The 56,479-nt window shown below is 57.2% G+C and carries 57 protein-coding genes and 1 pseudogene (2 of these 58 only partly in view); 39 read left to right on the top strand and 19 right to left on the bottom strand.

The genetic code is table 11. The features are described from left to right. The 9 genes from EQV90_RS13745 to EQV90_RS13705 all read left to right on the top strand — a co-directional run. On the top strand, positions 1-1,062 hold the 3' portion of the coding sequence (locus tag EQV90_RS13745) for a branched-chain amino acid ABC transporter substrate-binding protein (protein ID WP_269465423.1). Its footprint begins 78 nt before the window's first position; only the last 1,062 of its 1,140 coding nucleotides appear in the window; its start codon lies off the left edge, out of view; the stop codon is at positions 1,060-1,062. A gap of 249 nt (positions 1,063-1,311) precedes the next feature. After that, positions 1,312-2,235 (top strand): high-affinity branched-chain amino acid ABC transporter permease LivH, encoded by a 924-nt coding sequence (gene livH, locus EQV90_RS13740; RefSeq protein ID WP_003443109.1) that lies wholly within the window; start codon positions 1,312-1,314, stop codon positions 2,233-2,235. Then, a complete protein-coding gene (locus EQV90_RS13735; RefSeq protein ID WP_240878232.1) occupies positions 2,232-3,488 on the top strand; it encodes a high-affinity branched-chain amino acid ABC transporter permease LivM in 1,257 nt (418 codons plus the stop codon). The genes livH and EQV90_RS13735 overlap by 4 nt, the downstream gene beginning before the upstream one ends. After that, complete coding sequence (livG, locus tag EQV90_RS13730) at positions 3,485-4,252, top strand: high-affinity branched-chain amino acid ABC transporter ATP-binding protein LivG (RefSeq protein ID WP_003443113.1); 768 nt, start codon at positions 3,485-3,487, stop codon at positions 4,250-4,252. Before EQV90_RS13735 ends, livG begins: the two co-directional genes overlap by 4 nt. Continuing rightward, a complete protein-coding gene (locus tag EQV90_RS13725; protein ID WP_003443115.1) occupies positions 4,253-4,954 on the top strand; it encodes an ABC transporter ATP-binding protein in 702 nt (233 codons plus the stop codon). It abuts the gene before it with no gap. 184 nt (positions 4,955-5,138) lie between these two features. Next, the gene (locus tag EQV90_RS13720; RefSeq protein ID WP_003443123.1) at positions 5,139-5,441 is read left to right on the top strand and encodes a DUF2282 domain-containing protein; all 303 of its coding nucleotides are present in this window, start codon (positions 5,139-5,141) and stop codon (positions 5,439-5,441) included. A 22-nt stretch (positions 5,442-5,463) separates the two neighbouring features. Beyond that, positions 5,464-6,342: a DUF692 domain-containing protein gene (locus EQV90_RS13715; RefSeq protein ID WP_003443134.1), complete on the top strand. Its 879-nt coding sequence runs from the start codon at positions 5,464-5,466 to the stop codon at positions 6,340-6,342. Next, the gene (locus tag EQV90_RS13710) at positions 6,339-7,112 is read left to right on the top strand and encodes a DNA-binding domain-containing protein (protein ID WP_240878231.1); all 774 of its coding nucleotides are present in this window, start codon (positions 6,339-6,341) and stop codon (positions 7,110-7,112) included. The genes EQV90_RS13715 and EQV90_RS13710 overlap by 4 nt, the downstream gene beginning before the upstream one ends. After that, positions 7,109-7,612: a DoxX family protein gene (locus EQV90_RS13705; protein ID WP_240878229.1), complete on the top strand. Its 504-nt coding sequence runs from the start codon at positions 7,109-7,111 to the stop codon at positions 7,610-7,612. The genes EQV90_RS13710 and EQV90_RS13705 overlap by 4 nt, the downstream gene beginning before the upstream one ends. On the opposite strand, the gene EQV90_RS13700 is transcribed toward EQV90_RS13705, so the two are convergent. Further along, positions 7,609-8,517 (bottom strand): LysR family transcriptional regulator, encoded by a 909-nt coding sequence (locus EQV90_RS13700; RefSeq protein WP_240878228.1) that lies wholly within the window; start codon positions 8,515-8,517, stop codon positions 7,609-7,611. The genes EQV90_RS13705 and EQV90_RS13700 overlap by 4 nt on opposite strands. 105 nt (positions 8,518-8,622) lie before the next feature. Here EQV90_RS13700 and EQV90_RS13695 point away from each other — a divergent pair, with 105 nt between their 5' ends. From EQV90_RS13695 to nhaA, 4 genes are all read left to right on the top strand, one after another. Further along, the gene (locus EQV90_RS13695; protein ID WP_010655674.1) at positions 8,623-9,222 is read left to right on the top strand and encodes a short chain dehydrogenase; all 600 of its coding nucleotides are present in this window, start codon (positions 8,623-8,625) and stop codon (positions 9,220-9,222) included. A gap of 152 nt (positions 9,223-9,374) precedes the next feature. Continuing rightward, entirely contained in the window at positions 9,375-10,046 is a 672-nt protein-coding gene (locus tag EQV90_RS13690; RefSeq protein ID WP_003443139.1) for a hypothetical protein, read from the top strand. A 100-nt stretch (positions 10,047-10,146) separates the two neighbouring features. Next, positions 10,147-11,757 (top strand): NAD(P)/FAD-dependent oxidoreductase, encoded by a 1,611-nt coding sequence (locus tag EQV90_RS13685; protein WP_240878227.1) that lies wholly within the window; start codon positions 10,147-10,149, stop codon positions 11,755-11,757. Positions 11,758-12,020: 263 nt separating this feature from the next. Further along, positions 12,021-13,202, top strand: a complete 1,182-nt coding sequence (gene nhaA / locus EQV90_RS13680) for a Na+/H+ antiporter NhaA (RefSeq protein ID WP_010655673.1) — start codon at positions 12,021-12,023, stop codon at positions 13,200-13,202. 100 nt (positions 13,203-13,302) lie between these two features. On the opposite strand, the gene EQV90_RS13675 is transcribed toward nhaA, so the two are convergent. From EQV90_RS13675 to dinG, 6 genes are all read right to left on the bottom strand, one after another. Beyond that, positions 13,303-13,767 (bottom strand): glycine zipper 2TM domain-containing protein, encoded by a 465-nt coding sequence (locus EQV90_RS13675; protein WP_003443142.1) that lies wholly within the window; start codon positions 13,765-13,767, stop codon positions 13,303-13,305. A gap of 187 nt (positions 13,768-13,954) precedes the next feature. Further along, positions 13,955-14,602 (bottom strand): pyridoxamine 5'-phosphate oxidase, encoded by a 648-nt coding sequence (gene pdxH, locus EQV90_RS13670; RefSeq protein ID WP_003443143.1) that lies wholly within the window; start codon positions 14,600-14,602, stop codon positions 13,955-13,957. Between the two features lie 23 nt (positions 14,603-14,625). Next, on the bottom strand, positions 14,626-15,744 hold the full coding sequence (locus EQV90_RS13665; RefSeq protein ID WP_240878226.1) for an OmpA family protein: 1,119 nt from the start codon (positions 15,742-15,744) through the stop codon (positions 14,626-14,628). A 109-nt stretch (positions 15,745-15,853) separates the two neighbouring features. Beyond that, the gene (locus EQV90_RS13660; RefSeq protein ID WP_240878238.1) at positions 15,854-16,999 is read right to left on the bottom strand and encodes a beta-lactamase family protein; all 1,146 of its coding nucleotides are present in this window, start codon (positions 16,997-16,999) and stop codon (positions 15,854-15,856) included. A gap of 352 nt (positions 17,000-17,351) precedes the next feature. After that, the gene (locus EQV90_RS13655; RefSeq protein ID WP_160626859.1) at positions 17,352-19,703 is read right to left on the bottom strand and encodes a beta-galactosidase; all 2,352 of its coding nucleotides are present in this window, start codon (positions 19,701-19,703) and stop codon (positions 17,352-17,354) included. A gap of 93 nt (positions 19,704-19,796) precedes the next feature. Further along, positions 19,797-21,941, bottom strand: coding sequence for an ATP-dependent DNA helicase DinG (gene dinG / locus EQV90_RS13650; protein ID WP_003443147.1), 2,145 nt, complete (start codon positions 21,939-21,941; stop codon positions 19,797-19,799). Between the two features lie 98 nt (positions 21,942-22,039). Here dinG and EQV90_RS13645 point away from each other — a divergent pair, with 98 nt between their 5' ends. Then, positions 22,040-22,504, top strand: a complete 465-nt coding sequence (locus EQV90_RS13645; protein ID WP_003443148.1) for a CopD family protein — start codon at positions 22,040-22,042, stop codon at positions 22,502-22,504. A 69-nt stretch (positions 22,505-22,573) separates the two neighbouring features. Here EQV90_RS13645 and EQV90_RS13640 read toward each other — a convergent pair whose 3' ends face one another. From EQV90_RS13640 to EQV90_RS13630, 3 genes are all read right to left on the bottom strand, one after another. Continuing rightward, entirely contained in the window at positions 22,574-23,332 is a 759-nt protein-coding gene (locus EQV90_RS13640) for a hypothetical protein (RefSeq protein ID WP_003443149.1), read from the bottom strand. Continuing rightward, positions 23,325-23,603, bottom strand: a complete 279-nt coding sequence (locus EQV90_RS13635) for a DUF1145 domain-containing protein (RefSeq protein ID WP_029612262.1) — start codon at positions 23,601-23,603, stop codon at positions 23,325-23,327. The genes EQV90_RS13640 and EQV90_RS13635 overlap by 8 nt, the downstream gene beginning before the upstream one ends. Before the next feature lie 177 nt (positions 23,604-23,780). Beyond that, the gene (locus EQV90_RS13630; RefSeq protein ID WP_003443151.1) at positions 23,781-24,473 is read right to left on the bottom strand and encodes an OmpA family protein; all 693 of its coding nucleotides are present in this window, start codon (positions 24,471-24,473) and stop codon (positions 23,781-23,783) included. A 154-nt stretch (positions 24,474-24,627) separates the two neighbouring features. Here EQV90_RS13630 and EQV90_RS13625 point away from each other — a divergent pair, with 154 nt between their 5' ends. The 10 genes from EQV90_RS13625 to EQV90_RS13580 all read left to right on the top strand — a co-directional run bounded on the left by EQV90_RS13625 (position 24,628) and on the right by EQV90_RS13580 (position 33,506). Further along, positions 24,628-25,125, top strand: coding sequence for a DUF6231 family protein (locus tag EQV90_RS13625; protein ID WP_003443152.1), 498 nt, complete (start codon positions 24,628-24,630; stop codon positions 25,123-25,125). A 4-nt stretch (positions 25,126-25,129) separates the two neighbouring features. Beyond that, entirely contained in the window at positions 25,130-25,606 is a 477-nt protein-coding gene (locus EQV90_RS13620) for a YchJ family protein (RefSeq protein ID WP_003443153.1), read from the top strand. 20 nt (positions 25,607-25,626) lie between these two features. Beyond that, complete coding sequence (locus EQV90_RS13615) at positions 25,627-26,112, top strand: LEA type 2 family protein (RefSeq protein WP_240878225.1); 486 nt, start codon at positions 25,627-25,629, stop codon at positions 26,110-26,112. Positions 26,113-26,119: 7 nt separating this feature from the next. Then, a complete protein-coding gene (locus tag EQV90_RS13610; RefSeq protein WP_003443155.1) occupies positions 26,120-26,335 on the top strand; it encodes an SEC-C metal-binding domain-containing protein in 216 nt (71 codons plus the stop codon). A 230-nt stretch (positions 26,336-26,565) separates the two neighbouring features. Further along, positions 26,566-29,028 (top strand): penicillin acylase family protein, encoded by a 2,463-nt coding sequence (locus EQV90_RS13605; protein WP_240878224.1) that lies wholly within the window; start codon positions 26,566-26,568, stop codon positions 29,026-29,028. A gap of 299 nt (positions 29,029-29,327) precedes the next feature. Continuing rightward, the gene (locus tag EQV90_RS13600; RefSeq protein WP_240878223.1) at positions 29,328-30,110 is read left to right on the top strand and encodes a transporter substrate-binding domain-containing protein; all 783 of its coding nucleotides are present in this window, start codon (positions 29,328-29,330) and stop codon (positions 30,108-30,110) included. A gap of 57 nt (positions 30,111-30,167) precedes the next feature. Beyond that, a complete protein-coding gene (locus EQV90_RS13595; RefSeq protein ID WP_003443159.1) occupies positions 30,168-30,896 on the top strand; it encodes an ABC transporter permease in 729 nt (242 codons plus the stop codon). Beyond that, the gene (locus EQV90_RS13590; protein WP_240878222.1) at positions 30,893-31,603 is read left to right on the top strand and encodes an ABC transporter permease; all 711 of its coding nucleotides are present in this window, start codon (positions 30,893-30,895) and stop codon (positions 31,601-31,603) included. Before EQV90_RS13595 ends, EQV90_RS13590 begins: the two co-directional genes overlap by 4 nt. Before the next feature lie 9 nt (positions 31,604-31,612). Next, positions 31,613-32,734 carry a succinylglutamate desuccinylase/aspartoacylase family protein gene (locus tag EQV90_RS13585; RefSeq protein WP_240878221.1) on the top strand — a complete coding sequence of 374 codons (1,122 nt, stop codon included), beginning with the start codon at positions 31,613-31,615 and terminating at the stop codon, positions 32,732-32,734. Positions 32,735-32,741: 7 nt separating this feature from the next. Next, entirely contained in the window at positions 32,742-33,506 is a 765-nt protein-coding gene (locus EQV90_RS13580) for an ATP-binding cassette domain-containing protein (protein WP_240878220.1), read from the top strand. A gap of 99 nt (positions 33,507-33,605) precedes the next feature. Here the strand turns inward: EQV90_RS13580 and EQV90_RS13575 are convergent, their stop codons facing one another. Next, a complete protein-coding gene (locus tag EQV90_RS13575) occupies positions 33,606-33,806 on the bottom strand; it encodes a hypothetical protein (protein ID WP_003443163.1) in 201 nt (66 codons plus the stop codon). A 94-nt stretch (positions 33,807-33,900) separates the two neighbouring features. Continuing rightward, the gene (gene dcd, locus EQV90_RS13570) at positions 33,901-34,467 is read right to left on the bottom strand and encodes a dCTP deaminase (protein ID WP_003443164.1); all 567 of its coding nucleotides are present in this window, start codon (positions 34,465-34,467) and stop codon (positions 33,901-33,903) included. 353 nt (positions 34,468-34,820) lie between these two features. On the opposite strand from dcd, the gene EQV90_RS13565 reads away from it, so the two are divergent. After that, complete coding sequence (locus EQV90_RS13565) at positions 34,821-35,030, top strand: cold-shock protein (protein ID WP_002554837.1); 210 nt, start codon at positions 34,821-34,823, stop codon at positions 35,028-35,030. Between the two features lie 211 nt (positions 35,031-35,241). Here the strand turns inward: EQV90_RS13565 and apbC are convergent, their stop codons facing one another. Continuing rightward, a complete protein-coding gene (gene apbC, locus EQV90_RS13560) occupies positions 35,242-36,336 on the bottom strand; it encodes an iron-sulfur cluster carrier protein ApbC (RefSeq protein WP_010655665.1) in 1,095 nt (364 codons plus the stop codon). Positions 36,337-36,484: 148 nt separating this feature from the next. On the opposite strand from apbC, the gene metG reads away from it, so the two are divergent. The 4 genes and pseudogenes from metG (at position 36,485) to EQV90_RS13540 (ending at position 40,682) form a co-directional block, all read left to right on the top strand. Beyond that, positions 36,485-38,536: a methionine--tRNA ligase gene (gene metG, locus EQV90_RS13555; protein WP_003443166.1), complete on the top strand. Its 2,052-nt coding sequence runs from the start codon at positions 36,485-36,487 to the stop codon at positions 38,534-38,536. Positions 38,537-38,692: 156 nt separating this feature from the next. After that, positions 38,693-39,703: pseudogene (rsxB, locus tag EQV90_RS13550) on the top strand (electron transport complex subunit RsxB); the annotation flags it as partial. Positions 39,704-39,754: 51 nt separating this feature from the next. Next, a complete protein-coding gene (gene nth / locus EQV90_RS13545) occupies positions 39,755-40,393 on the top strand; it encodes an endonuclease III (RefSeq protein WP_003443169.1) in 639 nt (212 codons plus the stop codon). Positions 40,394-40,499: 106 nt separating this feature from the next. Then, a complete protein-coding gene (locus EQV90_RS13540; protein ID WP_003443171.1) occupies positions 40,500-40,682 on the top strand; it encodes a hypothetical protein in 183 nt (60 codons plus the stop codon). Between the two features lie 85 nt (positions 40,683-40,767). On the opposite strand, the gene EQV90_RS13535 is transcribed toward EQV90_RS13540, so the two are convergent. From EQV90_RS13535 to EQV90_RS13525, 3 genes are all read right to left on the bottom strand, one after another. Further along, positions 40,768-41,394, bottom strand: coding sequence for a response regulator transcription factor (locus EQV90_RS13535; protein ID WP_003443174.1), 627 nt, complete (start codon positions 41,392-41,394; stop codon positions 40,768-40,770). Positions 41,395-41,941: 547 nt separating this feature from the next. Continuing rightward, positions 41,942-43,159: an argininosuccinate synthase gene (locus EQV90_RS13530; protein WP_003443176.1), complete on the bottom strand. Its 1,218-nt coding sequence runs from the start codon at positions 43,157-43,159 to the stop codon at positions 41,942-41,944. 128 nt (positions 43,160-43,287) lie between these two features. Further along, a complete protein-coding gene (locus EQV90_RS13525; RefSeq protein WP_346769539.1) occupies positions 43,288-44,193 on the bottom strand; it encodes an OmpA family protein in 906 nt (301 codons plus the stop codon). A gap of 155 nt (positions 44,194-44,348) precedes the next feature. Here EQV90_RS13525 and pyrC point away from each other — a divergent pair, with 155 nt between their 5' ends. Both pyrC and rnt read left to right on the top strand, forming a co-directional pair. Continuing rightward, positions 44,349-45,395 carry a dihydroorotase gene (pyrC, locus tag EQV90_RS13520; protein ID WP_127196123.1) on the top strand — a complete coding sequence of 349 codons (1,047 nt, stop codon included), beginning with the start codon at positions 44,349-44,351 and terminating at the stop codon, positions 45,393-45,395. Next, positions 45,392-46,066 carry a ribonuclease T gene (gene rnt, locus EQV90_RS13515; protein ID WP_003443180.1) on the top strand — a complete coding sequence of 225 codons (675 nt, stop codon included), beginning with the start codon at positions 45,392-45,394 and terminating at the stop codon, positions 46,064-46,066. Before pyrC ends, rnt begins: the two co-directional genes overlap by 4 nt. Before the next feature lie 77 nt (positions 46,067-46,143). Here rnt and EQV90_RS13510 read toward each other — a convergent pair whose 3' ends face one another. Next, positions 46,144-46,746: a peroxiredoxin gene (locus EQV90_RS13510; protein ID WP_003443181.1), complete on the bottom strand. Its 603-nt coding sequence runs from the start codon at positions 46,744-46,746 to the stop codon at positions 46,144-46,146. A gap of 283 nt (positions 46,747-47,029) precedes the next feature. Between EQV90_RS13510 and EQV90_RS13505 the strand changes: the two genes are divergently transcribed. Together EQV90_RS13505 and bfr are read left to right on the top strand one after the other, a co-directional pair. After that, positions 47,030-47,248, top strand: a complete 219-nt coding sequence (locus tag EQV90_RS13505) for a bacterioferritin-associated ferredoxin (protein WP_003443182.1) — start codon at positions 47,030-47,032, stop codon at positions 47,246-47,248. 198 nt (positions 47,249-47,446) lie between these two features. After that, positions 47,447-47,917 (top strand): bacterioferritin, encoded by a 471-nt coding sequence (gene bfr, locus EQV90_RS13500; protein WP_003443183.1) that lies wholly within the window; start codon positions 47,447-47,449, stop codon positions 47,915-47,917. Between the two features lie 101 nt (positions 47,918-48,018). Here the strand turns inward: bfr and grxD are convergent, their stop codons facing one another. Next, positions 48,019-48,360 (bottom strand): Grx4 family monothiol glutaredoxin, encoded by a 342-nt coding sequence (gene grxD / locus EQV90_RS13495; protein WP_003443184.1) that lies wholly within the window; start codon positions 48,358-48,360, stop codon positions 48,019-48,021. A gap of 409 nt (positions 48,361-48,769) precedes the next feature. Between grxD and argF the strand changes: the two genes are divergently transcribed. Beyond that, the gene (argF, locus tag EQV90_RS13490) at positions 48,770-49,690 is read left to right on the top strand and encodes an ornithine carbamoyltransferase (RefSeq protein ID WP_003443185.1); all 921 of its coding nucleotides are present in this window, start codon (positions 48,770-48,772) and stop codon (positions 49,688-49,690) included. After that, entirely contained in the window at positions 49,687-50,796 is a 1,110-nt protein-coding gene (locus tag EQV90_RS13485; protein WP_003443186.1) for an ABC transporter ATP-binding protein, read from the top strand. The genes argF and EQV90_RS13485 overlap by 4 nt, the downstream gene beginning before the upstream one ends. A gap of 112 nt (positions 50,797-50,908) precedes the next feature. On the opposite strand, the gene ybaK is transcribed toward EQV90_RS13485, so the two are convergent. Then, complete coding sequence (gene ybaK / locus EQV90_RS13480) at positions 50,909-51,379, bottom strand: Cys-tRNA(Pro) deacylase (protein WP_010655659.1); 471 nt, start codon at positions 51,377-51,379, stop codon at positions 50,909-50,911. Positions 51,380-51,760: 381 nt separating this feature from the next. On the opposite strand from ybaK, the gene EQV90_RS13475 reads away from it, so the two are divergent. The 4 genes from EQV90_RS13475 to glpD form a co-directional block, all read left to right on the top strand. After that, positions 51,761-52,612, top strand: coding sequence for an MIP/aquaporin family protein (locus tag EQV90_RS13475; protein ID WP_003443188.1), 852 nt, complete (start codon positions 51,761-51,763; stop codon positions 52,610-52,612). Positions 52,613-52,700: 88 nt separating this feature from the next. Next, complete coding sequence (gene glpK / locus EQV90_RS13470; protein ID WP_240878217.1) at positions 52,701-54,206, top strand: glycerol kinase GlpK; 1,506 nt, start codon at positions 52,701-52,703, stop codon at positions 54,204-54,206. A gap of 136 nt (positions 54,207-54,342) precedes the next feature. Then, positions 54,343-55,098 carry a DeoR family transcriptional regulator gene (locus EQV90_RS13465; protein WP_003443202.1) on the top strand — a complete coding sequence of 252 codons (756 nt, stop codon included), beginning with the start codon at positions 54,343-54,345 and terminating at the stop codon, positions 55,096-55,098. A 255-nt stretch (positions 55,099-55,353) separates the two neighbouring features. Continuing rightward, on the top strand, positions 55,354-56,479 hold the 5' portion of the coding sequence (glpD, locus tag EQV90_RS13460) for a glycerol-3-phosphate dehydrogenase (protein WP_240878216.1). 413 nt of this gene lie beyond the right edge of the window; only the first 1,126 of its 1,539 coding nucleotides appear in the window; it begins with the start codon at positions 55,354-55,356; the stop codon falls past the right edge of the window.

The following is a 56,479-nucleotide window of genomic DNA, read 5'->3' as shown; positions in this document are numbered from 1 at the left end:
GCAGACACCATCAAGATCGGTATTGCGGGTCCTAAAACAGGCCCTGTTACTCAGTATGGCGACATGCAGTTCACTGGCGCCAAACAGGCTATTGCAGACATCAACGCCAAAGGCGGAGTTGACGTCGACGGCAAAAAGCTCCTGCTTGAAGCCAAGGAATACGACGACGCCTGCGATCCAAAACAAGCCGTTGCAGTAGCCAACAAAATCGTCAACGACGGCGTCAAGTTTGTAGTCGGTCACCTGTGCTCCAGCTCTACCCAGCCTCCTTCGGACATCTACGAAGACGAAGGCATCATCATGATTACCCCCGCCGCCACCGCGCCGGAAATCACCGCCCGTGGTTACAAGAACATCTTCCGCACCATCGGTCTGGACAGCGCTCAAGGCCCTGCGGCCGGTAACTACATCGCCGATCACGTCAAACCGAAAGTCGTCGCAGTGCTGCACGACAAGCAGCAGTACGGTGAAGGTATCGCCACCGCGGTCAAACAGACTCTGGAAAACAAAGGCGTCAAAGTCGCAGTCTTTGAAGGCGTCAACGCTGGCGATAAAGACTTCGCGGCGGTCATTGCCAAGCTCAAGCAAGCCAATGTCGACTTCGTTTACTACGGCGGTTACCACCCTGAGCTGGGCCTGATCCTGCGCCAGGCCAAGGAAAAAGGCCTGAACGCCAAGTTCATGGGCCCGGAAGGCGTGGGTAACGACTCCATCTCGCAAATCGCCCAGGGCGCCTCCGAAGGTTTGCTGGTGACCCTGCCACAAGCATTCGACCAACAGCCTGAAAACAAGGCACTGGTAGCGAAGTTCGTCGCAGACAAAAAAGACCCGACCGGTCCGTTTGTATTCCCTGCCTACACCGCAGTTGAAGTCATTGCCCAGGGTATTGAACAAGCCAAAAGCGAAGACACTGCAAAAGTGGCCAAAGCCATCCATGACGGGACATTCAAGACCCCGATGGGCGACCTGAGCTTTGATGACAAAGGCGACCTGAAGAACTTCAAGTTCGTGGTCTACGAATGGCACTTCGGCAAACCTAAAACAGAGGTTAGCCCTCAGTAAGTCCCGGTTCCTGATCTGACAACGAAGCCCACTGCGCGAGCAGTGGGTTTTGTTTTACGAACCCTGGATTCACAGAAAAGGGGCCGCGCTTTCGTGATCCGGAAGTCTGCCCACCTGAAAATCTTTAAAACCGTCACCAGCGGTTCGCTGGCAGAAGACCTGCGCTCAAAGTGGGTGAAAACCCCCATGACCCAGGCCGGAAAATGACTCCACCAGTGAAATGCGTCTCAGGTTTTTAGGAGCTTTGTAATGCCTGACATCTATCACTTCTTCCAAATGCTGGTTAACGGCCTCAACGTTGGCAGCACCTATGCCCTGATCGCCATCGGCTATACGATGGTTTACGGCATTATTGGAATGATCAACTTCGCCCACGGCGAGGTGTACATGATTGGTTCCTACATTGCGTTTATCGCCATCGCCGGCCTGACCATGATGGGTCTGGACAGCGTGCCATTACTGCTGACCGGGGCGTTTATCGCCAGCATCGTGGTCACCAGTGCTTATGGCTACAGCATTGAACGGGTGGCTTACCGTCCTCTGCGTGGCAGTAACCGCCTGATCCCCTTGATTTCTGCCATCGGCATGTCGATTTTCCTGCAAAACATGGTGCTGTTGTCCCAGGACTCGAAAGACAAATCGATCCCTAACCTGATCCCCGGCGGCTTCACCTTCGGTCCGGGCGGGGCTAGCGAAGTCGTTGTCTCCTACATGCAAATCGTAGTCTTCGTGGTCACCCTCCTGGCCATGCTCGGCCTGACCCTGTTCATCTCCCGTTCACGCCTTGGCCGCGCCTGCCGCGCCTGCGCCGAAGACATGAAGATGGCCAACCTGCTGGGCATCAACACCAACAACGTGATTGCCCTGACGTTTGTGATCGGCGCCGCTCTGGCAGCCGTTGCCGCCGTTCTGATCAGCGTGCAATACGGCGTGATCAACCCCGGCTCCGGTTTCCTCGTGGGGCTTAAAGCCTTCACTGCTGCAGTATTGGGCGGGATCGGCAGTATCCCCGGCGCAATGCTTGGTGGTCTGGTGCTTGGTGTGGCTGAAGCCTTTGGTGCCGATATCTTTGGCGACCAGTACAAAGACGTAGTGGCTTTCGGCCTGCTCGTATTGGTACTGCTGTTCCGTCCGACCGGCATTCTGGGACGTCCGGAGATTGAAAAAGTATGACTAGGAATCTTAAATCGGCGTTCTTCAGCGCCCTGCTGGTATGGGCCGTCGCCTACCCGGTACTCGGTCTGAAACTGACTATCGTCGGAATCAACATCGAAGTTCACAACACCAGCACCTTTACCCTGAGCGTGATTGCGATCTGCTCGCTGCTGATGTTTGTGCGCGTGTTGTTCAACCAGCAACTGAGCGCGGCCTGGAAGGCTTCGCCCAACATGCCAAAAGTGCCGTCCAAAGCCACTGACTTCCTGACCCTGCCCAGCACCCAGCGCTGGATCATTCTGGGTCTGGTGATCGTGGCCCTGATCTGGCCGTTCTATGGTTCCCGCGGTGCCGTGGACATCGCCACCCTGATCCTGATCTACGTGATGCTGGGCCTTGGCCTGAACATCGTGGTCGGCCTGGCCGGACTGCTCGACCTGGGTTACGTGGGCTTCTATGCAGTGGGCGCCTACACCTATGCATTGCTGGCGCACTACTTCGGCCTGAGCTTCTGGATCTGCTTGCCGCTGGCCGGTTTGATGGCAGCCACCTTTGGTTTCCTGCTGGGTTTCCCGGTCTTGCGTTTACGCGGTGACTATCTGGCCATCGTGACCCTGGGCTTTGGTGAAATCATCCGCCTGTTCCTGCGTAACCTGACGGACATCACCGGCGGGCCGAACGGCATCAGCAACATCCCGAAACCGACCCTCTTCGGTCTGAGCTTCGACAGAACCGCAGCCGAGGGCATGCAGACGTTCCACGAATACTTTGGCATCGCGTACAACTCGATCAACAAGGTGATTTTCCTGTACCTGATCGCGCTGGTGCTGGTGCTTATCGTACTGTTCGTGATCAACCGCCTGCTGCGCATGCCGATCGGTCGCGCGTGGGAAGCCCTGCGTGAAGACGAAATTGCCTGCCGTGCACTGGGCTTGAATCCGACCATCATCAAGCTGTCGGCCTTCACCCTGGGTGCCACCTTTGCAGGCTTTTCAGGCAGCTTCTTTGCCGCCCGCCAGGGCCTGGTGACCCCGGAGTCGTTCACCTTCCTCGAGTCGGCGATCATTCTGGCCATCGTGGTACTGGGTGGCATGGGCTCGCAACTGGGCGTGATTCTGGCAGCCGTGGTGATGATCCTGCTGCCGGAAATGATGCGTGATTTCAGTGAGTACCGGATGCTGCTGTTCGGCGCCCTGATGGTGCTGATGATGATCTGGCGTCCGCAAGGTCTGCTGCCAATGCAACGTCCTCATCTGGAGCTGCGAAAATGAGCCGCGAGATACTGAAAGTCAGTGGCCTGTGCATGCGCTTTGGCGGCTTGCTGGCGGTGAATGGCGTCGCGCTGACCGTCAAGGAAAAACAGGTAGTGTCAATGATCGGCCCTAACGGCGCCGGCAAAACCACGGTGTTCAACTGCCTGACCGGCTTCTACAAGCCATCGTCGGGCAGCATCCTGCTGGATGGCGAACCCATTGAAGGCCTGGCAGGCCATGAAATTGCCCGCAAGGGCGTGGTGCGTACCTTCCAGAACGTGCGCCTGTTCAAGGACATGACAGCCGTTGAGAACCTGTTGATTGCTCAACATCGCCATCTCAACACCAACTTCCTCGCGGGGCTGTTCAAAACCCCGGCGTTCCGTAAAAGCGAGCGCGATGCCATGGACTACGCCGCGTACTGGCTGGACAAGGTCAACCTGACCGAGTTCGCCAACCGCCCGGCGGGCACCCTGGCCTACGGCCAGCAACGGCGCCTGGAAATCGCTCGCTGCATGATGACGCGCCCGCGCATCCTCATGCTCGACGAACCGGCAGCCGGTCTCAACCCCAAGGAAACCGAAGACCTCAAGGCGCTGATCAGCGTTTTACGCAACGAGCACAACGCTACGGTGCTGTTGATTGAACATGACATGAAACTGGTCATGAGCATTTCCGACCATATCGTAGTGATCAATCAGGGCACACCTTTGGCCGACGGGACTCCGGAGCAGATCCGCGATAACCCTGAAGTGATCAAAGCCTATCTGGGGGAAGCGTAAATGCTGCAATTTGAAAACGTCTCTACCTTTTACGGCAAGATCCAGGCACTGCACGGGGTGAATGTCGAGGTACGTCAGGGCGAGATCGTGACCCTGATCGGCGCTAACGGCGCTGGCAAGTCGACCTTGATGATGACCCTGTGCGGCTCGCCCCAGGCCCAAAGCGGCAGCATTCGTTATCTGGGCGAAGAGCTGGTGGGGCTGACTTCGGCGCAGATCATGCGCAAGAGCATTGCCGTGGTACCGGAAGGCCGGCGGGTATTTGCCCGCCTGACCGTGGAAGAGAACCTTGCCATGGGCGGGTTCTTTACTGAGAAGCACGAATACCAGGAGCAAATGGACAAGGTTCTGCACCTGTTCCCGCGCCTGAAAGAGCGTTTCAATCAACGGGGCGGCACCATGTCCGGTGGCGAGCAGCAAATGCTTGCGATCGGCCGGGCGCTGATGAGTAAACCCAAGTTGCTGTTGCTCGACGAACCATCACTTGGGCTGGCTCCGATCATCATTCAGCAGATTTTCGACATTATTGAACAACTGCGGGATGAGGGCGTGACGGTGTTTCTGGTGGAGCAGAACGCCAACCAGGCGCTAAAAATTGCTGACCGCGCCTACGTGCTGGAAAACGGCCGGGTGGTGATGCAAGGCACCGGAGAGCAATTGCTCAACGATCCAAAAGTGCGTGATGCCTATCTGGGCGGCTGACGCTGCCTGCGACACAAAACGGCCCTTCGGGGCCGTTTTTCATGGGCGCCGGAAAAGGCTGCGCCGACCGGAACCCTAACTTCTTTTCAGTCGCCTGTAACAAATCCCGGGCTGCTCTCTCTAGAGGGGTAAGCCGGCAGCATTCAGTGGCCGGCGTAGTAAATATCACCCCTGGAGACTCACCATGAACAACAAAACCACCCGCACTTTTTCCGCTGCAGCCCTGGCTCTTGCCCTGGGCTCTGCTTTGACCGTTGCCGCTTTGCCCGCCCAGGCGGCCGGCGATATGGAGAAGTGCTTCGGGGTTGCCTTGAAAGGCCAAAACGATTGCGCCGCAGGCGCGGGCACCACCTGCGCAGGCACCTCCAAAACCGACTACCAGGGCGATGCCTGGAAACTCGTGCCTAAAGGTACCTGCGATAAAACGGCCAGCCACACCTCATCCACCGGCTTTGGCCAACTTGCCGCTTTCACTGCCAAATCCTGATATCCAGCCATGGGTCCTGATGATGCACAGTTCAACTGCTTCGCTCATCGCGCCTCGTATCTCCCAGCTCCCGCCGCGTGCGGGCCTGGGGCTCAAGGCCGAACACTTCAAGGATGTACTGGAATCCCTGCCTGATGTCGGGTTCTTTGAAGTACATGCAGAAAACTACATGGTGGCAGGCGGCCCCTTCCATCATTACCTGGGTCTGATCAGAGAACGCTACCCGTTGTCGATTCATGGGGTCGGCCTGTCGATTGGCAGCGACACCCCACTCAATATCGAGCATCTGCAACGTTTACAAACTTTGCTTGCCCGCTACCGGCCCCGGGTGTTTTCAGAACATCTGGCCTGGTCCAGCCACGGGCCGCATTTTCTCAACGACTTGCTGCCTTTGCGCTATGACCTGAGCACCCTGCAGCGGGTCTGCGCACATATAGATCAGGTTCAAAACACCTTGCAACGCCAGATACTGCTGGAAAATCCCGCGACCTATGTGGAGTTCGACCAGACACATTTCGACGAAGCGAGCTTCATTCATGAAGTCATCACCCGTAGCGGCTGCGGCCTGTTACTGGACGTGAACAATGTGTACGTGTCCTGCGTCAACCATGACCGCGATCCCCTGGCCTATATCAACGCACTGCCCTTGCACGCGGTGGGCGAACTTCATCTGGCAGGCTTTGCAGAAGATATCGACCAGTCAGGGCAGCGCTTGCTGATCGATAGCCATGGCGCCCCCGTCGACCAGGCTGTCTGGGCGTTGTACCAGCAGGTACTGGAATGCGTTGGCCCGGTGGCCACGCTGATCGAGCGCGACAACCAATTGCCTGTTTTCAGCGAACTGCTCGCCCAGGCCGAGCTCGCTGACTGTTACCTGCTAACGACCCGGGAGCGAACATGAGACTACAAGAAGCGTTCAGCGCAGCCGTGCTTGACTCCCAACAGCCATGCCCGCGAGGTTTGGTATCGCGCAACGGGCACGTCGAGAGCCGTTTCGCGGTGTATCGCAACAATGTCCAGAAAGGGTTGATCAATGCGCTGGCATTCAGTTATCCCGTAGTGGCCAGGTTGGTGGGCGAGTATTTTTTTCAGGAAATGGCACGGCTATTCATTAAAAAAAGCCCGCCTGACAGCCCGATAATGAGCACCTATGGCGTCCGTTTTGCTGACTTCATTGGCGATTTCGAGCCCGCCAGGAGCCTGCCCTACCTGGCCGACACCGCACGTCTTGAGCGCTTGTGTGTAGCGGCCTATCACGCAGCAGACGCCTGCGCGGTGGATCCGCAGGTACTGGCCCGGATGCTCAAGGTGCCAGAAAGTCTCGGTCAGTTGCACCTGCAGCTGCACCCCGGCGTTGCAACCCTGGACTCGCCTTACGCCGTAGCCGATTTATGGGCCGCACATCAAAACGAGGAGCTAAGCCAGGGACTTGACCTGAGCCTGCCACAAAGCACCGTGGTGCTGCGTTATGGGTTATCTGTCGAGGTATTCGCCGTCAGACCCGGTTACACGGCCTTTATCAGGCATCTGCAGAGCGGCCATGCCTTGGGGCCCGCCGCGGAACATGCCCTGCAGGTTGATCCTTACTTTGACTTGAGCCAGGCCCTGGCGCTGCTGATTACCCATGACGCCATCACTGATTTGTCCCCTGCTCCCGAGATTTCGCCATGAACACGCCTGTCGCAACCTCCTGCCTGTTACGCCGTTGGATCGAGTACGCAATTGCACTCATGCAGCGCATCCCCCACAGTTTGATCGCTTTGATCGCACGCTTTTCCATTGCCGCCGTGTTCTGGAAGTCAGGCCAGACCAAAGTCGAAGGTTTTGCCATCGACCTGGTTAACGGTACGTTCCAGCTCGGCGTACCGCACCTGGCCGCGTCCACCACCTACCTGTTCAGCACCGATTACCAGGTGCCACTGCTGCCCCCTGATGTAGCTGCATACGCGGCGACCCTCAGTGAGCACCTGTTCCCGGTGTTGATCCTGCTGGGTTTCGCTACCCGCTTTTCGGCGCTGGCCCTGCTGGGCATGACCCTGACCATTCAGTTGTTCGTCTACCCCGATGCTTACCCGACCCACGGCACCTGGATCGCAATTCTGTTGTACCTGATGGCAAGAGGTCCGGGCGCCTATTCAATTGACCGGCTGATTGCGCGCCACTATGGCTAAAGCCGGTCTATTGCCTCACCGCTACGCTTAAACCAGCCCGTCAGGTAGTCCGCCAGCACCTGGGTGCGCCTGGGCAAGCCCCCCTGATAGGGATGCACCAGATACATGGGATTGCTGCGGGTCTGATAATCACGCAACAAGCCGCGCAAACGCCCGTCCGCCAGCTCAGCCTGGAGCATGTAAGACGGCAAACGGGCGATTCCCGAACCGATCAGGGCGGCTTTTTTCAGCAAACTGTAGTGATTACTGGCGAACACCCCCGATACCCGAACCCGATGCAAATCATGCTGCTGGTGGTACTGCCACTCCTCACGTCCACTGTAGTGACTGTTCAGCAAGCACTGATGCTCCACCAGTTGTTGCGGAGTATCCGGCTCGCCGTGTTGCTCAAGATAGGCCGGGCTGGCGCAAGTGACTTCATGCCAGGTCAGCACGGGCCTGGCCACTAACCGCTCGTGACTGCTCACTTGCGAGCGGATCGCCAGATCAAAACCGTCCCGAGCCAAATCGCGATAACTGTTGTTGAGCTCCAGCTCAATCTGCACCTGCGGATAATCCCGGGAGAACTCCAGCAGCAGTGCATCAAAGAAGGTTTCACCCAGTGACACGGGCACAGTCATACGCACCGGACCTGCCATGTCGTCCTTTAGCCGTGCCAATGCCTGACGCGCACGCTCCACTTGTACTACCAGCGCCTGAGCCTGAGGCAGCAATGCAGCGCCGGCTGCAGTCAGACTCAGGCGTCTGGTAGTGCGGTGCAGCAACACCACCGAGAACTGCGCTTCAAGGTGGCTGATGCGCTTGGACAACTGCCCTTTGCTGCACCCCAGCTGCTGGGACGCCAGGGTAAAACTGCCGGCATCGATCAACACCGCGAACGCCGCCAGGTCATCCACTTCGCTCATTGATTGTTTCCATATGAAAACCAAAGGTTGCCCATTAGTGCGCTTATCACCTTAAAACACCAGCATTAGACTCAACCCACACCCCATCACTGAAGGAACATGGCAATGAAGATTCTGTTGATCGGCGCTACGGGCACCATAGGTTCAGCCATTGACCGCGAGTTGTCGCCCCGCCATGAAATCGTGCGCATTGGTCGCAGCAGTGGCGATTTCCAGGTTGATATCAGCAACAGCGCTTCGATTCGGCAACTGTTTGAAAAAACCGGTCGCTTCGACGCCCTGGTGTGCGCTGCAGGCAACGTCAATTTCGTGCCATTGGCCGAGATGAGCGAAAAAGACTTCACCCTGGGCTTGCAGGACAAACTGATGGGGCAGGTCAATCTGCTGCTGATCGGTCGTGAATTTGCTAACGACGGCGCCTCGTTTACGTTCACCAGCGGTGTAATCAACCGTGAGCCGATTCGTACCGGCAGCAGCGCAGCCCTGGTAAACGCCGCACTGGATGGCTTCGTAAAAGCCGCGGCGATCGAACTGCCCCGCGGCCTGCGGGTGAACTCGGTGAGCCCTACCGTGCTGACCGAAGCCATGGGCAAATATGCCGCATACTTCCGCGGATTCAAGTCGGTCGCAGCAGCTGACGTGGCGTTGGCCTACGCCAAAAGCGTAGAAGGCCTGCACACCGGGCAAACCTATCAGGTCGGCTAATCGACCAGTCTCTTTGCAGGGGCGGGCTTTGCGGATCAAAAAATCCCGAACGGGCATGCTCGCGCAGGGCCTGCCCGGCGGAAAAAAAGATCGCCCCTTGTGCAGCACTTCGCGCCTAAGTAACGTGGCAGCACTAGTCAGGAGTCTCAATGATGCGTGCTGCTCGTTCCTTGGTTTTGTTCGCCCTGTTGCCCCTTTTTGCGGGCTGCCAAATGTTCAACAGTAAACCCGCTGACAGCAATGCCGGCATGACCCGTCTGCAAGGTGAGCTGGTTTCGGCCAATGGCCAGTTAATTTTTCAGCCATGCGTCGGGCAACAGCGCTATGTGGTGCGTGACAGTGCCAGTACCACCCTGGTGCAAGACGCCACGGACATGCCTGACAAGCCCGGCAAGTTGTTCGCCGACATTCGCGGCAGCTTTGTAACCGGTAAAGTCCCCGGCACTGACGGCGAAGTTCAGCTGCAACAACTGTATCGCCTGGAGCGCAACAGTTCCGCCTGCAAAGACCCCAACTTCAAACAAATCACCGTGCATGCCAACGGCAATGGCCCGGCGTGGGAAGTCCAGGCAGGCGCCAAGGGCATGGTTCTAAAACGCGAAGGCCAGCCACAACTGGCACTACCTTTTGTTGAGGAACAGGTCGGCGACGGTCGCTTCTCCCTGTCCACAGAAGCCAACAACCAGCACATCGAACTCTGGGTCGCCCCGCAACGCTGCACGGACAGTGTCAACGGCAGCATTCAGCATCTGGGCGCTGAACTGCGGGTCAACGGTCAGGTACAGCGTGGTTGTGGCTACTTCGGTGGCGCACGTAACGACTAAACGACAAATGTTGCTGACGGTCTGACCTCCAGGCAGCTTATAATCGCCGGTTCGCGTTAAGGCTGCCGGGGTTTGCCTGGCCCCTCTATTGGACACTGTCATGTTACGAATTACCGAACTCAAGTTGCCGATCGACCATCCCGAAGAAGACCTGCGCGCTGCCATCGTGCAGCGCCTGGGCATCGCCAGCGATGACCTGCTCGATTTCACCTTGTTCAAGCGCAGCTACGATGCGCGCAAAAAAACCTCCGAATTGTGCTTCATCTACACCATCGACCTGAGCGTGCGCGATGAAGCCCCGCTGTTGCTGCGGTTCGCGGATGACCGCAACGTCAATCCTGCTCCGGACGTCAGCTACAAAGTTGTCGGCCACGCGCCCCATGATTTACGCGAACGCCCGATTGTGGTGGGTTTTGGCCCATGCGGTATTTTCGCTGGCTTGCTGCTGGCACAAATGGGCTTCAAGCCGATCATTCTTGAGCGCGGCACTGAAGTGCGCCAGCGCACCAAAGACACTTGGGGCCTGTGGCGCAAAAACGTCCTGAACCCCGAATCGAACGTGCAGTTTGGCGAAGGCGGCGCCGGGACCTTCTCGGACGGCAAGCTCTACAGCCAGATCAAAGACCCGAAACACCACGGTCGCAAAGTGCTGCACGAGTTTGTCAAAGCCGGTGCGCCGGACGAAATCCTCTATGTCAGCAAACCGCACATCGGTACGTTCCGTCTGACCGGCGTAGTCGAAAACATGCGCCAGCAAATCGAGGCGCTGGGCGGCGAGGTACGCTTCCAGCAACGCGTTACCGACGTATTGATCGATGACGGACACTTGACCGGTGTGGTCCTGGCCGATGGCGAGCAACTGAACTCGCGGCACGTGATCATGGCCCTGGGCCACAGCGCCCGAGACACCTTCCGCATGCTCCATGAGCGCGGTGTGTATATGGAGGCCAAGCCGTTCTCGGTGGGTTTCCGTATCGAGCACCCGCAGTCGTTGATCGACAGCGCGCGCCTTGGCAAGTACGCCGGTCACCCGAAGCTGGGCGCCGCTGATTACAAGCTGGTTCACCACGCCAAAAACGGCCGCTCGGTCTACAGCTTCTGCATGTGCCCCGGCGGTACAGTGGTTGCAGCCACCAGCGAACCCGGCCGCGTCGTGACCAACGGCATGAGCCAATACTCGCGTAATGAACGCAATGCCAACTCAGGCATCGTGGTCGGCATTACCCCCGAAGACTACCCGGGTGGACCTCTGGCCGGTATCGAGTTGCAAGAGCGTCTGGAGGCCCACGCCTATGTGTTGGGCGGCAGCAACTACGAAGCGCCGGCGCAATTGGTTGGCGACTTTATTACGGGCAAGCCGTCCACCGCACTGGGCAGTGTTGAACCGTCCTACAAGCCGGGCGTATCCCTGGGTGATTTGGCACTGGCTTTGCCGGCCTACGCCATTGAAGCCATCCGCGAAGCCTTGCCGGCATTCGAGAAGCAGATCAAAGGTTTCTCGATGCATGACGCGATCCTGACCGGGATCGAAACTCGCACCTCATCGCCATTGCGCATGACCCGCGACGGGTCGATGCAGAGTCTCAATGTCAAAGGCCTGTTCCCGGCTGGCGAAGGCGCAGGATACGCCGGCGGAATTCTGTCGGCGGGCGTGGATGGCATCCGGATTGCCGAAGCCGTTGCCCGGGATATTCTCGGTATCGAAGCCTGACCCTGTACCGCTGCCGCCAAGCTTCGACAAGGGCTGTTACGCAGCCCTTTTCAGCTCCAGGCAGCGGTACAGTTTGATCCACAGGACAGTTCCTGCAGTCTGCTCAAACTCAACGCGGCTCCATTGGGCACTCAACTGCTAGGCTCTTTGTCGAAGTGAGATCAACGCGTTGTTTAAAACAAAAGCCAACCCGGTTTTTGTTTTAACCAGCGGGTTCACAAGTCCGGGTATCGCACCCCATAACTATCCGATGGAGAGCCACCTTGCCTCTGCGTAGCACTTTCACTCGTTTCTTTCAGTTGGAAGCTGCCAGCGGTCTGTTGTTGATTGCAGCTGCGGCTCTGGCTTTGATCATCAACAATTCGCCGCTTTCCCACTACTACACAGCCTTTCTTGACGTACCGGTGGCCGTGCAGATCGGTGCCTTGCAAATCGCCAAGCCCTCGCTGCTGTGGATCAACGATGGCCTGATGGCTTTGTTCTTTCTGCTGATTGGCCTGGAGGTCAAACGCGAACTGCTCGACGGACAGCTGTCCAGACCATCCCAGGTAGTACTGCCCGGTGCAGCCGCAGTTGGCGGCATGGTAGTGCCGGCACTGATTTACTGGTACATCAACAAAGATTTCCCGGACGCCCATGGCGGCTGGGCAATCCCGATGGCCACTGATATTGCCTTCGCCCTTGGGGTGCTGGCCCTGCTCGGCAAACGTGTCCCGGCGTCACTCAAACTGTTCTTGATGACCCTGGCGATCATTGATGATCTGGGCGCAATCATTGTGATTGCGGTGTTCTACACCACCGAGCTGTCAGGGGTATCCCTGATGCTGGCTGCGGCGTGCCTGGTGATTTTGATCGCGATGAACCGCATGGGCGTGGTCAAGATCGCCCCTTACATGATCATCGGACTGATCCTCTGGGTATGCGTGCTTAAAAGCGGCGTGCATGCCACGCTGGCGGGTGTGACCCTGGCATTCTGCATCCCGCTGCGGACCAGGAACTCCGAACCGTCACCACTGATGGGCATCGAACATGCGCTGCACCCCTGGGTGGCTTACGGGATTTTGCCATTGTTTGCTTTCGCCAATGCCGGCGTCTCGCTGACAGGCGTCAACCTGCACAGCTTTACCCACCACGTGCCGATGGGGATCGCCACAGGCTTGCTGCTCGGTAAAACCCTGGGCGTGTTTGGCTTGACCTGGATCGTGATTAAAACCGGCTGTGCAGCGCTGCCGGCCGGTGCTAACTGGGGTCAGGTGTTTGGCGTAGCGATTCTGTGCGGTATCGGATTCACCATGAGCCTGTTTGTAGGCTCCCTGGCGTTTGTGGCGGGAAGCAGTGATTACGTGGGAATGGACCGCATGGGCATCCTGACCGGCTCAATTCTGGCGGCGCTGATTGGCTACGGGGTTACGGCGTTCTTTAGCCGTAAACAACAGGTCGCCTGACCTTGCGCGAGCCCGCTCCCGGATAAGGGTCATAGACAAACAAAAACCCCGGCCAGTTCGCACTGGCCGGGGTTTTGTTTTTAGCGGTGTCGCCTGGGCGTTACTGGGTAACGCGGCTGGTACCGTCAACAGTCATGATGCGTACACGCTCACCGGTACGGAACACCTGGTTCGGCTCAACCTGCTGCACGTAGGCACGGGTGCTGCCGTCGTCTTCACGTACGGTGATTTCTACACCCTGGGTCTTGGTCAGGCCCGACTCGGCTGCCGAGCCCAGCAGGCCACCAGCTACTGCACCGATAACGGCGGTCACGATGCTGCCACGGCCACCACCGATAGCACTGCCACCAACGCCGCCGATAACAGCACCTGTTGCAGCGCCGATCGGGGTTTTGGTGCCTTCAATCTGTACCGGACGCAGGGCAACGATGGTGCCCATGCGAACAGTTTGCACGCGGCGCGCTTCATCGCGCGAGTAGGTGTCGCCGGTCAAGCTCGAGGTGCAGCCGCCCAACAAAACTGTCATGGTCGAAAAAGCAGCAACTAACAGTACGGACTTACGCATAGGATCAACTCCAAAAGATCAGGGATACATTAAACTCTGCAGCCGGGTACATGTCACCGCGCGGCGCAGATAAACAGCCTTTATTCAGCGCCTGTACAGTCTCGTCAGGCCTGACAACTCTCTAAAAACTCGTGTAAGGGTAGCGCGTAATTACCGTTTTGCATTACGCAGCCTCCCGGTAGCGACTTCAGGGCGCCAGCCGCTCAAGGGTCCAGCGAGCTCCGTCAAAACGATAGTTCAGCCGGTCATGCAGACGGCTTGGACGCCCCTGCCAGAACTCGATGCGTTCAGGCAATAACCGATAACCGCCCCAGTGTTCAGGACAGTGCGGCTGGGTCTCGCTGAAACGCGCCTCTGTGGCTTCAAGCAGCCCGATCAACTCTTCGCGACCCGCAATCACCTGGCTTTGTGGCGAAGCCCAGGCCCCGATCCGGCTACCCAACGGGCGAACCTGATAGTAGGCATCGGACTCTTTCGCCGACACCTTGATCACCTGACCTTCGATACGCACCTGGCGCTCCAGGGTAGGCCAGAAAAAGGTCATCGCCGCAAAGGGACATGCGGCCAATTGCTGGCCCTTGGCGCTGGTGTAGTTGGTGAAAAAGGTAAAACCCTGATCATCCAGACCTTTAAGCAGGAGCACCCGACAATGCGGGCGACCCTGTGCATCGACCGTGGCCAGGGTCATGGCGTTGGCTTCGACCGGTGGCTGCTCGGTTTTGACCGCGTCACTGAACCACTGATGAAACAGCGCGAAAGGCTCATCCGGAGCCTGAGCCTCGGTCAGCCCGTCACGGGTGTAATCACGGCGCATATCTGCCAGCGATTGAGTCATGAGCCAATCCTTTCCTGAATCAATCAGTTCTTGGCCTGATCGTTAGCAGCAACCTTTTTGCTGGTGTCGGCTTTAGCCACTACTGGCTTTTTGGCTGGAGCAGCTTTCACTGCCTTTTTAGCCGGGGCGCCTTTTTTGGCAACCACTGCTTTCTTGGCAGGAGCAGCCGCTTTTTTCGCAATCGACGGCGCAACAGCCGGCTGCACTGCAACCAGATCAGATGGCGACAAGGCAGGCTGGCTGTATTTGCTGACCAGCGCGACCATGGTCGCTTGCGGAGTCATGAGGATTTCAACCCGGCGGTTCAGTGCACGACCTTCATTACTGTCGTTGGCTGCACGAGGCATTACCGAGCCCATGCCACGCAGGGTCAGACGATTGCTCTGCAGACCGCTCATGCGGAAGATAGCCGCCACTGATTTGGCACGATCCAGGCTCAGTCGGGTGTTGGCTGCCATGGCGCCTGTGGCGTCCGCATGGCCAAGCACCAGTACTGCAGTTTTGGGATCGCCTTCAACCACTTTGGCCACACGTGTGAACGGGCCAAGCATGGACGGCATCAACAAATCCGGGCGTGTAGCCTTGAACGAGCTATCAGCCGAGGCCACGATCACCAGCAAGCTTTCGCGACGCTCCAGTTGCAGGTTGGTGTCTTTGATTGCTGCACGCAGGCGAGGCTCGTACTCGTCCAGCCAGGCCTGAGTGATTTTCGGATCTGGCATTGGAATCACGCCAACCGTTGCGGGCTTGCTGTCTTTGGCAGCGCTATCAAACGGCCACCACCAATTCTTGGTCGATGTTGTTGCAGGAGCTGCGGCGCCAGCCACTACCTTTTCTTTCTCCGCCGGGGCATCTTTTTTGGCCGAGTCGGAACCAAATGGCCACCAGCTGAAAGCGCTTTCTTTGGCTTCGGCTACAGCAGGAGTCGCAGGCGCTGCGGCAGTTTTGGCGACCGGCGCAGTTACTTTAGTGTCTGCAGGCTTGGAAGGTGCGCTGGCGCTTTTATCGGAAGGCGTCGACGCTTGGTCGGAAGAGCCCAGCTGCCACCATTTGTGGCCACCTGCGGCGTCATTCTGTGGAGTTTGTGCACAACCGGTAATTGCCAGGCAAAGAGCCAGAGCGAGGGTCTTATTAGATGACATTGAATATCCACACAATGAATTAAGAATAAAAGGCGCTATGCCTACATAAAAAAACGTATTAAACGCATAAAAGCTACAGGGTTCCGACCTACGGCCTACAAATACCCGGTTATAGACACCTCGCCAAGACTTTAACCAGCTTTTGCGCCCGTGGGTCCATCAATACATAAGGCCCAAGTGTATTAGTAACGAAGCCAAAAGCCACATCCCGCTCCGGATCGGCAAAGCCTATCGACCCTCCTGCCCCGGGATGACCAAACGCCTTGGGGCCCAGGCCGAAGGTAGCGTTGGCTACATCCGGTTGATCCAGCATGCAGCCCAGCCCGAAGCGAGTCTGCGTCAGCAAGGTTTTATCCGGACCGATGCTGTGCTCACGGGTCAATTGCCCGAGCATTTCGGCTTCAAGCAAACTGCCATCCAGCAAACCGCTGTAGAAACCGGCCAGGCTTCGGGCATTGCCGTGGCCGTTGGCCGCCGGCTGCTCCATCCGCCGCCATTCCGGCTTATTGGTGCTGGTCATGATAGACGGCGGGTTGGTGAATGCCCGAGTGCTGATCGAAGCCGGCTCATTCATCATCGCTTTCAACAGGCGTTGCGCTGCCGCATCGCCCATCGTGCCTTTGCTGCGAGCAATATGGGCCACCCGGTAAAACTCTTCATCCGCCAGCCCGATATGGAAATCCAGCCCCAAAGGCCTGGCGGTACGCGCCATTATCGATTGGCCCGCACTGCGCCCGTCGGCCCGACGAATCAACTCGCCTACCAACCAGCCATAAGTGATTGCGGCGTAACCATGCCCTTCACCGGGGCTCCACCAGGGCGCTTGCGCGGCCAGCGCATCCACCATGGTCTGCCATTCATACAAGGCAGCCGCCGGCATTGATTCACGTATTGCCGGCAAGCCGGCGCGATGGCTGAGCAACTGGCGCAACGTGATCGACTCTTTGCCCGCAGCAGCGAACTCAGGCCAATACCGGGCAACAGGCACATCGAGCTCCAGCTTGCCCTCTTCTACCAACTGCAACGCAGTGACTGCGGTAAAGGTCTTGGTACAGGAAAACAGATTGGCAATGGTGTCGGTGTGCCAAGGTTGCTCTGCGTCCTTGTCAGAGGTGCCGGCCCACAAATCGAGCACCGTTTCGCCGCCGATCCGGATGCACAGTGCCGCGCCGCGTTCTTGCGGATCATTGAACAGATCGGCAAACGCCTCACGTACTGCTTCGAACTTAAGGTCGTGAAAACCCTGAATCTGCACCCGCACCTCCTGAATCAAGCATGGCTCTACAAGGCATGCATTGTTCCAGTCCCTGTGAGATTTTGAAACAGAGCAAACCGCTACCAACGCACAATTTTTGTGCATTACGCAGTCGGCGCAGAAGGTATCAGCGCGAGAGTGGATTTTTTGTGAAATCCCCGCCGAACAGTCGTAGCGGGCCCGAATCGCATGCGTGCACGCTGAACGGCTTCGACCCCACTTGCGCACCTCCCTTTCGCATCCATTTCGAAGCCTCCATTCAGTTGAATGGAAGCGCCAGGTTTTCAAATGCTATCTAGAAGGGCGCAGGTCCCCTGGAGCGACGCAGTGACTCGCCGCCCGGTTTCGCAGATCAGTGACCTTTACCTGAATGACCGCCGGCATGGCCCGGGCCAGAGCTTCCAGCGCTGCCATCCTGAGGTGTATGCACCGGGGCTTTGGCGGCCTGGTCTGCAGCGACCTGGGCCTTGGCGGCCTCTTGGCCGAGTTGATCGAGGACCAGCAGGTTGGTTTTACGCACGCTGTCGACAAAGCCGGTAAACGGCAGGTCGGTGATACCGATCATGCCGAAGTGACCATTCTCGCCATCGAGTAAACGGCCGGTAACCGGCTGATCCAGGTACTGGAACCAGTGCACGCCGACAATCGACGGCTCAGCCACTGCCTGCTTGAGAAACCTGGCATAGGCCGGACCGCGGGCTTCTTCGCTGGCCACTTCGGTCATGCCGCCCCAGAACGGGCCGCGGTCGCGGGAGCCAAAGTTGAATTCAGTGATCATCACCGGCTTGTCCAGTTCGCGCAGTTTGGCGAAGTCATAACCGTCCTGCGGCTGCAGGGTATAGAAGTTGAAACTCAGTACGTCGCAATACTTGGCGCACGAGGCCACGGCTTCTGGTGTGCTCACGGCAAAGCGGCCGCCCAGCAGCAAGTGATTCGGGGCATGCCACTTCAGCGAGTCGGAAATGGTCTTGAAATAGGTATCGGCGAAGACCTTTTGGAAATACTGATAATCCGCTTCAATTTCCGGGTGCTCGGCGTTGGGCAGCGGCGCCTCGAAACCCGGGTCTTCCATTAGCTCCCACGCCGGGATATCGACACCCCAGGCTTTGGACAGGCCTTGCTGGTTACGGTACTTGTCGCGCAACTGCTTCAGAAATGCACGTTTGGCCGGTACGTCCGTGGTCAGCCGCAAGGTGCCCAGGGCCAGTGCATAGCGTGATGCCGGATCATTACCGGGGCCGGCCCAGGCCAGTTCGTTGTCCGCGAAATAACCGATCAGCCATGGGTCATCCCGATGGTCGCGGGCAGCAATCGCCACTGCGCGCTCGGTGGCCATGGCAAAGCGCGGGTCAAACGGATCGGGCATGCCGCCCCACCAGTCGGCACCCGTGCTGATGCTGGCGTAGTCACCGACTATCGACAGCGGCAAGGTGTAAGGCACCCGATCATTGAGCCCCAGTTCCGGATCGCTCCAGTTGCCGATGGTGTTAAAGCCCCAGGCTTGCAGGCGATCCAGGGCGTGTTCCTGCCAGCGCTTGGCATCAATAACTTGTGGCGCACATGGAATAACAGGCTCAGCCCCGGGGACTGTTTTGCCGGCGTCGCAAGGCTGCGCGTAAATCCGTTGCAGGTTGGCGCCATAGAAGTTGTACCAGCGGCCAACGTTGTAACCTCGCCCCTGCGCGGAACCGTTACCGTTGTTGCTGTTCGATGAACCGTAATAACCGGCCAGAGGCGCACCCTGCTCGGGCAGATCGGTGAACATCCACTCACGCCCGGCAACGTAGGTCTGGCTATCGTTGGCCGTCACGGCATTCAGGCCCAAGGAATAAAACGGATGGCCTTGCGGGGTCACCAGATTCCAGCGTCCATTGCGTTTTTCGGTGTAAAAAAAGCCGGTAGCCTTGAACCCCGGACCTTTGAGCGAACCGCCAAACTTGTCCTGATCCCCCCGTTTGGCCAGCCAGCCCTTGAGCAACTGCTGTTCTTTGGCAGCGGCGGCTTTGAGCTGTTCATCATTGGCCACTCGCTCCGGCCACTTGGCCCGGGTCGACTGGCCGTAGCCATCCACGATCGAGCCGTATACGGCCTTGATCACACCGGCATCATCCTGCACGCCAAAGCGTTCGAGCAAAATGCTTTGCGCGGCATTGGGTTGCGGGATGGACAAGGTGACCGATACCACCTGGCTGAGATCAATCGCACCTTGGGTGCTGGCCAGCAAGATACGTTGCCCGTCGACAGTCATCGGCATCGGCGGTCCCGCGCGCATACCCTGGCTGTACGGCGAATTCGCCTGCAACGGCAGTAACAGGGTTTGCGCCGGTCCCGCAGGTAAGTCGACCCGGCTGGTGAGGGTCTTGCCGTTATTGCTTTGCACGGTCACATCGAGGGTGAGCGCCCAGTTCATCGCATTCTGGATACGCAGGGTCATCATCCCCGACTGCGACCAGTCCCATGCGCCGGTTTGCGGCGTGAGACGCAGGCTTGGCGCAGCAGCCGGGTTAAAGGTCACGCGACGCAGCACTTCACCTTCCGCCGTTTGCTCCGCGTTGTATTGCGGCAAGCTCGCATCCACGGTCGCCACTTGCACCACATCGGCAGGGCGAACGAAGTTGAACAAGGTTTGTTGACCGGCAGGTGCCGCCAATAGCGGGGTCGTGACCAGCAACGCAAAAACAGCAGACAGCGAACGGCGAATCATATGGATCAGGTTCTCCCAAACGGCCGAAAACAGCCTGTGAGGTGTTGAAGAAACAGCATAGACAGCAAAGCCGGCAAAGACGCCGGCCCGGGCTTAAGAAATTTCGCGACGGAAAGGCGGCAAGGCGTTGAGGATGGCCTTGCCATAGCGCTGGGTGACCAGCCGCCGGTCGAGCAATGTAATGGTGCCGCGGTCCTGTTCGGTACGCAGCAGACGACCGCAGGCCTGAACCAGTTTGAGCGAAGCATCCGGCACCGAAATCTCCATGAACGGATTACCGCCCCGCGCTTCGATCCACTCGGCCAGCGCCGCTTCCACAGGATCATCAGGCACCGAAAACGGAATTTTGGCGATTACCACGTGCTCGCAATAGGCGCCGGGCAAATCGACCCCTTCGGCAAAACTGGCCAGGCCGAACAGCACGCTCGAGTCCCCGCCATCCACCCGTGCCTTGTGCTTGTTGAGGGTTTCCTGTTTCGACAGGTTGCCCTGGATAAACACCTGCTTGCGCCAGTCGCGCTCCAGACCGTCAAACACGTCCTGCATTTGCTTGCGCGAGGAAAACAGCACCAGCGTACCCCGCGAGCCTTCTACCAGAGCGGGCAAGTCGCGAATGATCGCCGCGGTATGGGCCACGGCATCCCGCGGGTCAGCCTTGAGGTCCGGCACCCGCAGGACACCGGCGTCGGCATGATGAAACGGACTCGGCACCACTGCCGTGACGGCGGCTTTGGGCAGCCCGGCACGCATGCGGAAACGGTCAAAGGTGCCCAGCGCGGTCAGGGTGGCCGATGTGACCAGGGCTCCGTAGGCCACGTTCCACAAGTTGCGACGGAGCATTTCCGCGGCAAGGATGGGGCTGGCATTGACCTCGATATCAAACAGCGAACCACTTTCAGCCAGGGTCATCCAGCGCGCCATGGGCGGGTTGTCCTCGGGATCTTCGGTGGTAAAAGCGGTCCATAACTCCCAGTTGCCCTGGGCGCGGGACAGCAGGCTGCCAAACAGCGGATACCATTCTTCGGCCTGGTTGCTGGTGATGCCAATATTGACCTCGCCGTCCATGCCGTCCTTGAGAATTTCTGTCAGACGGGTGAACAGGTCGGTCAGACGCGAAAAGCCTTTCTTCAGCTCGATCCCCATTTCACGCATGTGATCGGGGATCACGCCGCCGATAAAGCGATGACGCGGGCGCTCACGACCTTCAGGCTCTTCGCCCACTTTGAAGTCGGCCACCTGCTCACAGGCAGTGAACATGAACTGCTGCTGGGCCTTGATCTCTTTCGCCAGCTCCGGCACCTGCTCCAGCAAACGCCCCAGGTCACCCGGCAGCGGATGCTGGGCAAGCAGTTTGGTGAGATTTTTGGCCGTTTGCTCAAGCCAGTCGGCCGTTGAGCGCAAACGGGTGTAGTGGGCGAAATGGCCGATGGCCTTGTCCGGTAAATGGTGACCTTCGTCGAACACGTACAGCGTGTCGCGGGGGTCAGGCAGCACTGCACCGCCGCCCAGCGCCAGGTCCGCCAGAACCATGTCGTGGTTGGTGACAATCACGTCCACCTTGCTCATGCCTTCGCGAGCCTTGTAAAAGGCGCACTGGCCGAAGTTGGGGCAATGCCGGTTGGTGCACTGGCTGTGGTCGGTGGTCAGGCGCGCCCAGTCCTGGTCTTCCAGGGCTTGGGGCCAGCTGTCGCGGTCACCGTCCCATTTATTGCCGGCAAGCTTCTCGATCATGCTGGTGAACAGCTTCTGACTGGCCTCATCCACTTCGATCTTGAAGCCTTCTTCCTCGAACAGCTGCGCCGTCGCGGTTTGCGCGTGGCCTTCTTGCAGCAGCATGTCGAGTTTGGACAGACACATATAACGCCCGCGGCCTTTGGCCAGCGCAAAGCTGAAATTCAGCCCGCTGTTACGCATAAGGTCGGGGAGGTCTTTATAGACGATCTGCTCTTGCAGGGCCACGGTCGCCGTGGCGATAACCAGACGCTTGCCGGCGGCCTTGGCCGTAGGGATGGCGGCCAGGCTATAGGCGACAGTCTTGCCGGTACCGGTGCCGGCCTCGACGGCGACCACAGCCGGTTCGCCACTGCGGTGGCCTTCTTCATCGGTATCGATATCGCCCAGCACTTTGGCCACTTCGGCGATCATCAAACGCTGGCCGTAGCGTGGTTTGAGGCTCTTGGCTTCGAGAAAACGCGAGTAAGCGCCCTGGATCTGGGATTTTAGTTCGTTACTAATCATGGTTCTTCGGGCGCGAGAAACGCTGGATAAATTTTCAGTGGTTCGAATGGCCGCTATCATACCCCGCTAATTCATCCTGCGCCGCACGGAGTACCCCAATGACCGCCTTTAGCCTCGCCTACAGCCTGCATTTACTGGCCGCCCTGATCTGGGTGGGAGGGATGTTTTTTGCCTGGATGATCCTGCGCCCGGCAGCTGTGACGGCCCTTGAAGGCCCTGTGCGGTTAAAACTGTGGGTAGAAGTGTTTCAACGGTTTTTTGTCTGGGTATGGCTGGCGGTGGTGATTTTGCCGATAAGCGGTGTAGGGCTGCTGCAGATGCGCTTCAGCGGTTTCGAAACCGCCCCGCGTTATGTCCAGATAATGATGGGCTTGTACATTGTGATGGTGGCGCTGTTTATCCGGATTCAGTCTCTGCAACTGCCGGAGTTGCGCAAAGCCGTGCAGGACCAGCAGTGGGCCGCAGGTGCGGCGGTCATGGGCCGGATCAGACGCCTGGTGGGATGTAACTTGATCGTAGGGCTGGTGCTGGTAGCCATTGCGGCGGCCCGCCCCATGTTTTAAGGGCTGCCCCGCCCTGCCGGGAGGCCGGGCTTCCCGGCAGGGCTCTAGATCAAAGGTGGCGCATTACCGTTACAAGCGCTCAATGGTCACCATGCCGGCGGCTCCGGCATCGCCCGGTTGTCCGGCCAGCCCCGGGCGACCGGATTTTCCGCCGTCGGTACGGTACACAATGCAACCCTTGGATTTGCCACCAGCGCCCGCACGCCCGGCTTCGCCCGGCTTGCCCCCTGCCCCGCCATCCACCCGCACGCTGATCAGCTCCGCCGGGTAGTCGCGCGGCAGTTCAACCCGTACCCGTGCACCCGCAGCACCCGCCTGACCATTACCTCCGTCGTCGCCATTGGCCCCGGCACCCGCCGCACCCCAGGTACAACCCGGCGCCTGGCCATTACCACCATCAAGCCCGGAAAAACCCGGCGCACCCGTGCCGCCACGGGCATCAATGAGCAATTGCGGTGCTTGCAGCGATTCAATCCGTACACTCAGATCCCGTGCCGCTCGGGCAGGCTTTTCAAAGGTGCCCGGAGCCCCTCGGGCATTGATTTGACTGCCTTCGTCAAATTCGGCCCGGCCAACGCGCAGCTCGATGCCAGGCTCGGCAGGCACCAGGGTGATGCGCGCCTCGCGCCCTAGGTGCAACTGGTCGATGTCGACCCGGGTGACGCCAGCGGGAATCAGCAGCGTGCCGTAGTCCGCCACTTCGAGTTTTTCCAGCTGCAACACACTGGCGTTACCCGGCAGGCGCATCAGAGAGTTGGCTTGCACCATGACCACGTCGGCATGGGCAAAAGGGCTGCACAAGGCGGCCAACAGACAAAGTTTACGCATGGCTGTCGTCTCGCTTTGAAGAAGTACCAAGGGTTTGCACGTGAAGGATTCCAACCAGAAGGATGTAAAGGCGATCACGCCAAGGGTGCGGACGGTCCCGCAGACTGCTGTTGAACAACAGCAATTCAAGTACATGGGTCAGCAGTAACAGACTGCCAGCCAGATTAATCAGTAAATCGAGCGGGTTGATCAGCGGCTTGTAAATGTTGCTCAGCGCAATCCCCCAGAACAACAGCATCAACACTTTCCCCAGCCCCCTAAGTACCTGCATACCCCTGCCCTTTTATGTTTTTCTTTGAGCGCACATTAACGGCTTGCAGGAGGCCGGCGCCAGTGAACCTTGCAAAAAAACAGACCGGGGTTGATTGGTCTGATCAAACCCGGGCGCCCTGCAGACCTTGAAGATATCGTTCTGGCTTGAGGCTTTCGCCAGAGCGCCGAGGCCGGTTTAACGAATGATTTTTATCTCGGTACGACGGTTCAGGGCACGGCCCTCCGGGGTTTGATTACTGGCCACCGGATTCGACTCACCGGCGCCGGCCACGGATACGAACTGGCTGCGTGGTATACCGCTGCTGATCAGGTACTCGACCACAGAGTGCGCGCGCTCTTTGGACAGTTTGAGGTTGTAAGCTTCCTTGCCCACGCTGTCGGTATAGCCTGTGACTTTAAGCTGAGCATTGGCCGCGTCTTTTTTCAGCCGCGTCGCAATCACATTGAGTTTTTCCTTGTCGGCGGCCGTCAGCCTGGCCGAATTGAACTCGAAGTGAACATCACGTACCACGATGGTTTCTTCTTTAACTATCACCACCTCTTCAACCACCACAACCGCCACTATCGGGCAGCCTGCGGCATCGACCTTCACCCCTTTCGGAGTGTTCGGACATTGGTCACGGCTGTCCGGAACTCCGTCGCCATCCGCGTCGCCATCGCCGTGCACCCAGCAGTAAGCCGCGGCCATGCCGGCACCGAATACCGCACCGCCGCCCGCCCAGGCGGTACTGTTTATCGCCCCTAGCGCCGCTCCGCCAACGCCACCTACAGCAGCACAGGTAGGCCAGTCGGTTTTTTGCAAACCGGCGCAACCCGTTAATACACTGGTGAGAACAATCAAAGGTACGGCTGTCCTGATGATGCTCATATGGGGTCTCTCCTGGGGGTCGGCATTGGGCCGATGCCCCGAAAGTAAAGACCGCGCCGGGGTTATGCGCCAGCAAAGGCAATGCACGGACAAGTGCCCACTAGGCCCCGGGGCTTCAGCACGCTAGTCTTGGGGCTCTGATTGAGGACTTTCGATGACGTCTGGTATTTCTACCCGTACACCCCAGCAAGCACTGGCGGCGCTGCTTGAGCGTTCTGCGCCACAACGCCTGCTCGTGGTCGGCGCCAGCCAGTTTCCGGCGCTGGCAGCTTTTGCACAGACTCACCCCGAAGTTGTTGTCGCCCACGCGGCCCCCGGGGCTTTACCGGCAGAACTGGCCGCACAGCGCTTTGACCTGGCCCTGGTGATCGACTGTCTGGAACATCTGCCCAAGCGCGAAGGGCTGGAACTACTGGGCGGAATTCGCAACCTGAACGCCAGCCGCATTGCAGTGCTGGCGGATCTGAGTGCCTGTAACTGGAAGGACACCGATTTCTTTTCGCTTGCCCTGCAAAGCAGTGAGCGTTTTCAGCGCGATGAACAGGTACTGACCCTGTTCACTTACGATTTGCGCGAGTACAAACAAGTACCCGACTGGCTGAATGCCAGATTCTGGGCCAATCCGGAAAATTTTGGCAAATATTGGTGGTAAGCCGATGAGTACATCCATTTGCCCTTGTGGCAGCGGCAACTTGCTCGACGCCTGCTGCGGGCACTATCACGCCGGACACCCGGCCCCAAGCGCAGAAACGCTGATGCGTTCGCGTTACAGCGCCTATGTCCTGGGCTTGATTGATTATCTGGTCAGTACCACGCTGCCAATACAGCAGGCCGGCCTCGATTGTCAGTCCATTGGCGACTGGAGCGCGCAAAGCACCTGGCTGGGACTGGAAGTTGAAAGCAGCGAAGTTTTCGGCGGTCAACCCGAACATGCCTTTGTGACCTTTACTGCACGCTGGCACGATGCCAACGGCGAACATAGTCATCGCGAGCAGTCATCATTTGTACAAAGTGCTGGACGCTGGTACTTCATTGATCCCACAGTGCCACTTAAGGTCGGGCGAAATGATGCCTGCCCTTGCGCCAGCGGATTCAAGTTCAAAAAGTGCTGCGCCAGCTATCTGGGCAACTGAGACAAAAGAGGAATTAAGGAATGGATTCTCGGGCTCGAATAACAAGAACAATTGCCCTGATGATGATTCTGGCGCTGTCGGGTTGCGCCTCCTGGTTTGACTCGGGTGAAAAAGACCCGGACGTACATCTGGTGCGCGTAGAGCTGGTCAAGGCCAAAATGCTGGAGCAGCGCTTCAAACTGTACTTTCGGATCGACAACCCCAACGACTCGACGCTGACCGTACGCGGCCTGACCTACAGGATTCAGCTGGACGCCATAAAACTGGCCGAGGGGGAGTACAGCCAGTGGTTCAGCGTCGAGGCAAAAAGCCACGCCGTGCTCGTGGTGCCGGTGCGCACCAACCTGTGGCCGCAGGTGCGCCCGCTGATCAAATTGCTTGAATCTCCTGAGCAACCCATCCCCTATCGGCTGGATGGCACATTGGAGACCGGCCTTTTCTACGGTAACGAAGTGCACCTGACCCGCAAAGGCGAGATAATCCCTGCCGATTTTATTCCAGAGTGATTGAGTAATGACCCAACAACCCCACGTTCATGGCCCGGACTGCAACCACGATCATGAGCAGCATGATCACGCCCATGACCACCACGACCACGGTCACGTACATGGCCCTCATTGCGGCCACGCGCCCCAAGAGCCCGTGCGCAACGAACTGAAAGACGTTGGCCGCAACGATCCGTGCCCATGCGGCAGCAGCAAAAAATTCAAGAAGTGCCACGGCGCCTGATAGTTTCCAGGCTGCTTGTACACGCCGCACCTGCCTTGGGCACGTGCGGCGTGTTTGTTTGTGGCCCTGCAAAGTTGCCCTGTCCCGGCAAAACTTTCATCCGCAGGTAAAACTGGCCGGGCGCACTGAACACAGCCCCTCTGGAACCCTTTGAGATAGCGCTTGCGCGGCGTCATCGGCCTCACTAACGTAGCGCCTTTCGATGACATTCCCCCCGCAGGAGCTTTGCCATGGCCTCGCCAGCCCTTACACATTTCTTACCCCGGTTCGGCGTTGCCGCGGCAGTGGTCGGCCTGCTGGGCCTGACTGGTTGCCAGATAAACAACCACTCCTCAGAAAGCCTGGTCCCGACCTCCGGTGTACAGCCGCTTAAAGGCCTGGCGCAGAATGTGTCTGTACGCCGTAACAGTCAGGGCATGCCGCTGATCGAAAGCAGCAGCTTTCATGACGCCCTGTTCACCCTTGGTTACGTGCACGCCAGCGACCGCATCAGCCAGATGGTCCGTTTACGCTTGCTGGCCCAGGGCCGGCTGGCTGAGTTGAACGGCGCCGATGCACTGGACAGCGACCGGTTGATGCGCAGCGTTAACCTGAAAAAGAACGCTGGCGAGCTCTATAAAAGCGCTTCGCCACGGCTAAAGAAATTCTTTGAGGTGTACGCCCGCGGGGTCAACGCCTACCTGTTCCGTTATCGCGACAAGCTCCCGGCCGATCTGGCGCAAGCCGGCTATAAAATCGAGTACTGGAAGCCTGAAGATTCAGCGCTGATTTTCAGCCTGCTGAACTTCTCCATGTCGGTCAATTTGCAGGAAGAGCTCAATTCGTTGGTCCTGGCGCAAAAAGCCGGTACCGCCAAGCTGCCCTGGCTGACGCCGACCTACCCCAATGAAGCCCTGGCCACAGGCGAAGCAGACAAACTCAAAGGATTGATCCCGGGCAGCCAGTTGCCTGGATTAAGCGCTGTGACCCAGGCCCTTGAACAAGTCACTCGCTTGAGTCTGCCCGGAGTCACGGCGTCGAGCGACTGGGCGATTGGCCCGCAGCGCAGCCGCAGCGGCAAAAGCCTGCTGGCCAACGACATCCACCAGCCCATCGGTGTGCCTTCGGCCTGGAGCTATGTGCAAATACGCGCACCTAAATATCAGGCCGCAGGTGCTTCCATCGCCGGCTTGCCAACCCTGTTTTCCGGGTTCAACGGCAAGGTAGCCTGGGGCATGAGCATGGCCATGGGTGATAACCAGGATGTATTCCTGGAAAAACTCAAGCGTCAGGGCAACAGCCTGTATTACCTGGCTGACGGCAAATGGCTGCCCGCAACCGTGCGTAACGAGACCTTTTTCGTCAAAGGTCAGCGCCCGATTCGTCAAACCATTTACGAAACGCGCCACGGACCGTTGCTCAACAGTTCCTGGAGCACTGCGGCCGATTTAAACGCCAGCCTGGGCCTGGCGTTACAAACCCCCGACTTGAAGGGCGACAAAACCCTTGATGCCTTTTTCGACCTGTCCCGCGCCCAGGACAGTGAGAAAGCCTCTGATGCCAGCCGCGAGATCCGCGCTGTGGCGCTGAATTTGTTGTACGCAGATGCGAACCACATTGGCTGGCAAGTGACCGGGCTATACCCCAACCGCCGCGAAGGCCTTGGCCTGTTCCCCTCGCCGGGCTGGGACGGCCGCTACGACTGGGACGGCTACGCCGATCCGATGCTGCATCCCTACGACCAGGACCCGGCACAAGGCTGGCTGGGGACGGCCAACCAGCGCACCGCTGCCTATGGCTACGGCATGCAGCTGTCCAACTCGTGGTTATCCCCGGAGCGCAGCGAGCGCCTTGCGCAGTTGGCCGGCAGTGGCAAACAGGACGCTCGCAGCATGATCGCGATGCAGTACGACCAGACCACCCTGTTCGCTGCCAAATTAAAAACCATGTTTACTGCTCCCGGCATGGCGCAGCCGCTGAAGCAGGCGATCGCCGCCTTGCCTGCGGCTGATCAGGGCAAGGCCCGCGAGGCCCTTGGCCGGTTAATGGCGTTTGACGGCAAACTCGGGCCGGCCTCGGCGGATGCCGCGCTGTACGAACTGTTCTTGCAAGAAAGCACCAGGCAGATCTTCCTGGATGAGCTCGGGCCAGAAACCAGTGCCAGCTGGAAGGCCTTTATCGCCAACGGCGGGCTGTCGTACTCGGCACAGGCCGATCACTTGCTTGGGCGCGAGGACAGCCCGTTCTGGGACGACATTCGCACCCCGCAAAAAGAAGATAAACCAACCATTCTGGCCCGCAGCCTGGCAGCCGCCATCAACGCCGGCGACAGCTTGATGGGCGCTGATCACAAGGCCTGGCAGTGGGGAAAATTGCATTACTACCTGTGGCGCAATGCCGATGGCCAGACTGTGCGTGGCCCCGTTGCGGCTGGCGGCGACCAGAGCACCCTGAATATCGCGGCTTACAACGTTGGCGGTAGCAGCTTCGAGACCACGCTGATCCCGGCCATGCGCATGATCGTCGACTTCGGTCAGATTGAACCGATGATGGGCCAAAACAGCACCGGACAGTCCAGCAACCCCGCCAGTCCACATTACACCGATGGCATCGATCCCTGGCTCAAGGGCCAGTACATCAGCTTCCCGATGCAACCGCAGAACTTCGACAAGGTGTACGGCAAGACCCGCTTGACCCTGGTTCCCGGCAAATAAAACGCTGTAAGCGGTTAATGCCATTGCCGGCTCCCACAGACTGAGTGCCACCGCACAATCCGGTCTGTGGGAGCAAACCTGCCAACTCCCACAGATAAAACTGGCCGCGCACTGTTTGTGTGCGCACGTTTTATCACGCGCTTTTTTCGGGCACTGGCCGTCGCTTGACTGGCCTGCCTCACCCTTTAATCCACCCCCTGTCCCACTGTGGTTCGGAACTTGCTACTTCTGACCTGACGTAGCACTCCAGTAGCAGTCATCACGCGCCACAAGCGCCCATTGGTTTTAGGGATTGAATAATGAAAAAAGCATTTCTGGTCCTCTCTGCACTGACTTTATCCATGGCAGCAGGCACCGCATTGGCCAAAGACTATAAAGAGCTGCGTTTCGGGGTCGATCCGTCTTATGCACCGTTTGAATCCAAGGCCGCCGATGGCAGCCTGGTGGGCTTCGATATCGATCTGGGGAATGCCATCTGCGCCGAGCTGAAAGTGAAATGCAAATGGGTCGAAACCGATTTCGACGGCACCATTCCCGGGCTTAAAGCCAACAAATTCGATGGTGTGATCTCGTCCATGACCGTGACCCCGGCCCGGGAAAAGGTCATCGATTTCTCTAACGAACTGTTCTCCGGCCCAACCGCGCTGGTGTTCAAAAAGGGCGCGGGGCTGGACGCCACACCTGAATCGCTGAAGGGCAAAAAGGTCGGTTATGAGCAAGGCACCATCCAGGAGGCCTATGCCAAGGCAGTGCTGGACAAGGCCGGGGTTACCACTCAGGCCTATGCCAACCAGGATCAAGTGTATGCCGACCTGACTTCAGGCCGTCTGGATGCATCGATCCAGGACATGCTGCAAGCCGAACTGGGCTTTTTGAAAATCCCGCAAGGCGCTGATTACGAAGTCAGCAAGCCCGTGGACAGCGAGTTGCTACCGGCCAAAACTGCGATCGGCCTGAAAAAAGGTAACAAAGATCTACAAGACCTTTTGAACAAAGGTATCAAAGCGTTACACGACGATGGCAGCTACGCCACGATCCAGAAAAAACACTTTGGCGATTTGAATCTGTACAGCGGCAAATAACGCCCTGGCGCCCACACTTGGGTGGGCGCTTTTTTGACTGCCATAGGTTCAATTCAGATGTTTGAAAACCTTTTACAGAACCTTGGGCTTGCGAATTTCAGCCTGCAGGGTTTCGGTCCGCTGCTGCTGCAAGGCACGTGGATGACTCTCAAATTGGCAGTGCTGTCACTGGCAGTGAGCGTACTGCTCGGACTGCTCGGCGCCAGCGCCAAACTCTCCAGCCACAGGCTGCTGCGTGTGCCTGCCCAGCTCTACACCACCCTGATTCGCGGGGTACCTGACCTGGTACTGATGCTGCTGATTTTTTACAGCCTGCAAACCTGGCTCACCAACTTTACGGATGCGATGGACTGGGAATACATCGAAATCAATCCGTTCAGTGCTGGTGTCATAACCCTGGGTTTTATCTACGGCGCTTATTTCACAGAAACCTTTCGCGGCGCGATCCTCTCCGTCCCCCGCGGCCAGATCGAAGCAGCTACCGCCTATGGCCTCAAACGCGGCCAGCGGTTCCGATTTGTGGTTTTCCCGCAGATGATGCGCTTCGCCCTTCCGGGCATTGGCAACAACTGGATGGTGATGCTCAAGGCCACTGCGCTGGTGTCGATCATCGGGCTGGCCGACCTGGTCAAGGCGGCTCAGGATGCGGGCAAAAGTACCTACCAGTTGTTTCTGTTTCTGGTCATCGCCGCACTTATTTATCTGGCGATCACCAGCGCCTCGAACTTTGTTTTACGCCGCCTTGAACGCCACTACGGCGCGGGCGCCCGAGAGGCAGTGCGATGATTGAGTTACTACAAGAGTACTGGCGACCGTTCCTCTACAGCGACGGCTACCACATCACCGGCCTGGCGATGACATTGTGGCTACTGAGCGCATCCCTGGTGATTGGCTTTGTACTGTCTATTCCGCTGTCCGTGGCACGGGTTTCATCCAGACGCTGGGTGCGCTGGCCGGTGCAGCTCTACACCTGGCTGTTTCGTGGCACCCCGCTGTATATCCAGTTGCTTATTTGTTACACCGGGATCTACAGCATCGAGGCAGTCCGTGCTCAGCCCGAACTCAATGCATTCTTTCGGGACGCCATGAACTGCACGATTCTGGCGTTTGCCCTCAATACCTGTGCCTACACCACGGAAATCTTTGCCGGTTCCATTCGCAGCATGGCCCATGGCGAAGTGGAAGCGGCCAAAGCCTATGGTCTTGACGGCTGGAAACTCTATGCCTACATCATTCTGCCTTCGGCCTTGCGCCGCTCATTGCCGTATTACAGCAATGAGGTGATTCTGATGTTGCACTCGACCACCGTGGCCTTTACCGCAACTATCCCCGATGTACTGAAAGTTGCGCGGGACGCAAACTCGGCGACCTTTCTGACGTTCCAGTCCTTCGGGATCGCGGCCATCATCTACTTGTGCGTTACCTTTTTGTTGGTCGGTTTATTCCGCCTGGCGGAGCGCCGCTGGTTAGCCTTTCTCGGCCCTGCACACTAGGATTTTTCCATGCAGCGACATCAAACCCATCCCTTGCTGGCCCCCGTCCCGGGCACCGAACGGCATATTCACAGCTTCCACTACGGCCCCTCGAAGCCACAGGGCAAGGTCTACATTCAGGCCTCGCTGCATGCCGACGAGTTGCCCGGCATGCTGGTGGCCTGGCACCTGAAGCAACATCTGGCAGCCCTGGAAAGTGCTGGCCGGTTGCGCAGCGAAATCGTGCTGGTGCCAGTGGCCAATCCGGCGGGACTGGAGCAAGTCTTGATGGACATCCCGCTGGGCCGGTATGAACTGGAAAGCGGGCAAAATTTCAATCGCAACTTTCTGGATCTAAGTACACAGATCGGTGATGAACTTGAGGGTTTGTTAAACCAGGACCCCTTGTACAACCGGCAACTGATCCGTCGTCACCTGCGTGAAGCGCTGGGGGCACAAACCGCGACAACGCAACTGCAGTCGCAACGGCTGACCCTCCAGACACTGGCCTGCGACGCCGATCTGGTGCTGGACCTGGACTGTGATTTCGAGGCCGTGGCGCACCTGTACACCACGCCCGAGGCCTGGCCACAGGTCGAGCCGCTGGCACGCTATCTCGGCGCCCAGGCCAGCCTGCTGGCGACCGATTCCGGCGGCTTGTCATTCGATGAGTGTTTCACGCTGCTGTGGTGGCAGTTACAACAACGCTTTGGACATGACTTCGCCATGCCACAGGGCAGTGTTTCCGTCACCGTCGAATTGCGCGGCCAAGGCGATGTCAGCCATGCCCTGGCCGAGCAGGACTGCCAGGCGCTGCTCGATTATCTGATCGGGTTTGGCGCCATCGAGGGAACCACCGGAGTGCTTCCCCCGCTGCTCTACCCCGCGACCCCGCTGGCAGGTGTCGAACCCGTCATGACGCCGGCCGGGGGAATTCTGGTGTTTTGTGCCAGCCCCGGAGATTACCTGCAGGCGGGCCAATTGATTGCCGAGGTCATTGACCCTGTCAGCGACCGGCTGACCCCGGTTTATTGCACCACTGCAGGCCTGCTCTATGCCCGCTCATTGCGGCGCATGGCCACCGCCGGGATGGTCATCGCCCATGTTGCCGGGCAGCAAGCCTATCGCAGCGGCTATCTTCTTTCCCCTTGAGGTCAGCATGTTCAAACTTACCGTCGAAGGCCTGCATAAAAAATATGGCACCAACGAAGTGCTCAAGGGCGTGTCACTCAAGGCTAAAACCGGGGATGTCATCTGCCTGATCGGGGCCAGCGGCTCCGGCAAAAGCACCTTTTTGCGCTGTATCAACTTTCTTGAAACCCCCAACGACGGAACCATGACCCTTGATGGTCAGTTGATTCGTATGGTCAGCGACAAACAAGGTATGCGAGTGGCCGATGATGACCAGTTGCAACGCTTGCGCACCCGCCTGGCCATGGTGTTTCAGCACTTCAACCTGTGGAGCCACATGACGGTGCTGGAAAACATCACCCTCGCGCCGCGCCGGGTGCTGGGGGTCATCAAAAAAGACGCTGAAGAGCGGGCTCACCGCTATCTGGACAAGGTCGGCCTGCCTGCCCGTGTTGCCGATCAATACCCTGCATTTCTGTCCGGCGGCCAGCAACAGCGCGTGGCTATTGCCCGGGCACTGGCGATGGAACCGGAAGTCATGCTGTTCGACGAACCCACTTCGGCGCTGGATCCTGAGCTGGTTGGGGAAGTCTTGCGGGTGATTCAGGGCCTGGCCGAGGAAGGCCGCACCATGATCATGGTGACCCACGAGATGAACTTCGCACGCAAAGTGGCGAGCCAGGTGATGTTCTTGCATCAAGGCCTGGTGGAAGAACAGGGCACACCACAGGAGGTGCTGGATAATCCCAAAAGCGAGCGCTTGCGTCAGTTCCTCAGCGGAAATCTGAAATAGGCCATCCCTTGATTGGCATTCATGCCCTGCCAGCCAGGCTCTGCGCCTGGCCATTGCACGGCAAAGGGCTAGCGGGGGCGCAAGGTAACCTGCCCGCGATCAGGCTACTGGCGCGGGTGGAGGCTCATCCGGAATGGTAGGTACGCCCGGCTCGGTCGGTAGCGGGGTATCAGGGTCTGGCTGACCGGGAATGCCACCTGCCTGCACCTGGGGTTGAGCCAGCAGCGACCAGGCCAGCAAGCCCACCTGGTTAGGCTCAAGACTGGCCAGCTGGGCGCGGATACTCGGATCGATCTTCATAGGGCAACTCCTGAGCGATAAACCGGCCCGCTGGGTGCGTGACCGGAAATACACTCAATAGAGTATCAATTCGCCCAGGAATTCCCTCAGCTCGTCAGGTGCGGGGCAAGGTTACGCCGCGCTGACCCTGATATTTGCCGCCACGGTCCTTGTACGACACTTCACACTCTTCATCCGACTCGAAGAACAGCATCTGCGCCACGCCTTCGTTGGCGTAGATTTTGGCGGGCAGCGTGGTGGTGTTGGAGAACTCCAGCGTGACGTGGCCTTCCCACTCCGGCTCAAGCGGCGTCACGTTAACGATGATCCCGCAACGGGCGTAGGTGCTTTTACCCAGGCAGATGGTCAGCACGTTGCGCGGGATACGGAAGTATTCAACCGTACGGGCAAGGGCAAAGGAGTTCGGCGGAATGATGCACACATCGCTGGTGACATCGACAAAGCTGCCTTCATCGAAGTTCTTTGGATCAACGGTGGCCGAATTGATGTTGGTGAACACCTTGAATTCGTTTGCGCAACGAACGTCGTAGCCGTAGCTCGACACACCGTAGGAAATCAGGCGGTTTTCGCCTTCGCCACGCACCTGACGCTCGACGAAAGGTTCGATCATGCCGTGTTCTTGCGCCATGCGGCGAATCCACTTGTCTGGTTTGATGCTCATGGCGGGAGTCCTGAATAGCGAGGTAGAAAAATTCTGTCGGGCATCTTACCGCCCCCCAAGGCCCGGTTCAAAAGTCTGGGACAAAAATATCGAAAATAGCTGCACAACCCCTGAATACAGGCTGCACGGACAACCGCCAGTCACGTTTTTAGAGAAACCTTTGCAAAGACCCTTTGCACGTTCGGCAAAAAGGGTTAAGGTGGCGCCACTGTGCTGCTTGTGTCACTGAGAATCTCTACACGATATGTTGAATTTCGATCCAACCATCTCCAAGAATTTTTCCTGCTCTTTGCACTCAGTCTCGGCCAGGGCTTTTCCTGCGTCGCAGTTTTCTTTGTTCAAGGAGTTACACCATGTCTAATCGCCAAACTGGTACCGTTAAGTGGTTCAACGATGAAAAAGGCTTCGGCTTCATCACTCCACAATCCGGTGACGACCTGTTTGTTCACTTCAAAGCAATCCAATCCGACGGCTTCAAAAGCCTGAAAGAAGGCCAACAGGTTTCTTTCATCGCTACCCGCGGTCAGAAAGGCATGCAAGCTGAGGAAGTTCAAGTTATCTAACTTGTACTGATCCAGTAAAAAACCCCGCCCTTAAAAGCGGGGTTTTTTTATGCCCGCAATAAATGCACCCGGCAACCCTTTGTAATCCCCTGGCTTGCCAGCGATGCAGGGGATGCGGTTCGACTTCAGACCATGTAGATGTAATCGCTGGCGAGCCAGCTCCCACAGTTACTCAGCGCTTGCGCCAAACTGCATCCCCTGCTGCCAACCGTCAGTCGTCGCTGCTGGTGATTGTAGGCATGGCCTGCGAGGCAGCCTCAGACATAACTATGCGCGCCCCGACATGCCGGGCCAGTTCCTGATAGATCAACGCAACAGGGCTGTCCGGATCTGCAATCGCAGTTGGCTTGCCATTATCGGCCTGCTCACGAATCGCCATCGACAGCGGCAGTGACGCAAGCACTTCAACGCCGTACTGAGTGGCCAGCTTCTCGCCACCGCCTTCGCCGAACAGATGCTCGGCATGACCGCAGTTCGAGCAAATGTGCACCGCCATGTTTTCCACAACACCCAGTACCGGGATATTCACCTTGCGGAACATCTCGACACCTTTACGCGCATCCAGCAACGCCAGATCCTGCGGGGTCGTCACTATCACCGAACCGGTCACCGGGACTTTTTGCGCCAGGGTCAGCTGAATATCACCCGTGCCGGGCGGCATATCGATGACCAGATAATCCAGATCATTCCATGCCGTTTGCGTAACCAATTGCAGCAATGCGCCCGACACCATCGGACCGCGCCATACCATTGGCGTGTTGTCGTCGGTCAGAAACGCCATCGACATCACTTCGACACCATGGGCCTCAATCGGCACAAACCACTTCTGATCACGAATTTTCGGACGGGTGCCTTCAGCAATACCAAACATCACCCCCTGGCTCGGACCATAGATATCCGCATCCAGAATCCCCACCCGCGCGCCTTCACGCGCCAGCGCCAGCGCCAGGTTGGCAGCAGTAGTCGACTTGCCTACACCACCTTTCCCGGAAGCCACGGCCACAATGTTTTTCACATTGGCCAGGCCCGGGATCTGAGCCTGAGCCTTATGCGCAGCAATCACGCAGCTGACCTCAACCTTGGCCGAGGACACCCCGTCCATGTTGCTGATAGCCATTTGCAACATTTGCCCCCAGCCACTCTTGAACAGACCGGCGGCATAACCCAGCTCCAGCCGAACGCTGACGTGCTCACCCTGGACTTCAATGTTACGTACGCACCCGGCACTGACCGGATCCTGATTCAAATAAGGGTCGGTGTATTGGCGAAGGACGGCCTCCACCGCTGCGCGATTGACTGCGCTCATGGGCAACTCCCGAAAAAGACTGAGTAAAACAGCCCGCTATCGTACCTACAAAAACACCGTAAACGATCAGATACACGTCGACGGGGTGAAATAAATTGCCCGGCGCTTTATAGTGGCCGACCACCGTCTCATCAAGTAGCCGAGCCCCATGTCCGAGCCACGCAAGATCCTCGTCACCAGCGCCCTGCCCTATGCCAATGGTTCAATTCACCTTGGCCATATGCTTGAGTACATCCAGACCGATATGTGGGTGCGCTTCCAGAAGCATCGCGGCAATCAATGCACTTACGTCTGCGCAGACGACGCCCACGGCTCGGCAATCATGTTGCGCGCCGAGAAAGAAGGCATCACGCCAGAACAACTGATCGCCAACGTCCAGGCTGAACACAGCGCCGACTTTTCCGAGTTCCTCGTCGATTTCGATAACTTCCATTCGACCCATTCCGAAGAGAACCGTGAGCTGTCGAGTGCGATTTACATCAAGTTGCGCGAAGCTGGGCATATCGCCACCCGCTCGATCACCCAGTATTTCGACCCGGAAAAGAAAATGTTCCTGGCCGACCGCTTCATCAAGGGCACTTGCCCTAAATGCGGCACGGATGATCAGTACGGCGACAACTGCGAAAAATGTGGTGCGACCTATGCACCAACCGACCTGAAAAATCCAAAGTCAGCGATCTCGGGGGCAACCCCGGTACTCAAGGACTCCCAGCACTTCTTCTTCAAGCTGCCAGACTTCGACGCCATGCTCAAAAGCTGGACCCGAAGCGGCGCACTGCAAGATGCAGTCGCAAACAAAATCGCCGAATGGCTGGATGCAGGACTGCAGCAGTGGGACATTTCCCGTGATGCGCCCTACTTCGGGTTCGAGATTCCGGACGAGCCGGGCAAGTACTTCTATGTCTGGCTGGATGCGCCAATCGGCTACATGGCCAGCTTCAAGAACCTGTGTGCTCGCCGTCCGGAACTGGACTTCGATGCGTACTGGGCCAAGGACTCCACCACCGAGCTTTATCATTTCATCGGCAAGGACATCGTGAATTTCCACGCCCTGTTCTGGCCTGCCATGCTCGAAGGCGCTGGCTATCGCAAGCCGACAGCGATCAACGTCCATGGCTACCTGACCGTCAACGGTCAGAAAATGTCCAAATCCCGCGGCACCTTCATCAAGGCCCGTACTTACCTTGATCACCTTTCGCCGGAATACCTGCGCTACTACTACGCATCCAAACTGGGCCGTGGCGTCGATGACCTTGACCTGAACCTGGAAGACTTCGTACAGAAGGTCAACTCGGATCTGGTGGGTAAAGTTGTGAACATTGCCAGCCGTTGCGCAGGCTTCATTCACAAGGGTAACGCCGGGGTAATGGTCGAAGGCAATGCGGCTCCCGAACTCACCGATGCGTTCCTGACTGCGGCACCGAGCATTGCCGAGGCTTATGAAGCCCGCGACTTCGCTCGTGCCATGCGTGAAATCATGGGCCTGGCCGATCGGGCCAACGCCTGGATTGCCGAGAAAGCGCCATGGGCAATGGCCAAACAGGAGGGCAAGCAGGACGAAGTTCAAGCGGTCTGCGCATTGGGCATCAACCTGTTCCGTCAACTGGTGATCTTCCTCAAGCCGGTTCTGCCAGTGCTTGCCGCTGACGCCGAAGCCTTTCTGAACGTTGCACCTCTGACCTGGGCAGATCACAGCACCCTGCTGGCCAACCATCAGCTCAATGCGTTCAAACCGCTGATGACGCGCATCGATCCGGTAAAAGTACAAGCCATGAGTGATGCATCTAAAGAAGACCTGGTTGCCAGCCAGACAGATACCGGCACAGCCGCTCCTCAAGGCAACGGCGAACTGGTAAAAGAACCGCTTGCAGCCGAGATCGACTTCGATGCTTTTGCCGCGGTGGATCTGCGGGTAGCCCTGATCCTCAAGGCCGAAGCGGTTGAAGGCGCAGACAAACTGCTGCGCCTGACCCTGGATATCGGCGACGAACAACGCAATGTGTTCTCGGGGATCAAAAGCGCTTATCCGAACCCGGCTGAACTTGAAGGTCGCCTGACCATGATGATTGCCAACCTGAAACCGCGAAAAATGCGCTTCGGGATGTCTGAAGGCATGGTGATGGCTGCCGGCCCCGGCGGTGAAGAAATTTACCTGCTTAGCCCGGACAGCGGCGCCAAGCCAGGCCAGCGCATCAAGTAACATGTCCTCCCCATCCGCTAACGGCCAACTAGCCGTTAGCGGATGTTGATCCCTAGCCGCCCTTCTTGTCTTGCCGGATAATCAGCGCCGCTGGTTTAACCGCCTCACACCCTCTTATTCACTGCGCATGATGAGTGTCGCCCGGGTGCGGCCCGCCGTCGCTGGACTGATCACACCATGAGCCTGATTCAACGTATTGATGCCTTATTGCCGCAAACCCAGTGCGGAAAATGCGGCCACCCCGGCTGCAAACCCTATGCGCAAGGTATTGCCCAGGGCGAGCCCATCAATAAATGCCCGCCCGGCGGGACCGAGACCATCGCCGCACTGGCTGATTTGCTTGCCATTCCCGTGGTGGCCCTGGACACCGGGCGTGGTACCGCGCCGGCACAGGTAGCCTACATTCGCGAAGCTGAGTGTATCGGCTGTACCAAGTGCATCCAGGCCTGCCCTGTCGACGCGATCCTCGGCGCAGCCAAGCTCATGCACACTGTAATCATTGATGAATGCACCGGTTGCGACCTCTGTGTTGCGCCCTGCCCTGTCGATTGCATAGAGATGCGCCCTCTGCCGGCCAATGTAATCCCGATTGTTGCCGGACTTGCCCACGAGCCCGAACAGTACAAGGCTCGTCACCAAAAGCGCGATCACGCACGCAGCCGCTTTGAGCGACGTACCGAACGCCTGCTCCGCGAGGAGCAACACAAACAGGCAGAACGCCTGGCACGCGCCCAGCGTTCGTCAGCCGTCGACGGCACCGGGCAACTCAAAGAGCCGACAACCGGGTCTTCCAGTGCCGACGAAATGGCGCTGAAAAAAGCCAAGGTCACACTGGCAATGGCACGCGCACAGTTAAACAAATCGCTTAAAGCCTTTGGTCATCCTCCTACTGCACAACAGCAATCCCAGCTGGTGCTCCTGCAACAACAATTTGAGGCAGCCGAACAGGCACTGGCGCAATTTGAACCTGCCCCTGAAGCCTCAATTAGCGCACCGGCCATAAACAACGCGGAACTTAAACGTGCAAAAATCCAGCTCGCCATGCGCCGGGCAGAACTTAAAAAAGCCATCACCCAAGAACAGCCCAGTGCGCAACTGGCGCTTTTGAATGACGCGGTTACACAGGCAGAATTGGCTATCAGCGCTTTGGAGTCACCCAAAGCCTGATGGATTTTAGCCATGAAATAACTGACCGCTCTCCAGGAATTGTGTTTACCCATGAACGCCGCAAAGCGCCTTGAAATATTTCGCCGGTTTCACGAAGACAATCCCGAGCCCAAAACCGAACTGGCCTACACGTCTCCCTTCGAATTATTGATTGCCGTTATCTTGTCTGCGCAAGCCACCGACGTAAGCGTGAACAAGGCAATGGCCAAATTGTTTCCAGTCGCAAATACCCCAGAAGCCATCTACGCTCTGGGAGTGGAAGGGCTGTCGCAGTACATCAAAACCATCGGCTTGTATAACAGCAAGGCCAAGAACGTTATCGAAACCTGTCGTTTACTGATTGAACGGCATGCCGGCCAGGTTCCACAAACCCGCGAGGAGCTTGAAGCGCTTCCCGGTGTAGGTCGTAAAACAGCAAACGTCGTGCTTAACACCGCCTTCAGACAGCTGACCATGGCCGTAGATACCCATATTTTCAGGGTCAGCAACCGAACCGGTATTGCACCAGGCAAAAATGTGGTCGAGGTTGAAAAGCAATTAATGAAATTCGTACCCAAGCCTTATCTGCTCGACGCCCACCACTGGCTCATCCTGCATGGTCGTTACGTTTGCCAGGCGCGCAAGCCGCGCTGCGGGAGCTGCCGCATAGAAGACCTGTGTGAATTCAAGCAAAAGACCTCTGACGATTGAGCGATAGAGCGTTTATGTGCTGATCGATTGAGAAAATCTTTTTTACCCGCGCAGCGATTATCGCTATAAGGGGCGCCATTGAATGTCTTAGCCTGGAGTGAACTGAATGAGCACTGGCAAAGAACAACTGGAAGTGGAAGAAGATTTTCCTGTCTCAGATCCGGAAGAGATAGTGGAACCTGTGGTTGAGGTAGCTAAAACCAATTTGGCCAAACGCCGGACGATTGATGCGCTTTTAGCTGAAAAGCGCCTGAAAAAAGAGCTGGAAGATTATCCTTACGATCTTTGACTTTTAGCTCGCGAGATCAAAAGCCTCCATTAACGGAGGCTTTTTGTTTTCAGGAGCTGTCGAAGAGCAACGGCTCACATCCTATTCATTCCAGACCATTACGCTGCGCCAATTCAATAAGATCAACCAGCGAGCGGGCATTGAGTTTCAATAGAAGACGCGTTTTGTAAGTACTCACGGTCTTGTTACTCAAAAATATGCTGTCGGCTATTTCCTTGTTGCTCTTACCCCTTGCCAGTTGTTGCAGCACCATCATTTCCCGCCCCGACAGACGATTGATCATATCTGTTTCACTGGTACTACCAAAATTGGAACGCGTGGAGTGCAAGGCCTGGCTCGGAAAATAGCTATACCCTGAAAGCACTGCCTTGATCGCACTCAACAGCTCAGTCAAACCTTGCTGCTTGCAAACGTAACCCGCGGCCCCCGCCTGCATGCAACGCATGGAAAAATGACCGGGCACTTGCGAGGTCAACACCAATATCTTTATAGGCATTACAGTTGTTGACAAGCGAGCTATAACTTCAAGGCCGTCAAGCCGGGGGATTCCGATATCCAGAATCACAATATCGGGTGTGTGCTCGCGAGCAAGTTGCAAAGCATCCACACCATTGTCCGTCTCTGCTATGACTTCGTATCCATGTCGCTCCATGAGCACGCGCACAGCAAGACGAACTACCGGGTGATCATCCACGATCATTACTTTATTCATGGGACAATTCCATTTTTCGCCGTTCTAAATTTTAGAGCCAATACAATAACCTAGTCATAACAGCCTGGGCATACCTCCTTGCCAGGTACCAACATTCAAAGAAAATTCCTACACGAAATAAAGATTTATCCTAAAAAACAACACCAAACGATTATTAGTCCCTCTCGCAAAACCTGTGGGCACTGTGTGCCGCACAAGAAAGACCTCAGATTGTATATTCAACCTTAATTGCGACTGACAGGCATTACTACAAACTGTAGTAAGTTCCATCAGGTTCACCTGGCGACTTGAAGTGCGCACGCTGCGCCAACCCGAAATCAAGCCCATGATCATGCCGCCAATAGCCCTGGCATTGAATTTTTAAAATTGATCCGTATCAAAATATAACATCAGAAAACATTAATCTGTTTCTGATTAATTCAAACTATGCCGCAAGTTTTTTACCCGCAAAGACATGTATGTGTATACCTCTGATGTTGACAACGACACTTCAGGCAGAGCAAAAAAAACCCGGCCTGAAGGCCGGGTTTTTTCATGTGTGCATATATCAGAACAGTTTACGGCCTTTATTCGCAGCAATACGCATGCGCAAGGCGTTCAACTTGATGAATCCAGCAGCATCAGCCTGGTTGTAAGCGCCGCCGTCTTCTTCGAATGTTGCAATATTTGCATCAAACAACGATTCATCAGATTTGCGACCGGTAACGATCACGTTGCCTTTGTACAGCTTGAGGCGAACTACACCGTTAACGTGAGCCTGGGAAGCATCAATCATTTGTTGCAGCATGATGCGCTCAGGGCTCCACCAGTAGCCGGTGTAGATCAGGCTGGCGTACTTGGGCATCAACTCGTCTTTCAGGTGTGCAACTTCACGGTCCAGAGTAATAGACTCAATGGCACGGTGAGCGCGCAGCATAATGGTGCCGCCCGGAGTTTCGTAGCAGCCACGGGACTTCATGCCGACATAACGGTTTTCAACGATGTCGAGACGGCCAATGCCGTGCTCGCCGCCGATACGGTTCAAGGTCGCCAGGACTGTAGCCGGGGTCATTTCAACGCCGTCCAGCGCGACGATATCACCGTTGCGGTAGGTCAGTTCCAGGTACTGCGGGGTGTCAGGCGCTTTCTCCGGGGAGACGGTCCAACGCCACATGTCTTCTTCGTGCTCGGTCCAGGTGTCTTCCAGCACGCCGCCCTCGTAAGAGATGTGCAGCAAGTTGGCGTCCATCGAGTACGGCGATTTTTTCTTGCCGTGACGCTCGATCGGGATGGAATGCTTTTCAGCATAATCCATCAGCTTTTCACGGGAGAGCAGATCCCACTCACGCCATGGCGCAATTACCTTCACACCAGGCTTCAGTGCGTAGGCACCCAGTTCGAAACGAACCTGATCGTTACCCTTGCCTGTCGCGCCATGGGAGATGGCATCTGCACCGGTTTCGTTGGCGATTTCAATCAGGCGCTTGGCAATCAGCGGACGTGCGATGGAAGTACCCAGCAGGTACTCGCCTTCGTAAACGGTGTTGGCGCGGAACATAGGGAACACGAAGTCTCGAACAAACTCTTCGCGCAGGTCATCAATATAGATTTCCTTGACGCCCATGGCTTGCGCCTTGGCGCGTGCAGGCTCGACCTCTTCCCCCTGACCCAGGTCAGCGGTGAAGGTTACGACTTCACAGTTATAAGTATCCTGCAGCCACTTGAGGATCACCGAAGTGTCCAGGCCGCCCGAATAAGCCAGAACGACCTTGTTTACGTCCGCCATGCCATCACTCCACGGGTTGTTCGAAAAGCCGAACAGTCTACCGCTCAAGTGCGAGAAATTACAGAGGCGCGACACGTTAAGACGACAAAGCGACAGTAAGTTTCAACAAGGCGACCAGTCGTCGCTACTCAGGACGCCGTACCCAAACTCGCCACACTGGCTGACGGGGCGGCTTTTCCGGGCTCGGGCACACGTTCCATGCGCACGCTGACACGACGGTTTTTAGCGCGGTTGCTGGCACTGGTATTAGGCACCAAGGGGTATTGTTCGCCATGGAAGCGCAACGTCATCTGCGATTCTTGCATGCCGCTTTCCTTGAAGTAGTTCATCACCGCCAGGGCCCGGCGCCGCGACAACTCACGATTGGTCAAACGATTGCCACTATTGTCTGAATAACCGTCAAGGATGAGGTGATTGACCGTAGGGTCTGCCTTTAAGTAGTCGAGCATGACTTGCAAATTGGTCCGGGCCTTGATGTCCAGCTCGATGCCACCGTCTGGAAATCCGATCTGGCTGTGGCGCACCTGCTCGAAGTTTTTGGCCAACAGCTTTGTAGTACAGGCCTCATAATCGCCGTAGGCCTGGCGAAACTTGACCGGCAATAAACGAACCTCCGACAAACCGCCGGCAGGCGAGTAATGCCTCACCAGGGGGCTACGGCCTTCCAGCAGGCCACGAAACAAGCGCCCTGCCTGAGCCTGCGAACTGTTGAAAAGTACGTGGCCGCGCCCGATGCGCACCGGCCCCAGATCAATGTCACCCCGACCCGGCTGCCACGGCGCAGCGGCTGCCAGCAAGGTTGCAGAACCTTCGCCCAGCATTGAGTTGTAGGCATTGAGGCGAAATACGGCCTGCTCACCAGCCCGGCGCACGAAGGCTCCCGAACCGAAATCGGTAATCGGCTGGATCAGCCGGCATTCAAATTTGTCGCCCTCGACCTTCCACTCAATATTCTCCAGTCGAGTCTGAAAAGTCAGGGCCATGGCTGGCAGGCTGGCAAACATGCCGAGCAGAATGAAATAACACTGGCGCACCGCAGCCTCCACAGCCTTGTACTGCAAAAAAACAGTCCGTCGATTTACCGCAGACCCTTCGTATATCGGTTAGCCGCGACAAAACTTGATAGCGAGTGCCTGAGAGAGTCTTTTCCGGTAGCATTCGCATCAGTTTGACCCGCCTGGAATTCCCAATGTCTGACCGCCTGACCCTGCTGCGTCCCGACGACTGGCATATACATCTTCGCGATGGTGCTGTGTTGCCCCACACTGTCGCAGATGTGGCGCGCACTTTTGGCCGCGCCATCATCATGCCAAACCTGGTACCTCCGGTGCGTAATGCCGCCGAAGCAGATGCCTACCGCCAGCGCATTTTGGCTGCTCGCCCGGCTGGTAGCCGTTTCGAGCCGCTGATGGTGCTTTACCTCACTGACCGTACCCAGCCTGAAGACATCCGCACGGCCAAGGCCTGTGGCTTCGTGCACGCCGCCAAGCTGTATCCGGCTGGCGCCACGACCAACTCCGATTCTGGCGTGACCAGCATCGATGCGATCTTCCCGGTCCTTGAAGTCATGGCCGAAGTCGGCATGCCCTTGCTGATACACGGCGAAGTTACCCGCGCCAACGTCGACGTGTTTGACCGCGAAAAAATCTTTATCGACGAGCATATGCGCCGCGTTGTTGATCGCTTCCCGACCCTAAAAGTCGTGTTCGAGCACATCACCACCGCAGATGCAGTGCAGTTCGTCAATGAAGCTTCGGCTAACGTAGGCGCAACCATTACGGCTCACCACCTGCTTTACAACCGCAACCACATGCTGGTTGGCGGCATTCGCCCGCACTTCTATTGCCTGCCGATCCTCAAGCGCAACACCCATCAGGAAGCCCTGCTGGATGCGGCCACGAGCGGCAGCGAGAAGTTCTTCCTGGGCACAGACTCGGCGCCCCATGCCCAGCATGCCAAAGAAGCCGCGTGCGGATGTGCCGGGTGCTACACCGCCTACGCAGCCATCGAGATGTATGCCGAAGCATTTGAACAGCGTAACGCGCTGGACAAACTGGAAGCCTTTGCCAGCTTGAACGGCCCCCGTTTCTACGGACTGGCCCCCAGTACCGAACACATCACCCTGGTTCGCCAGGAGTGGACCGCCCCAACCAGTCTGCCATTCGGCGAGCTGACCGTAATTCCGCTGCGCGCCGGTGAAAAACTGCGCTGGCGCCTGCTGGAGGAACAGCTGTGAGTGACGACCATTATGATGACGAACACGAAGGCGGTCATGGCGGCGGCTCACGCCACCCGATGGCCGAGCGTTTTCGCGGCTATCTGCCGGTCGTAATCGATGTTGAAACCGGCGGTTTCAACAGCGCCACTGATGCCTTGCTGGAAATTGCAGCGGTCACCATCGGCATGGATGAAAGAGGCTTTGTGTATCCCGAACACACCTATTTCCACCGTGTTGAACCCTTCGAAGGCGCGAACATCGAAGCTGCGGCACTGGAATTTACCGGTATCAAGCTTGATCACCCGTTGCGCATGGCTGTCAGCGAAGAAACGGCCCTGACCGACATCTTCCGTGGCGTGCGTAAAGCCCTGAAAGCCAACGGCTGCAAACGCGCCATTCTGGTGGGTCACAACAGCAGCTTTGACCTGGGTTTCCTCAACGCAGCTGTCGCGCGTCTGGACATGAAACGCAACCCGTTTCACCCGTTCTCCAGCTTCGACACCGCCACCCTGGCAGGCCTGGCATACGGCCAGACGGTATTGGCCAAAGCCTGTCAAACAGCCGATATCGACTTTGACGGTCGTGAAGCTCACTCGGCACGCTATGACACTGAAAAGACCGCCGAGCTGTTCTGCGGCATTGTTAACCGCTGGAAACAAATGGGTGGCTGGAAAGACTTCAACGACTGATCCTGTGGTCAAGGCTTACTTCACCCCATAAAAAAACCGGACCCAGGGTCCGGTTTTTTTATGCCTGAAGCAGACCCTTACAGCTGGTCAGCATTCTCGGTCAGGTAAGCAGCAACGCCTGCAGTCGAAGCAGTCATGCCTTTGTCGCCTTTCTTCCAGTTGGCAGGGCAAACTTCGCCGTGCTCTTCGTGGAATTGCAGAGCGTCAACCAGACGCAGCAGCTCATCCATGTTACGGCCCAGTGGCAGGTCGTTAACGATCTGGGAGCGAACAACGCCTTTGTCATCGATCAGGAATGCGCCACGCAGAGCAACGCCGCCTTCGGTTTCAACGTCATAAGCCTTGCAGATTGCGTGATTGATGTCGGCTGCCATGGTGTATTTCACCTGGCCGATGCCGCCATTGTTCACTGGCGTGTTGCGCCATGCGTTGTGAGTGAAATGGGAGTCGATGGACACGGCTACCACTTCAACGTTACGCGCCTGGAACTCAGGAATGCGGTGATCCAGAGCAATCAGCTCGGACGGGCAAACGAAAGTGAAGTCCAGCGGGTAGAAGAACACCAGGCCATATTTGCCTTTGATGGCAGTGGACAGCGAGAAGCTGTCAACGATTTCGCCATTGCCGAGTACGGCTGCGACGGTGAAGTCAGGGGCTTGTTTGCCTACGAGTACGCTCATTGGATATCTCCTGGTGTGCAACGTGAAAAACGGGACCCGGCCAGGCTGCCATCGTGAAACAACAGCCTTGAAACCAGCTCTCGCGGAAAAAATGACCGTCCATCATACACCGCTCGTCCGAACCGGCCTTAACCCTTTTTCACCCCCCGAAAAACTCTCGACTCATACCGTTCGTCACTACAGGACCGCCAAGGCCTGATTGAGACTCAAGGTACTTTGACAATCATTCTCGTTAACATTAAGATCCTTCGCATTGAATCCCAACCAGCGATGGTTCTTATTTATGTACGTTTGCCTTTGCACTGGCGTCACCGATGGAAAAATCCGCGACGCAATCTACGACGGTTGCTGCAGCTACCGTGAAGTGCGTGAAGCGACGGGTGTCGCAAGCCAATGTGGCAAATGTGCCTGTCTGGCCAAGCAAGTGGTTCGTGAAACCCTGTCCTCGTTGCAAGCCAGCCAGTCTGTGATGAGTTATCCGGCGGAATTTTCAGTCGCCTGAATCGAGAATTTTGAAGAGCCGGACTTAATGTCCGGTTTTTTTATGTCTAAAATTCAAGCGCTTAGGACCAAGACGCGGAACACAAACATTCTTATTCCGATTAATTTTCATTTATTATTCAAACACTTAGGTTTGACAGTCGTAAGTACGCGGATCAAACTCTGCCTTATATACGGTTACTTAAGGCAGGCCCTAGCCATGAAAGGCGACATTTCAGTCATCCAGCACCTCAACAAAATTCTCGGCAACGAACTGGTCGCTATCAACCAATACTTCCTGCATGCACGCATGTATCAGGATTGGGGCCTGGAGAAGTTGGGTGCACACGAGTACCACGAGTCCATCGACGAGATGAAACACGCGGACAAACTGATCAAGCGCATCCTGTTCCTTGAAGGCCTGCCAAACGTACAAGACCTGGGCAAGCTGCACATCGGCGAGCACACAAAAGAAATGCTGGAGTGCGACCTGCGCATCGAAAGGACCGGCCACGCCGATCTCAAGACCGCGATCGCACACTGCGAAGTTGTAGGTGACTTTGGCAGCCGTGAACTTCTGGAAGATATTCTTGAATCTGAAGAAGAGCATATCGACTGGCTGGAAACACAGCTGGGCCTGATCGACAAAGTAGGGATTGAGAATTACCTGCAGTCGCAAATGGGTGAATAACCAACACGCCACGGCTCAATAAAAAAGCCCCGCCCTGTTTAATCAGGAGCGGGGCTTTTTATGCACGGTCACTTAACTAAAAGTGACCGTGGCGATTGTCTTCACGCTTCAGTCTTGCTCGCTGCGGCTTTTTCTACAGCGGCTTTGATCGTCGACTGCAAAGAACCGTCTGCTGCCATCTCGGTCATGATGTCGCTACCGCCGATCAATTCACCACCTACCCACAGCTGCGGGAAAGTTGGCCAGTTGGCGTATTTCGGCAGGTTGGCGCGAATTTCAGGATTCTGAAGGATATCCACGTAAGCGAATTTCTCACCGCAGGCCATGACAGCTTGCGCAGCTTTAGCCGAAAAGCCGCACTGCGGGGCGTTCGGGGAGCCTTTCATGTAGAGCAGAATGGTGTTGTTAGCAATCTGTTCTTTAATAGTTTCGATGATATCCATGGAGCACCTCGGCTGAACTTTCCGACTCAGTTGTCGGCACGGTGGCGCATTGTAACGGAAAGCCGGGCCTGACGCTCGGTCTCCCCGACAGACAATAGTCCGAATTCCCACCTGCGAAGCAGCGCCAACATGGCACACAATTGCCAAGCAGCCTGAGGGCAGTGTACAAATGGGCCGCTGAGGTGAGGCAAACCACTCAATGGTGGTTCAAGCCTGGTGCTCATATAGCGCAAGTCTCGCTCGAACCTCTAAACGCACGACCCTTATTGGCAAGACGCGACATTTCCTTATAAGATCGCGCCTTCCCCTATTTCCGTCGCCCCGTGCGGCTTTCGCCGCAGGTCTCGCCCGTTTTTCCGAAAAACCCGGCTTTGAGCATCTGCGATCGTTGCAAAAAAGGTAGTTTATGATGAGCGCAAGGCACTTTCTCTCCCTGATGGATTGCACGCCCGAAGAACTACTCAGCGTGATTCGTCGCGGTATCGAGCTCAAGGACCTGCGCGAGCGCGGCGTACTCTTCGAACCCCTGAAGAACCGCGTTCTGGGAATGATTTTCGAAAAGTCATCGACCCGTACCCGACTGTCTTTTGAGGCCGGCATGATTCAACTTGGCGGTCAGGCCATCTTCCTGTCCCCACGCGATACCCAGTTGGGTCGTGGCGAGCCGATCGGCGACTGCGCCATTGTCATGTCACGCATGCTTGACGCTGTCATGATCCGCACCTTTGCCCACAGCACCTTGACCGAATTCGCAGCCAATTCCCGGGTACCGGTCATCAACGGCCTCTCGGACGATCTGCACCCCTGCCAACTGCTGGCCGACATGCAGACCTACCTGGAACATCGCGGCTCGATCAAAGGCAAAACCGTGGCCTGGATCGGCGATGGCAACAACATGTGCAACAGCTATATAGAAGCGGCGATCCAGTTCGACTTCCAGCTGCGTGTGGCCTGCCCTGAAGGCTATGAGCCCAACCCCGGGTTCGTGGCCCTGGCCGGGGATCGCGTAACCATCGTCCGCGATCCCCGTGAGGCTGTAGCGGGCGCCCATCTGGTGAGTACTGACGTCTGGACCTCGATGGGTCAGGAAGAAGAAACGGCCAAGCGTTTAAAGCTGTTTGCACCCTATCAGGTCAACCGCGCCCTGCTCGACCTTGCCGCCGAAGATGTGCTGTTCATGCACTGCCTGCCTGCGCACCGGGGTGAAGAAATCAGCCTCGACCTGCTGGACGACCAGCGCTCTGTCGCGTGGGATCAGGCCGAAAACCGCCTGCACGCGCAAAAAGCACTGCTCGAATTTCTCGTTCAACCGGCGTACCAACCCGTATGAGCCAGCCGCTATTGCTCAACCTGCGCGACCTGGCCTGTGGATACCAGGGCCAGAGCGTGGTGCAAAACCTCAACCTGCATCTCAATGCAGGGGACATTGGCTGCCTGCTTGGCTCCTCGGGGTGCGGGAAAACCACTACGTTGCGCGCTATTGCCGGCTTCGAACCCGTACACCAGGGTGAAATCCAGCTGGCCGGCGAAGTCATCTCCAGTGCCGGTTTCACACTGGCACCCGAGAAACGTCGCATCGGCATGGTGTTTCAGGACTACGCTCTTTTTCCGCATCTAAGCGTGGCCGACAACATCGCGTTCGGTATCCGCAAACACCCTGACAAAGAGCGCGTAACCCAAGAGCTGCTTGAACTGGTCAACCTCAAGAACCTTGGCAAACGCTTCCCCCACGAGCTTTCCGGCGGCCAGCAGCAACGGGTCGCTCTGGCCCGTGCTCTGGCCCCCGAGCCACAGCTGTTACTGCTTGACGAGCCCTTCTCCAACCTCGATGGCGAACTGCGGCGCAAGCTCAGCCATGAGGTGCGCGACATCCTGAAAGCCCGTGGCACCAGCGCAATTCTGGTAACCCACGATCAGGAAGAAGCCTTCGCTGTCAGCGACCATGTCGGCGTCTTCAAGGAAGGCCGCCTTGAACAGTGGGATACCCCCTACAACCTTTACCACGAGCCTCTGACGCCGTTTGTTGCGAGTTTTATAGGTCAGGGTTACTTCATTCGCGGGCAGTTGCTGAGCCCGGAGTCGGTACAAACCGAGCTGGGTGTATTACGAGGCAATCGTGCCTACACCTGGCCGACCGGAGGTGCAGTTGATGTGCTACTGCGTCCGGACGATATCGTCTACGCCCCGGACAGTGAGCTGAAGGCGCGAATTATCGGCAAAACCTTTTTGGGCGCATCGACCCTGTACCGCCTGCAACTGCCTACCGGCAGCCAGCTGGAGTCGATTTTCCCGAGCCATGCCGATCACTTGCCGGGAGCAGAAGTCGGCATTCGCGTTGCAGCCGAACATCTGGTGATGTTCCAGACCAGCGGCAGCACGGCTGCGCAAATTCAACACACCGAGTCTGGCGTAAGACGTTTCAGTACAACTGGTTAAGCGCTCGCTGCCAGACCAGATCCCACATTTTTGAACTGCAAAACCCCGCATGAGCGAGCTTTTCAACGCAATAACGAAGAGCTCGCGGGGCAAGCAGGTTCCTGCAACCCCCTCAGATACGCCCCACAGGCGCAAAGATTGCCTGGGTGTGCTCTGCCAGTACCGCAGGCGCCAGTTCCACTTCCAGTCCGCGTCGACCGGCGCTGACAAAAATCGTCGCAAAACCCTGTGCACTTTGATCAATAAAGGTACGCAGGCGTTTCTTCTGCCCCAGCGGACTGATGCCGCCCAATAGATACCCCGTCGCACGCTGTGCTGCCGCAGGGTCCGCCATTTCGACTTTCTTGACCGCAGCCGCCTGGGCCAGCGCTTTTAAATCGAGACTTCCGACGACCGGTACAACGGCCACCAGCAGCTCACCCTTTTCACTGCTGGCCAACAGTGTCTTGAACACCTGCGCCGGCGTGAGACCAAGCTTTTCCGCGGCTTCCAACCCATAGGACGCGGCCTTGGGGTCGTGTTCGTAGCTGTGTACCCGGTGTTCGGCGCGAACTTTTTTCAGCAGGTCCAGTGCAGGCGTCATGACAGCTCCAGTCAGGAATCGGACGAAGTAAACCAAGCCCGAATATTAGGCTATTGCACGGCAAAAAGGCGCTGGAGCAGGCCTTTCAGCGCCCCATCAAGCTGAAACGTTAAACTCGAACCTACCAATTTGTGTTCTTTGCTTACACAAAAATAAGTACCAAACCTGCGGTAAAAAGTCAGAATGTGGCTGAGCGTTCACTTTCGACCTTTGACAGCAGTGTTTCTTGTCTATATTTTTTCGAATATGAATATACCCGAGCATTTCAGCCATTCTGTTACCCAGGCCTGAAAAACCCGGATCGAGACGCTCCGGTTTTAATACAGCCCCATTGGCAACCCGGACTGACAACGTAAAAAAACAACAAAAACGAGGTTTAAAATGACGACTGCTACCCGGCACCCCACACTTTCAGGCCAGTGCATGGCCGAGTTTCTCGGCACCGCGCTGCTAATCTTCTTCGGCACAGGTTGTGTTGCAGCCCTCAAGGTAGGCGGTGCCAGCCTGGGCCTGTGGGAAATCAGCATCATCTGGGGGGTTGGGGTAAGCATGGCGATCTACCTGACTGCGGGCGTGTCCGGTGCGCACCTGAACCCCGCCGTCAGCATCGCACTCTGTCTGTTTACCGATTTCGACAAGCGCAAACTTCCCTTCTACATCATCGCCCAGGTCGCGGGAGCCTTTTGCGCAGCGGCTTTGGTATACACGCTCTACAGCAATTTATTTTTCGATTACGAACAAACCCATCAAATGGTTCGCGGCAGCCAGGCAAGCCTGGAACTGGCCTCGGTGTTCTCGACCTATCCACACCCTGCACTCTCGACCTTGCAAGCTTTCCTCGTCGAAATGGTCATTACCGCAATCCTCATGGGCGTGATCATGGCCCTGACCGATGACAAGAACGGTTTGCCCCGCGGCCCATTGGCGCCGTTGCTGATTGGCTTGTTGATTGCGGTAATCGGCAGCTCGATGGGTCCGCTGACAGGTTTTGCAATGAACCCTGCGCGTGATTTCGGGCCCAAGCTGATGACTTTCTTGGCTGGCTGGGGTGACATTTCGCTTACTGGCGGGCGCGACATTCCTTATTTCCTGATTCCAATCTTTGCCCCGATCGTGGGTGCCTGCCTCGGCGCAGCCATATATCGCGGGATGATTGCCCGCCACTTGCCTGCTGACGAACCCGTGGCAACGGACGCCCAAGCCATCGCAGAGGTAAAAACCCAGGCTTCCTGATATCGACTTATGAAACGGGGCGCACGAGACTACTGCCCATAACTTTCTCGCGCCCTGAACCCATTACTTCATTCTGCAAGGCAATCAAATGACCGACATTCAGAATAAGAACTACATCATTGCGCTGGACCAAGGCACCACCAGTTCGCGAACGATCATCTTCGATCGTGACGCAAACGTGGTCTGCACCGCGCAACGCGAGTTTCAACAGCACTATCCGCAGCCAGGCTGGGTCGAACATGACCCGATGGAAATTTTTGCCACCCAAAGCGCGGTCATGGTCGAAGCCCTGGCTCAAGCCGGCCTGCATCATGATCAGGTTGCGGCGATCGGCATCACCAACCAGCGGGAAACCACGGTTGTCTGGGACAAAATCAGCGGGCGTCCGATCTACAACGCCATTGTCTGGCAGTGCCGGCGCAGCACCGAGATCTGCGAGCAGCTCAAGCGCGACGGTCACGAGCAATACATCAGCGACACCACCGGTCTGGTGACCGACCCGTACTTCTCCGGCACCAAGCTGAAGTGGATCCTCGACAACGTCGAAGGCAGCCGCGAGCGCGCACGTAATGGCGAACTGCTGTTCGGCACCATCGACAGCTGGCTGATCTGGAAATTTACCGGCGGCAAAACCCACGTCACCGACTACACCAATGCTTCGCGCACCATGCTCTTCAACATCCACACCCTGGACTGGGATGCCAGGATGCTGGAAGTGCTGGATATCCCTCGCGAAATGCTGCCTGAAGTGAAATCGTCTTCAGAGATCTACGGGCGCACCAAAAGCGGCATCGCCATTGGCGGTATTGCCGGAGACCAACAGGCCGCGCTGTTCGGTCAGATGTGCGTTGAGCCGGGCCAGGCCAAAAACACCTACGGGACTGGCTGCTTCCTGTTGATGAACACCGGCTCCAAGGCCGTCAAGTCGACTCACGGCATGCTGACTACCATTGCCTGCGGCCCACGAGGCGAAGTGGCCTACGCACTGGAAGGCGCTGTGTTCAACGGCGGCTCCACAGTGCAGTGGCTGCGTGATGAATTGAAAATCATCAACGACGCCCATGACACCGAATACTTCGCCAACAAGGTCAAAGACAGCAATGGCGTGTACCTGGTACCTGCGTTCACCGGCCTGGGGGCTCCTTACTGGGACCCGTATGCCCGTGGCGCACTGTTCGGTCTGACCCGTGGTGTCCGCGTGGATCACATCATCCGTGCCGCGCTGGAGTCGATTGCCTACCAGACACGCGATGTACTGGATGCCATGCAGCAAGACTCGGGCGAACGCCTCAAGGCCTTGCGCGTAGATGGCGGCGCTGTCGCCAACAACTTCCTGATGCAATTTCAGGCAGACATTCTCGGCACCATGGTTGAACGTCCGCAAATGCGTGAAACCACTGCCTTGGGCGCGGCCTACCTGGCCGGTCTGGCCTGCGGCTTCTGGAGCAGCCTGGAAGAGTTGCGCGGCAAGGCGGTGATTGAACGCGAGTTCGAACCTGCACTTGAGGATGCTTGCAAAGAGAAGCTCTACGCGGGCTGGAAAAAGGCCGTGAGCCGTACTCGTGACTGGGAACCCCACGAAGAAAGCAACTAAACACGCCCTGATACGCGAGCAGCGGATACCTTTGGTATTCGCTGCTACGCCTATGGTTCATGGCACCTGCGAGTAGCAGGCGGCGCTTTCCTGCGGCATGATGGGCGAATTTGCTTCGCCGCCCAAAGGAAACTCCATGAATCTGCCTCCACGCCAACAACAGATCCTCGAACTCGTTCGCGAACGTGGCTATGTCAGCATCGAGGAAATGGCTCAGTTGTTCGTCGTTACACCGCAGACCATCCGTCGCGACATCAATCAGTTGGCAGAAGCCGACCTGTTGCGTCGCTATCACGGTGGCGCCGCCTATGACTCCAGCGTTGAAAACACCGCCTACGCCATGCGCGCCGACCAGATGCGCGATGAAAAACGCCGTATTGGCGAAGCCATCGCCGCCCAGATTCCCGATCACGCCTCGATTTTCATCAATATCGGTACCACTACCGAATCCATTGCCCGGGCGCTGCTCAACCACAATCACCTGAAAATCATCACTAACAACCTGCATGTCGCTTCAATCCTGAGCGCCAAGGATGATTTTGAAGTCCTGATAGCCGGCGGTAACGTGCGCCGCGATGGCGGCATCGTGGGCCAGGCCAGCGTCGACTTTATCAACCAGTTCAAGTTCGACTTTGCACTGGTCGGTATCAGCGGCATCGATTCAGACGGCAGCCTGCTGGATTTCGATTATCAGGAGGTGCGTGTTTCCCAGGCCATCATCGCCAATGCCCGACAGACCATTCTCGCCGCTGACTCCAGTAAATTCGGGCGCAACGCGATGGTCCGCCTCGGGCCTATCAGCCTGATCGATTGTCTGGTCACCGACCAGCCGCCGGTCCCGGAACTTGCGCAACTGCTCGCCCAGTACAAAATCCGCCTGGAAGTGGTTTAACACCACACCGCACAAACTCCCGCAGGAGCGAGTGTGCCTCGCGATGACAGCACGGCCAGGCCCATGCATGCCTCGCGTGAATCGCGAGGCAACTGGCCCACGCGCTAAAATGTTCGAAATTCTTCCTTTTCCCCTCCTTCGATGAGTTTTTTCAATCGAAGCGCGCTGGCTCTGTCGGCCTTTATCCGCTACCATTTTCGAAAATGAACATTAATGTTCGAATTCAAATATGCGTAAAGAACGCGAGGCCTACATATGTCCCTGACCACCTTGCCTGCCACTCCCCTCGCCGAGGTTTACGATGTCGCCGTCATTGGCGGTGGAATCAACGGGGTAGGGATCGCGGCAGACGCTGCCGGTCGAGGCTTGTCTGTGTTCCTTTGCGAAAAAGACGATCTGGCCAGTCACACCTCGTCCGCCAGCAGCAAGCTGATTCATGGTGGCCTGCGCTACCTGGAGCATTACGAGTTCCGCCTGGTGCGCGAAGCCCTGGCCGAGCGCGAAGTGTTGCTGGCAAAAGCCCCGCATATCGTCAAGCCCATGCGCTTTGTCTTGCCCCATCGCCCGCACTTGCGCCCGGCATGGATGATCCGTGCCGGTCTGTTCCTGTATGACCACCTGGGCAAGCGTGAAAAGCTCGCCGGTTCTACCAGCCTCAAGTTCGGTACCGACAGCCCGTTAAAAGCAGAAATCACCAAAGGCTTCGAATACTCGGACTGCTGGGTGGATGACGCACGCCTTGTAGTACTCAACGCCATGGCTGCGCGGGAAAAAGGTGCGCATGTACATACCCAGACCCGATGCGTCGGAGCTCGTCGCAGCAAAGGCTTGTGGGAGCTGAATCTTGAGCGCGCTGACGGCAGCCTGTTTTCGATTCGCGCCAAGGCTTTGGTCAACGCTGCCGGGCCCTGGGTGGCCAAGTTCATCAAAGACGATCTCAAGCTGGACTCGCCATACGGCATTCGCCTGATTCAGGGCAGCCACCTGATCGTTCCGAAGCTGTATGACGCACCCAACGCCTTCATCCTGCAGAACGAAGACCAACGGATAGTGTTCACCATTCCGTACATGGACCAGTTCACCATCATCGGTACTACTGACCGCGAATACACCGGCGACCCGGCCAAAGTCAGCATCACCGAACAGGAAACCGACTATCTGCTGAACGTGGTCAACGCCCACTTCAAACAGCAAGTGAGCCGTGCCGACATTCTGCGCACTTACTCCGGCGTACGCCCGCTGTGCAATGACGAGTCGGACAACCCGTCGGCGGTCACCCGTGACTACACCCTGGCACTGTCCGGCGTGCCGGGCGAAGCACCTTTGCTGTCGGTGTTTGGTGGCAAGCTGACCACTTACCGCAAGCTGGCTGAATCGGCCA

Origin of the sequence: Pseudomonas sp. TMW22089 (assembly GCF_022496645.1) — a bacterium.
GTDB lineage: Bacteria > Pseudomonadota > Gammaproteobacteria > Pseudomonadales > Pseudomonadaceae > Aquipseudomonas > Aquipseudomonas paraversuta.
Note: the sequence above shows the minus strand (reverse complement) of the source record. Positions and strands in the feature narration are given on the sequence as shown.

Excerpts from the sequence above, each read along its gene's own strand:
- glpK (WP_240878217.1), top strand. The coding sequence starts at position 52,701 with ATGACCGACATTCAGAATAAGAACTACATCATTGCGCTGGACCAAGGC.
- EQV90_RS13715 (WP_003443134.1), top strand. The coding sequence starts at position 5,464 with ATGCACAGTTCAACTGCTTCGCTCATCGCGCCTCGTATCTCCCAGCTC.
- EQV90_RS13575 (WP_003443163.1), bottom strand. The coding sequence starts at position 33,806 with ATGAAGATCGATCCGAGTATCCGCGCCCAGCTGGCCAGTCTTGAGCCT.
- apbC (WP_010655665.1), bottom strand. The coding sequence starts at position 36,336 with ATGAGCGCAGTCAATCGCGCAGCGGTGGAGGCCGTCCTTCGCCAATAC.
- pyrC (WP_127196123.1), top strand. The coding sequence starts at position 44,349 with ATGTCTGACCGCCTGACCCTGCTGCGTCCCGACGACTGGCATATACAT.
- dcd (WP_003443164.1), bottom strand. The coding sequence starts at position 34,467 with ATGAGCATCAAACCAGACAAGTGGATTCGCCGCATGGCGCAAGAACAC.
- EQV90_RS13585 (WP_240878221.1), top strand. The coding sequence starts at position 31,613 with ATGCAGCGACATCAAACCCATCCCTTGCTGGCCCCCGTCCCGGGCACC.
- EQV90_RS13595 (WP_003443159.1), top strand. The coding sequence starts at position 30,168 with ATGTTTGAAAACCTTTTACAGAACCTTGGGCTTGCGAATTTCAGCCTG.
- EQV90_RS13505 (WP_003443182.1), top strand. The coding sequence starts at position 47,030 with ATGTACGTTTGCCTTTGCACTGGCGTCACCGATGGAAAAATCCGCGAC.
- EQV90_RS13535 (WP_003443174.1), bottom strand. The coding sequence starts at position 41,394 with ATGAATAAAGTAATGATCGTGGATGATCACCCGGTAGTTCGTCTTGCT.
- livH (WP_003443109.1), top strand. The coding sequence starts at position 1,312 with ATGCCTGACATCTATCACTTCTTCCAAATGCTGGTTAACGGCCTCAAC.
- grxD (WP_003443184.1), bottom strand. The coding sequence starts at position 48,360 with ATGGATATCATCGAAACTATTAAAGAACAGATTGCTAACAACACCATT.
- metG (WP_003443166.1), top strand. The coding sequence starts at position 36,485 with ATGTCCGAGCCACGCAAGATCCTCGTCACCAGCGCCCTGCCCTATGCC.
- EQV90_RS13690 (WP_003443139.1), top strand. The coding sequence starts at position 9,375 with ATGCGTGCTGCTCGTTCCTTGGTTTTGTTCGCCCTGTTGCCCCTTTTT.
- EQV90_RS13720 (WP_003443123.1), top strand. The coding sequence starts at position 5,139 with ATGAACAACAAAACCACCCGCACTTTTTCCGCTGCAGCCCTGGCTCTT.
- EQV90_RS13645 (WP_003443148.1), top strand. The coding sequence starts at position 22,040 with ATGACCGCCTTTAGCCTCGCCTACAGCCTGCATTTACTGGCCGCCCTG.
- dinG (WP_003443147.1), bottom strand. The coding sequence starts at position 21,941 with ATGATTAGTAACGAACTAAAATCCCAGATCCAGGGCGCTTACTCGCGT.
- EQV90_RS13725 (WP_003443115.1), top strand. The coding sequence starts at position 4,253 with ATGCTGCAATTTGAAAACGTCTCTACCTTTTACGGCAAGATCCAGGCA.
- EQV90_RS13735 (WP_240878232.1), top strand. The coding sequence starts at position 2,232 with ATGACTAGGAATCTTAAATCGGCGTTCTTCAGCGCCCTGCTGGTATGG.
- EQV90_RS13635 (WP_029612262.1), bottom strand. The coding sequence starts at position 23,603 with ATGCAGGTACTTAGGGGGCTGGGGAAAGTGTTGATGCTGTTGTTCTGG.
- bfr (WP_003443183.1), top strand. The coding sequence starts at position 47,447 with ATGAAAGGCGACATTTCAGTCATCCAGCACCTCAACAAAATTCTCGGC.
- pdxH (WP_003443143.1), bottom strand. The coding sequence starts at position 14,602 with ATGACTCAATCGCTGGCAGATATGCGCCGTGATTACACCCGTGACGGG.
- EQV90_RS13615 (WP_240878225.1), top strand. The coding sequence starts at position 25,627 with ATGGATTCTCGGGCTCGAATAACAAGAACAATTGCCCTGATGATGATT.
- EQV90_RS13655 (WP_160626859.1), bottom strand. The coding sequence starts at position 19,703 with ATGATTCGCCGTTCGCTGTCTGCTGTTTTTGCGTTGCTGGTCACGACC.
- EQV90_RS13685 (WP_240878227.1), top strand. The coding sequence starts at position 10,147 with ATGTTACGAATTACCGAACTCAAGTTGCCGATCGACCATCCCGAAGAA.
- EQV90_RS13600 (WP_240878223.1), top strand. The coding sequence starts at position 29,328 with ATGAAAAAAGCATTTCTGGTCCTCTCTGCACTGACTTTATCCATGGCA.
- livG (WP_003443113.1), top strand. The coding sequence starts at position 3,485 with ATGAGCCGCGAGATACTGAAAGTCAGTGGCCTGTGCATGCGCTTTGGC.
- EQV90_RS13625 (WP_003443152.1), top strand. The coding sequence starts at position 24,628 with ATGACGTCTGGTATTTCTACCCGTACACCCCAGCAAGCACTGGCGGCG.
- EQV90_RS13510 (WP_003443181.1), bottom strand. The coding sequence starts at position 46,746 with ATGAGCGTACTCGTAGGCAAACAAGCCCCTGACTTCACCGTCGCAGCC.
- EQV90_RS13630 (WP_003443151.1), bottom strand. The coding sequence starts at position 24,473 with ATGAGCATCATCAGGACAGCCGTACCTTTGATTGTTCTCACCAGTGTA.
- EQV90_RS13710 (WP_240878231.1), top strand. The coding sequence starts at position 6,339 with ATGAGACTACAAGAAGCGTTCAGCGCAGCCGTGCTTGACTCCCAACAG.
- EQV90_RS13485 (WP_003443186.1), top strand. The coding sequence starts at position 49,687 with ATGAGCCAGCCGCTATTGCTCAACCTGCGCGACCTGGCCTGTGGATAC.
- EQV90_RS13580 (WP_240878220.1), top strand. The coding sequence starts at position 32,742 with ATGTTCAAACTTACCGTCGAAGGCCTGCATAAAAAATATGGCACCAAC.
- EQV90_RS13640 (WP_003443149.1), bottom strand. The coding sequence starts at position 23,332 with ATGCGTAAACTTTGTCTGTTGGCCGCCTTGTGCAGCCCTTTTGCCCAT.
- ybaK (WP_010655659.1), bottom strand. The coding sequence starts at position 51,379 with ATGACGCCTGCACTGGACCTGCTGAAAAAAGTTCGCGCCGAACACCGG.
- EQV90_RS13605 (WP_240878224.1), top strand. The coding sequence starts at position 26,566 with ATGGCCTCGCCAGCCCTTACACATTTCTTACCCCGGTTCGGCGTTGCC.
- EQV90_RS13675 (WP_003443142.1), bottom strand. The coding sequence starts at position 13,767 with ATGCGTAAGTCCGTACTGTTAGTTGCTGCTTTTTCGACCATGACAGTT.
- EQV90_RS13530 (WP_003443176.1), bottom strand. The coding sequence starts at position 43,159 with ATGGCGGACGTAAACAAGGTCGTTCTGGCTTATTCGGGCGGCCTGGAC.
- EQV90_RS13465 (WP_003443202.1), top strand. The coding sequence starts at position 54,343 with ATGAATCTGCCTCCACGCCAACAACAGATCCTCGAACTCGTTCGCGAA.
- EQV90_RS13705 (WP_240878229.1), top strand. The coding sequence starts at position 7,109 with ATGAACACGCCTGTCGCAACCTCCTGCCTGTTACGCCGTTGGATCGAG.
- EQV90_RS13695 (WP_010655674.1), top strand. The coding sequence starts at position 8,623 with ATGAAGATTCTGTTGATCGGCGCTACGGGCACCATAGGTTCAGCCATT.
- EQV90_RS13665 (WP_240878226.1), bottom strand. The coding sequence starts at position 15,744 with ATGTCATCTAATAAGACCCTCGCTCTGGCTCTTTGCCTGGCAATTACC.
- EQV90_RS13565 (WP_002554837.1), top strand. The coding sequence starts at position 34,821 with ATGTCTAATCGCCAAACTGGTACCGTTAAGTGGTTCAACGATGAAAAA.
- argF (WP_003443185.1), top strand. The coding sequence starts at position 48,770 with ATGAGCGCAAGGCACTTTCTCTCCCTGATGGATTGCACGCCCGAAGAA.
- EQV90_RS13590 (WP_240878222.1), top strand. The coding sequence starts at position 30,893 with ATGATTGAGTTACTACAAGAGTACTGGCGACCGTTCCTCTACAGCGAC.
- EQV90_RS13475 (WP_003443188.1), top strand. The coding sequence starts at position 51,761 with ATGACGACTGCTACCCGGCACCCCACACTTTCAGGCCAGTGCATGGCC.
- EQV90_RS13540 (WP_003443171.1), top strand. The coding sequence starts at position 40,500 with ATGAGCACTGGCAAAGAACAACTGGAAGTGGAAGAAGATTTTCCTGTC.
- EQV90_RS13610 (WP_003443155.1), top strand. The coding sequence starts at position 26,120 with ATGACCCAACAACCCCACGTTCATGGCCCGGACTGCAACCACGATCAT.
- EQV90_RS13700 (WP_240878228.1), bottom strand. The coding sequence starts at position 8,517 with ATGAGCGAAGTGGATGACCTGGCGGCGTTCGCGGTGTTGATCGATGCC.
- nth (WP_003443169.1), top strand. The coding sequence starts at position 39,755 with ATGAACGCCGCAAAGCGCCTTGAAATATTTCGCCGGTTTCACGAAGAC.
- EQV90_RS13620 (WP_003443153.1), top strand. The coding sequence starts at position 25,130 with ATGAGTACATCCATTTGCCCTTGTGGCAGCGGCAACTTGCTCGACGCC.